The organism is Cyanobium sp. Maggiore-St4-Cus (assembly GCF_024345615.1).
Lineage (GTDB): Bacteria > Cyanobacteriota > Cyanobacteriia > PCC-6307 > Cyanobiaceae > Cyanobium_A > Cyanobium_A usitatum.
Map to the genome: position 1 here is coordinate 107,441 of NZ_JAGQBL010000003.1, position 51,854 is coordinate 159,294.

69 protein-coding genes and 1 pseudogene (2 of these 70 running past the window's edge) are annotated in these 51,854 nt (G+C 62.8%); 34 read left to right on the forward strand and 36 right to left on the reverse strand.

What is annotated here, in order from left to right; all coding sequences use genetic code 11:
- The 4 genes in view from KBY99_RS03720 to KBY99_RS03735 are tightly spaced (at most 41 nt apart) and all read right to left on the reverse strand, a layout consistent with a single transcriptional unit that may run on beyond the window.
- Window positions 1-953, reverse strand: the 5' portion of a protein-coding gene (locus KBY99_RS03720; RefSeq protein ID WP_254997420.1) for a DMT family transporter. It extends 136 nt beyond the left edge of the window; the window shows 953 of its 1,089 coding nt (coding positions 1-953); its start codon is at window positions 951-953; its stop codon lies beyond the left edge, outside the window.
- 29 nt (window positions 954-982) lie between these two features.
- Window positions 983-1,612, reverse strand: coding sequence for a class I SAM-dependent methyltransferase (locus KBY99_RS03725; protein WP_254997422.1), 630 nt, complete (start codon window positions 1,610-1,612; stop codon window positions 983-985).
- Window positions 1,613-1,641: 29 nt separating this feature from the next.
- On the reverse strand, window positions 1,642-3,012 hold the full coding sequence (locus tag KBY99_RS03730) for an Nramp family divalent metal transporter (RefSeq protein WP_254997424.1): 1,371 nt from the start codon (window positions 3,010-3,012) through the stop codon (window positions 1,642-1,644).
- 41 nt (window positions 3,013-3,053) lie between these two features.
- A complete protein-coding gene (locus KBY99_RS03735; protein ID WP_254997426.1) occupies window positions 3,054-3,977 on the reverse strand; it encodes a vitamin K epoxide reductase family protein in 924 nt (307 codons plus the stop codon).
- Window positions 3,978-4,098: 121 nt separating this feature from the next.
- On the opposite strand from KBY99_RS03735, the gene cadR reads away from it, so the two are divergent.
- Complete coding sequence (gene cadR, locus KBY99_RS03740; RefSeq protein WP_254997428.1) at window positions 4,099-4,515, forward strand: Cd(II)/Pb(II)-responsive transcriptional regulator; 417 nt, start codon at window positions 4,099-4,101, stop codon at window positions 4,513-4,515.
- A gap of 16 nt (window positions 4,516-4,531) precedes the next feature.
- On the opposite strand, the gene KBY99_RS03745 is transcribed toward cadR, so the two are convergent.
- Window positions 4,532-6,691: a heavy metal translocating P-type ATPase gene (locus tag KBY99_RS03745; RefSeq protein WP_254997429.1), complete on the reverse strand. Its 2,160-nt coding sequence runs from the start codon at window positions 6,689-6,691 to the stop codon at window positions 4,532-4,534.
- A 140-nt stretch (window positions 6,692-6,831) separates the two neighbouring features.
- Entirely contained in the window at window positions 6,832-7,242 is a 411-nt protein-coding gene (locus KBY99_RS03750) for a hypothetical protein (protein ID WP_254997431.1), read from the reverse strand.
- Window positions 7,243-7,446: 204 nt separating this feature from the next.
- On the opposite strand from KBY99_RS03750, the gene KBY99_RS03755 reads away from it, so the two are divergent.
- Entirely contained in the window at window positions 7,447-7,626 is a 180-nt protein-coding gene (locus tag KBY99_RS03755; protein WP_254943085.1) for a hypothetical protein, read from the forward strand.
- Window positions 7,627-7,681: 55 nt separating this feature from the next.
- Here the strand turns inward: KBY99_RS03755 and KBY99_RS03760 are convergent, their stop codons facing one another.
- Entirely contained in the window at window positions 7,682-8,338 is a 657-nt protein-coding gene (locus tag KBY99_RS03760) for an SOS response-associated peptidase (RefSeq protein ID WP_254997432.1), read from the reverse strand.
- A 273-nt stretch (window positions 8,339-8,611) separates the two neighbouring features.
- Window positions 8,612-8,932, reverse strand: a complete 321-nt coding sequence (locus KBY99_RS03765) for an MTH1187 family thiamine-binding protein (RefSeq protein ID WP_254943087.1) — start codon at window positions 8,930-8,932, stop codon at window positions 8,612-8,614.
- A 148-nt stretch (window positions 8,933-9,080) separates the two neighbouring features.
- On the opposite strand from KBY99_RS03765, the gene KBY99_RS03770 reads away from it, so the two are divergent.
- Together KBY99_RS03770 and KBY99_RS03775 are read left to right on the forward strand one after the other, a co-directional pair.
- Window positions 9,081-9,470, forward strand: a complete 390-nt coding sequence (locus tag KBY99_RS03770; RefSeq protein WP_254943088.1) for a hypothetical protein — start codon at window positions 9,081-9,083, stop codon at window positions 9,468-9,470.
- A 42-nt stretch (window positions 9,471-9,512) separates the two neighbouring features.
- Window positions 9,513-10,046, forward strand: a complete 534-nt coding sequence (locus KBY99_RS03775; RefSeq protein WP_254943089.1) for a thermonuclease family protein — start codon at window positions 9,513-9,515, stop codon at window positions 10,044-10,046.
- A 21-nt stretch (window positions 10,047-10,067) separates the two neighbouring features.
- On the opposite strand, the gene arsJ is transcribed toward KBY99_RS03775, so the two are convergent.
- Together arsJ and KBY99_RS03785 are read right to left on the reverse strand one after the other, a co-directional pair.
- Complete coding sequence (arsJ, locus tag KBY99_RS03780) at window positions 10,068-11,321, reverse strand: organoarsenical effux MFS transporter ArsJ (protein ID WP_254997434.1); 1,254 nt, start codon at window positions 11,319-11,321, stop codon at window positions 10,068-10,070.
- Window positions 11,318-12,364 (reverse strand): ArsJ-associated glyceraldehyde-3-phosphate dehydrogenase, encoded by a 1,047-nt coding sequence (locus KBY99_RS03785; protein WP_254997436.1) that lies wholly within the window; start codon window positions 12,362-12,364, stop codon window positions 11,318-11,320. Before KBY99_RS03785 ends, arsJ begins: the two co-directional genes overlap by 4 nt.
- Before the next feature lie 66 nt (window positions 12,365-12,430).
- Between KBY99_RS03785 and KBY99_RS03790 the strand changes: the two genes are divergently transcribed.
- The 5 genes from KBY99_RS03790 to KBY99_RS03810 all read left to right on the forward strand — a co-directional run bounded on the left by KBY99_RS03790 (window position 12,431) and on the right by KBY99_RS03810 (window position 16,338).
- Window positions 12,431-12,763: an ArsR/SmtB family transcription factor gene (locus KBY99_RS03790; protein WP_254943148.1), complete on the forward strand. Its 333-nt coding sequence runs from the start codon at window positions 12,431-12,433 to the stop codon at window positions 12,761-12,763.
- Window positions 12,733-13,821, forward strand: coding sequence for a permease (locus tag KBY99_RS03795; RefSeq protein ID WP_254997437.1), 1,089 nt, complete (start codon window positions 12,733-12,735; stop codon window positions 13,819-13,821). Before KBY99_RS03790 ends, KBY99_RS03795 begins: the two co-directional genes overlap by 31 nt.
- An 11-nt stretch (window positions 13,822-13,832) precedes the next feature.
- On the forward strand, window positions 13,833-14,078 hold the full coding sequence (locus KBY99_RS03800) for a thioredoxin family protein (protein WP_254943150.1): 246 nt from the start codon (window positions 13,833-13,835) through the stop codon (window positions 14,076-14,078).
- A 58-nt stretch (window positions 14,079-14,136) separates the two neighbouring features.
- Window positions 14,137-15,246, forward strand: a complete 1,110-nt coding sequence (gene arsB, locus KBY99_RS03805; protein WP_315857954.1) for an ACR3 family arsenite efflux transporter — start codon at window positions 14,137-14,139, stop codon at window positions 15,244-15,246.
- Between the two features lie 120 nt (window positions 15,247-15,366).
- The gene (locus KBY99_RS03810; RefSeq protein WP_261360438.1) at window positions 15,367-16,338 is read left to right on the forward strand and encodes a PstS family phosphate ABC transporter substrate-binding protein; all 972 of its coding nucleotides are present in this window, start codon (window positions 15,367-15,369) and stop codon (window positions 16,336-16,338) included.
- 700 nt (window positions 16,339-17,038) lie between these two features.
- On the opposite strand, the pseudogene KBY99_RS03815 reads toward KBY99_RS03810, so the two are convergent.
- Window positions 17,039-18,679, reverse strand: a pseudogene (locus tag KBY99_RS03815) (IS3 family transposase).
- 124 nt (window positions 18,680-18,803) lie between these two features.
- On the opposite strand from KBY99_RS03815, the gene KBY99_RS03820 reads away from it, so the two are divergent.
- The 3 genes from KBY99_RS03820 to KBY99_RS03830 are packed head-to-tail and all read left to right on the forward strand — an operon-like array spanning window position 18,804 to window position 19,607.
- Window positions 18,804-19,022 carry a hypothetical protein gene (locus tag KBY99_RS03820; RefSeq protein ID WP_254997439.1) on the forward strand — a complete coding sequence of 73 codons (219 nt, stop codon included), beginning with the start codon at window positions 18,804-18,806 and terminating at the stop codon, window positions 19,020-19,022.
- On the forward strand, window positions 19,009-19,323 hold the full coding sequence (locus KBY99_RS03825; RefSeq protein WP_254997442.1) for a DUF1651 domain-containing protein: 315 nt from the start codon (window positions 19,009-19,011) through the stop codon (window positions 19,321-19,323). The genes KBY99_RS03820 and KBY99_RS03825 overlap by 14 nt, the downstream gene beginning before the upstream one ends.
- 56 nt (window positions 19,324-19,379) lie before the next feature.
- Window positions 19,380-19,607 carry a hypothetical protein gene (locus KBY99_RS03830; protein ID WP_254997443.1) on the forward strand — a complete coding sequence of 76 codons (228 nt, stop codon included), beginning with the start codon at window positions 19,380-19,382 and terminating at the stop codon, window positions 19,605-19,607.
- Here the strand turns inward: KBY99_RS03830 and KBY99_RS03835 are convergent.
- Window positions 19,585-20,661 carry a linear amide C-N hydrolase gene (locus tag KBY99_RS03835; RefSeq protein WP_254997444.1) on the reverse strand — a complete coding sequence of 359 codons (1,077 nt, stop codon included), beginning with the start codon at window positions 20,659-20,661 and terminating at the stop codon, window positions 19,585-19,587. The two genes, KBY99_RS03830 and KBY99_RS03835, sit on opposite strands and share 23 nt — an antisense overlap.
- 83 nt (window positions 20,662-20,744) lie before the next feature.
- Here KBY99_RS03835 and KBY99_RS03840 point away from each other — a divergent pair, with 83 nt between their 5' ends.
- Window positions 20,745-20,987 (forward strand): hypothetical protein, encoded by a 243-nt coding sequence (locus tag KBY99_RS03840; RefSeq protein ID WP_254997445.1) that lies wholly within the window; start codon window positions 20,745-20,747, stop codon window positions 20,985-20,987.
- Window positions 20,988-21,091: 104 nt separating this feature from the next.
- On the opposite strand, the gene KBY99_RS03845 is transcribed toward KBY99_RS03840, so the two are convergent.
- From KBY99_RS03845 to KBY99_RS03855, 3 genes are all read right to left on the reverse strand, one after another.
- Window positions 21,092-21,328: a chlorophyll a/b-binding protein gene (locus KBY99_RS03845; RefSeq protein WP_254997447.1), complete on the reverse strand. Its 237-nt coding sequence runs from the start codon at window positions 21,326-21,328 to the stop codon at window positions 21,092-21,094.
- 143 nt (window positions 21,329-21,471) lie between these two features.
- Window positions 21,472-21,615, reverse strand: a complete 144-nt coding sequence (locus tag KBY99_RS03850) for a chlorophyll a/b-binding protein (RefSeq protein ID WP_254997450.1) — start codon at window positions 21,613-21,615, stop codon at window positions 21,472-21,474.
- A gap of 104 nt (window positions 21,616-21,719) precedes the next feature.
- The gene (locus tag KBY99_RS03855; protein WP_254997451.1) at window positions 21,720-21,953 is read right to left on the reverse strand and encodes a hypothetical protein; all 234 of its coding nucleotides are present in this window, start codon (window positions 21,951-21,953) and stop codon (window positions 21,720-21,722) included.
- 313 nt (window positions 21,954-22,266) lie between these two features.
- On the opposite strand from KBY99_RS03855, the gene psbA reads away from it, so the two are divergent.
- The 3 genes from psbA to KBY99_RS03870 all read left to right on the forward strand — a co-directional run bounded on the left by psbA (window position 22,267) and on the right by KBY99_RS03870 (window position 24,504).
- On the forward strand, window positions 22,267-23,346 hold the full coding sequence (gene psbA / locus KBY99_RS03860) for a photosystem II q(b) protein (protein ID WP_254997452.1): 1,080 nt from the start codon (window positions 22,267-22,269) through the stop codon (window positions 23,344-23,346).
- Between the two features lie 110 nt (window positions 23,347-23,456).
- Window positions 23,457-23,723, forward strand: coding sequence for a hypothetical protein (locus KBY99_RS03865; RefSeq protein ID WP_254997453.1), 267 nt, complete (start codon window positions 23,457-23,459; stop codon window positions 23,721-23,723).
- A 148-nt stretch (window positions 23,724-23,871) separates the two neighbouring features.
- On the forward strand, window positions 23,872-24,504 hold the full coding sequence (locus tag KBY99_RS03870) for a methyltransferase family protein (RefSeq protein ID WP_254997455.1): 633 nt from the start codon (window positions 23,872-23,874) through the stop codon (window positions 24,502-24,504).
- An 83-nt stretch (window positions 24,505-24,587) separates the two neighbouring features.
- Here the strand turns inward: KBY99_RS03870 and KBY99_RS03875 are convergent, their stop codons facing one another.
- From KBY99_RS03875 to KBY99_RS03900, 6 genes are all read right to left on the reverse strand, one after another.
- On the reverse strand, window positions 24,588-24,806 hold the full coding sequence (locus KBY99_RS03875; RefSeq protein ID WP_254997456.1) for a hypothetical protein: 219 nt from the start codon (window positions 24,804-24,806) through the stop codon (window positions 24,588-24,590).
- Between the two features lie 58 nt (window positions 24,807-24,864).
- Window positions 24,865-25,458 (reverse strand): MarC family protein, encoded by a 594-nt coding sequence (locus tag KBY99_RS03880; RefSeq protein ID WP_254997457.1) that lies wholly within the window; start codon window positions 25,456-25,458, stop codon window positions 24,865-24,867.
- A complete protein-coding gene (locus KBY99_RS03885; protein WP_254997458.1) occupies window positions 25,455-25,637 on the reverse strand; it encodes a hypothetical protein in 183 nt (60 codons plus the stop codon). Before KBY99_RS03885 ends, KBY99_RS03880 begins: the two co-directional genes overlap by 4 nt.
- Window positions 25,638-25,748: 111 nt before the next feature.
- Complete coding sequence (locus KBY99_RS03890; protein ID WP_254997459.1) at window positions 25,749-26,588, reverse strand: alpha/beta fold hydrolase; 840 nt, start codon at window positions 26,586-26,588, stop codon at window positions 25,749-25,751.
- Window positions 26,589-26,610: 22 nt separating this feature from the next.
- Entirely contained in the window at window positions 26,611-27,324 is a 714-nt protein-coding gene (locus tag KBY99_RS03895; protein ID WP_254997460.1) for a lysophospholipid acyltransferase family protein, read from the reverse strand.
- 228 nt (window positions 27,325-27,552) lie between these two features.
- Entirely contained in the window at window positions 27,553-27,816 is a 264-nt protein-coding gene (locus KBY99_RS03900) for a hypothetical protein (RefSeq protein ID WP_254942691.1), read from the reverse strand.
- Window positions 27,817-27,988: 172 nt separating this feature from the next.
- Between KBY99_RS03900 and KBY99_RS03905 the strand changes: the two genes are divergently transcribed.
- From KBY99_RS03905 to KBY99_RS03925, 5 genes are all read left to right on the forward strand, one after another.
- Window positions 27,989-28,663: a DoxX family protein gene (locus KBY99_RS03905; protein ID WP_254942692.1), complete on the forward strand. Its 675-nt coding sequence runs from the start codon at window positions 27,989-27,991 to the stop codon at window positions 28,661-28,663.
- Between the two features lie 165 nt (window positions 28,664-28,828).
- The gene (locus KBY99_RS03910) at window positions 28,829-29,521 is read left to right on the forward strand and encodes a hypothetical protein (protein WP_254997461.1); all 693 of its coding nucleotides are present in this window, start codon (window positions 28,829-28,831) and stop codon (window positions 29,519-29,521) included.
- A gap of 609 nt (window positions 29,522-30,130) precedes the next feature.
- Entirely contained in the window at window positions 30,131-31,420 is a 1,290-nt protein-coding gene (locus KBY99_RS03915; protein WP_396123177.1) for a cytochrome P450, read from the forward strand.
- Between the two features lie 226 nt (window positions 31,421-31,646).
- Window positions 31,647-31,871: a hypothetical protein gene (locus tag KBY99_RS03920; protein ID WP_254931581.1), complete on the forward strand. Its 225-nt coding sequence runs from the start codon at window positions 31,647-31,649 to the stop codon at window positions 31,869-31,871.
- A 99-nt stretch (window positions 31,872-31,970) separates the two neighbouring features.
- Window positions 31,971-32,186 (forward strand): hypothetical protein, encoded by a 216-nt coding sequence (locus tag KBY99_RS03925; protein WP_254997463.1) that lies wholly within the window; start codon window positions 31,971-31,973, stop codon window positions 32,184-32,186.
- A 128-nt stretch (window positions 32,187-32,314) separates the two neighbouring features.
- Here KBY99_RS03925 and KBY99_RS03930 read toward each other — a convergent pair whose 3' ends face one another.
- From KBY99_RS03930 to KBY99_RS03940, 3 genes are read right to left on the reverse strand one after another with little or no spacing between them, the layout of a single operon-like run.
- On the reverse strand, window positions 32,315-33,388 hold the full coding sequence (locus tag KBY99_RS03930; protein WP_254942695.1) for a DMT family transporter: 1,074 nt from the start codon (window positions 33,386-33,388) through the stop codon (window positions 32,315-32,317).
- Window positions 33,385-36,495, reverse strand: coding sequence for an efflux RND transporter permease subunit (locus tag KBY99_RS03935; RefSeq protein ID WP_254942696.1), 3,111 nt, complete (start codon window positions 36,493-36,495; stop codon window positions 33,385-33,387). Before KBY99_RS03935 ends, KBY99_RS03930 begins: the two co-directional genes overlap by 4 nt.
- Window positions 36,496-36,536: 41 nt before the next feature.
- Window positions 36,537-37,115: a hypothetical protein gene (locus KBY99_RS03940; protein ID WP_254942697.1), complete on the reverse strand. Its 579-nt coding sequence runs from the start codon at window positions 37,113-37,115 to the stop codon at window positions 36,537-36,539.
- A gap of 120 nt (window positions 37,116-37,235) precedes the next feature.
- Here KBY99_RS03940 and rppA point away from each other — a divergent pair, with 120 nt between their 5' ends.
- The 3 genes from rppA to KBY99_RS03955 all read left to right on the forward strand — a co-directional run bounded on the left by rppA (window position 37,236) and on the right by KBY99_RS03955 (window position 40,274).
- Complete coding sequence (gene rppA / locus KBY99_RS03945) at window positions 37,236-37,940, forward strand: two-component system response regulator RppA (RefSeq protein ID WP_254942703.1); 705 nt, start codon at window positions 37,236-37,238, stop codon at window positions 37,938-37,940.
- Window positions 37,937-39,352 (forward strand): sensor histidine kinase, encoded by a 1,416-nt coding sequence (locus KBY99_RS03950; RefSeq protein ID WP_254997465.1) that lies wholly within the window; start codon window positions 37,937-37,939, stop codon window positions 39,350-39,352. The genes rppA and KBY99_RS03950 overlap by 4 nt, the downstream gene beginning before the upstream one ends.
- Before the next feature lie 346 nt (window positions 39,353-39,698).
- Window positions 39,699-40,274: a DUF305 domain-containing protein gene (locus tag KBY99_RS03955; protein WP_254942700.1), complete on the forward strand. Its 576-nt coding sequence runs from the start codon at window positions 39,699-39,701 to the stop codon at window positions 40,272-40,274.
- Here the strand turns inward: KBY99_RS03955 and KBY99_RS03960 are convergent.
- Entirely contained in the window at window positions 40,263-40,646 is a 384-nt protein-coding gene (locus KBY99_RS03960; protein WP_254997466.1) for a MerR family transcriptional regulator, read from the reverse strand. The two genes, KBY99_RS03955 and KBY99_RS03960, sit on opposite strands and share 12 nt — an antisense overlap.
- Before the next feature lie 64 nt (window positions 40,647-40,710).
- Here KBY99_RS03960 and KBY99_RS03965 point away from each other — a divergent pair, with 64 nt between their 5' ends.
- From KBY99_RS03965 to KBY99_RS03980, 4 genes are read left to right on the forward strand one after another with little or no spacing between them, the layout of a single operon-like run.
- Window positions 40,711-41,424 carry a DUF305 domain-containing protein gene (locus KBY99_RS03965; RefSeq protein ID WP_254997468.1) on the forward strand — a complete coding sequence of 238 codons (714 nt, stop codon included), beginning with the start codon at window positions 40,711-40,713 and terminating at the stop codon, window positions 41,422-41,424.
- A gap of 46 nt (window positions 41,425-41,470) precedes the next feature.
- Complete coding sequence (locus KBY99_RS03970) at window positions 41,471-41,695, forward strand: DUF3721 domain-containing protein (RefSeq protein WP_254997470.1); 225 nt, start codon at window positions 41,471-41,473, stop codon at window positions 41,693-41,695.
- Window positions 41,695-41,967 (forward strand): DUF3721 domain-containing protein, encoded by a 273-nt coding sequence (locus KBY99_RS03975; RefSeq protein ID WP_254997472.1) that lies wholly within the window; start codon window positions 41,695-41,697, stop codon window positions 41,965-41,967. The genes KBY99_RS03970 and KBY99_RS03975 overlap by 1 nt, the downstream gene beginning before the upstream one ends.
- Window positions 41,927-42,265, forward strand: a complete 339-nt coding sequence (locus KBY99_RS03980; protein ID WP_254997473.1) for a hypothetical protein — start codon at window positions 41,927-41,929, stop codon at window positions 42,263-42,265. The genes KBY99_RS03975 and KBY99_RS03980 overlap by 41 nt, the downstream gene beginning before the upstream one ends.
- A 272-nt stretch (window positions 42,266-42,537) precedes the next feature.
- Here KBY99_RS03980 and KBY99_RS03985 read toward each other — a convergent pair whose 3' ends face one another.
- The 5 genes from KBY99_RS03985 to KBY99_RS04005 form a co-directional block, all read right to left on the reverse strand.
- Window positions 42,538-42,750 (reverse strand): hypothetical protein, encoded by a 213-nt coding sequence (locus KBY99_RS03985; RefSeq protein WP_254997475.1) that lies wholly within the window; start codon window positions 42,748-42,750, stop codon window positions 42,538-42,540.
- Between the two features lie 143 nt (window positions 42,751-42,893).
- Window positions 42,894-43,448 (reverse strand): DUF4236 domain-containing protein, encoded by a 555-nt coding sequence (locus KBY99_RS03990; RefSeq protein ID WP_254997477.1) that lies wholly within the window; start codon window positions 43,446-43,448, stop codon window positions 42,894-42,896.
- Window positions 43,449-43,451: 3 nt separating this feature from the next.
- The gene (locus KBY99_RS03995; RefSeq protein WP_254997478.1) at window positions 43,452-43,799 is read right to left on the reverse strand and encodes a hypothetical protein; all 348 of its coding nucleotides are present in this window, start codon (window positions 43,797-43,799) and stop codon (window positions 43,452-43,454) included.
- Window positions 43,768-43,938, reverse strand: coding sequence for a hypothetical protein (locus KBY99_RS04000; protein ID WP_254997479.1), 171 nt, complete (start codon window positions 43,936-43,938; stop codon window positions 43,768-43,770). Before KBY99_RS04000 ends, KBY99_RS03995 begins: the two co-directional genes overlap by 32 nt.
- A 411-nt stretch (window positions 43,939-44,349) precedes the next feature.
- On the reverse strand, window positions 44,350-44,766 hold the full coding sequence (locus tag KBY99_RS04005; RefSeq protein WP_254997480.1) for a mitochondrial inner membrane protease ATP23: 417 nt from the start codon (window positions 44,764-44,766) through the stop codon (window positions 44,350-44,352).
- A gap of 475 nt (window positions 44,767-45,241) precedes the next feature.
- Here KBY99_RS04005 and KBY99_RS04010 point away from each other — a divergent pair, with 475 nt between their 5' ends.
- Both KBY99_RS04010 and KBY99_RS04015 read left to right on the forward strand, forming a co-directional pair.
- A complete protein-coding gene (locus KBY99_RS04010; protein WP_254997481.1) occupies window positions 45,242-45,436 on the forward strand; it encodes a hypothetical protein in 195 nt (64 codons plus the stop codon).
- Between the two features lie 152 nt (window positions 45,437-45,588).
- On the forward strand, window positions 45,589-45,957 hold the full coding sequence (locus KBY99_RS04015; protein WP_254997482.1) for an AbrB family transcriptional regulator: 369 nt from the start codon (window positions 45,589-45,591) through the stop codon (window positions 45,955-45,957).
- Between the two features lie 221 nt (window positions 45,958-46,178).
- Here KBY99_RS04015 and KBY99_RS04020 read toward each other — a convergent pair whose 3' ends face one another.
- The 6 genes from KBY99_RS04020 to KBY99_RS04045 all read right to left on the reverse strand — a co-directional run bounded on the left by KBY99_RS04020 (window position 46,179) and on the right by KBY99_RS04045 (window position 50,287).
- Entirely contained in the window at window positions 46,179-46,430 is a 252-nt protein-coding gene (locus tag KBY99_RS04020) for a hypothetical protein (RefSeq protein WP_254997483.1), read from the reverse strand.
- A 109-nt stretch (window positions 46,431-46,539) separates the two neighbouring features.
- Window positions 46,540-46,824 carry a hypothetical protein gene (locus KBY99_RS04025; protein WP_254997484.1) on the reverse strand — a complete coding sequence of 95 codons (285 nt, stop codon included), beginning with the start codon at window positions 46,822-46,824 and terminating at the stop codon, window positions 46,540-46,542.
- 10 nt (window positions 46,825-46,834) lie between these two features.
- Window positions 46,835-47,716, reverse strand: coding sequence for a hypothetical protein (locus KBY99_RS04030; protein ID WP_254997485.1), 882 nt, complete (start codon window positions 47,714-47,716; stop codon window positions 46,835-46,837).
- Between the two features lie 71 nt (window positions 47,717-47,787).
- Window positions 47,788-48,351 (reverse strand): hypothetical protein, encoded by a 564-nt coding sequence (locus KBY99_RS04035; RefSeq protein WP_254997486.1) that lies wholly within the window; start codon window positions 48,349-48,351, stop codon window positions 47,788-47,790.
- Complete coding sequence (locus KBY99_RS04040) at window positions 48,351-48,878, reverse strand: hypothetical protein (protein ID WP_254997488.1); 528 nt, start codon at window positions 48,876-48,878, stop codon at window positions 48,351-48,353. The genes KBY99_RS04035 and KBY99_RS04040 overlap by 1 nt, the downstream gene beginning before the upstream one ends.
- Complete coding sequence (locus KBY99_RS04045; protein ID WP_254997489.1) at window positions 48,875-50,287, reverse strand: DUF4055 domain-containing protein; 1,413 nt, start codon at window positions 50,285-50,287, stop codon at window positions 48,875-48,877. The genes KBY99_RS04040 and KBY99_RS04045 overlap by 4 nt, the downstream gene beginning before the upstream one ends.
- A gap of 100 nt (window positions 50,288-50,387) precedes the next feature.
- Here KBY99_RS04045 and KBY99_RS04050 point away from each other — a divergent pair, with 100 nt between their 5' ends.
- From KBY99_RS04050 to KBY99_RS04065, 4 genes are all read left to right on the forward strand, one after another.
- Complete coding sequence (locus KBY99_RS04050) at window positions 50,388-50,669, forward strand: toxin (RefSeq protein ID WP_254997490.1); 282 nt, start codon at window positions 50,388-50,390, stop codon at window positions 50,667-50,669.
- Complete coding sequence (locus KBY99_RS04055) at window positions 50,666-50,971, forward strand: hypothetical protein (RefSeq protein WP_254997491.1); 306 nt, start codon at window positions 50,666-50,668, stop codon at window positions 50,969-50,971. Before KBY99_RS04050 ends, KBY99_RS04055 begins: the two co-directional genes overlap by 4 nt.
- 309 nt (window positions 50,972-51,280) lie before the next feature.
- On the forward strand, window positions 51,281-51,631 hold the full coding sequence (locus KBY99_RS04060; RefSeq protein WP_254997493.1) for a UPF0175 family protein: 351 nt from the start codon (window positions 51,281-51,283) through the stop codon (window positions 51,629-51,631).
- Window positions 51,632-51,643: 12 nt separating this feature from the next.
- Window positions 51,644-51,854: the 5' portion of a DUF3368 domain-containing protein gene (locus tag KBY99_RS04065; RefSeq protein WP_254997494.1), read on the forward strand. The gene runs 320 nt beyond the window's last position; 211 of the gene's 531 nt are visible here — the first part of the coding sequence; it begins with the start codon at window positions 51,644-51,646; its stop codon lies off the right edge, out of view.

A 51,854-nucleotide genomic window follows, 5' to 3' on the forward strand; every position in this document is an offset into this window, starting at 1 on the left:
AGGTGGTGCGCGTCGCCGTCTACAGGGGCGTGGAAGTGACGGTGCTGGTGATCGAGTTCGGCATGGCGATGCCAGTGGCCATGGCTGGATCGCAGCAGCAAGCCTGTGCTGAGCGCCATGGCGGCCGCCGCCAGCAGCAGCGATGGACTGAGCGGTGAACCCAGCAGAGCCACCGCCACTAGAGCGCCAAGGAAGGGAGCGGTGGAGAAGACCACGGCTTCCCTGGCGGCGCCAAGGGAGGCCAGGGCCACCATGTCGAGCCAGATCGACACGCCATAGCCGAGGCTGCCGATGCCGAGCAGGGCGGCACTCATCCAGACGAACGGAACCGGGTGCCCCTGCAGCTGGGCCACGGCCAGCATCGGCAGGGCCGCCCCGAGGGCCTTGGCGGCGGAGATCTGCAGGGGGTTGCGCAGGCTGAGCCGCTGGGAGAGGTTGTTGTCGATGCCCCAGCACAGGCATGCCAGGGCGATCCACAGCACGCCCTGCCATTGGCTGCCGTCCAGCGGACCCGCCGAGAGCACCAGGGCTCCGGTGAGCGTCAGGGCGGCCGCCGCCCAGCCGTCACGGCCGAGATGCTCCTTTCCGACCCCAACGGCGATCAGCACCGTGAACACCGCCTCCAGGTTGAGGAGCAGCGCCGAGGCCCCCGGGGTGAGCAGCGCCAGGCCCTTGACCAGGGCGATCGGTCCGGCGATGCCGCCCAGCAGGGTGATCAGCCCCAACAGGGGGAGATCCTGCCGCTGGATCGGAGCGTGACGGCTGGTCGGGGCCTCGGCCACTGCCAGGGGCAACAGCACCAATGCCGCACCGGCGTACAGCAGACCCGCCACGAGCACGGGGGAGGGCCCGTGGCTCAAGCTGCCGATCAGCGGAGCGCTGGAGCCGAACAGGGCGGCAGCAAGCAGGCCCGCCAACCAGCCGCGGCGCTGTTCTCGCGTCTGGGAGGTCATCAGGATCACCACAGCAACCGGACAGGCTCCTATGCAAACGATGGGGAAGTCCGTTGGAACCGACAGGACAGAAAGTGTTGCTCCGCGCCGCCTGGTGTGCGATGGCGCAACCACCCATGATCGAGCAAACGGAATGCTGTCCCCAAAGTTTCCTGGAGCCTCTCAGGGCTGTACCGCACCACAGGCAAGCCACTGCAAGTGGCGGGGCCATCTTCTGCAAAGGTTGCCAGGAGCACAGTGCCACCAGGCTTGAGCGCCCGCAGCACGGCCCGGACATAGGCCTGCTGATCGACGGGGCTGGTGAGGAAATGAAACACCGCCCGGTCATGCCAGACGTCATAGGCATGGTCGGGCAGGGTGGCCGTGAGGATGTCGGCCTCCAGCCACTGCACCGCAGCGGCGCGTGCGCCAAGCCGCTCTCTGGTCACGGCCAGTGCTGCGCTGGAAAGGTCCAGAACCGTGATCCGTTGATAGCCAAGGTTCAGGAGGTCATCCACAAGCGTGGAGGCACCCCCGCCCACATCGATGATCGCCGCATCCAGTGGTAGGCCGGCAGCCTGAAGCAGCCGGAGTGAGTCATCGGCATGGGCTTGATACCAGCTCAACGACTCAGGGGCCTTGGATGCGTAGATCGACTCCCAGTGGTTTTTGCTCGTCATGGGTCCACGCAGAGGCGGCTGTCAACAGTTCAGCCGCCCCGCAGCACCGCGCTGAGCAAGGAGAGGTTGATCATCACAATCACGCTGGCGCACAGCCAGCCTGCTGCCTGAAGCCAGAGCGGCGCTCTGAGCTCGCCCATCAGACCGCGCCGCCCGCAGAACCACACCAGCGGGATCACCGCGAAGGGCAACTGCAGCGACAGCACCACCTGGCTCAGCACCAGCAGATTCGTGGTGGCCCGCTCGCCGAACAGGATCACCGTGGCCATCGCCGGGATCAGGGCCAGGCCTCGGGTGAGCAGCCGCCGTTTCCAGTCCGGCAGCCGGATCTGCAGGAACCCCTCCATCACGATCTGGCCGGCCATGGTGGCGGTGAGGGTGGAGCTCTGGCCCGCCGCCAGCAGGGCCACGCCGAACAGCACGCTGGCGAGCGACGTGCCCAGCATCGGCGTCAGCAACCGGTAGGCCTCGCTGAGGTCCGTGACCGGCTGCGGTAGCCGTCCGTAGAAGCTGCCGGCGGCCAGCACCAAGATTGAGACATTGATCAGAAAGGCCAGGCTGAGGGCGATCAGGGTGTCCCAGGTGCTGAAAGCCAGGGCCCTGCGCTGAGCCCTCACCCCGCCGATCCACCGCCGGGTTTGCACCAGCGAGGAGTGCAGATAGAGGTTGTGGGGCATCACCGTGGCCCCGAGAATGCCGGCGGCCAGAAACAGCTGCTGCCCGTCCCTGAGGCTGGCGGCCTGGGGAAGAAAGCCCTGGCCCACCTGGCCCCAGTTGGGCTGCAGCAGGAACATCTCCACCGCGAAGCAACCCCCGACCAGGGCGACCAGGGCGATCACAAGGGCCTCCAGTCGGCGGATCCCGAAGCGCTGCAGCGCCAGCAGCAACAGGGTGTCGGCGGCGGTCAGGCCCACCCCCCAGGGCAAGGGAAGACCGAAAAGCAGCTGCAGGGCAATGGCGCTACCCACCAGCTCGGCCAGGTCACAGGCAATGATCGCCACCTCGGCCAGCAGCCACAGGGGAATCCGGCAGAACCGCGGTAGGAGCTGGCTGCAGGCCTGGGCCAGATCCATTCGCGTGGCGATGCCCAGCCGGCAGCAGAGTGACTGGAGCACCATCGCCATCAGGCTGGATAGCCCGATCACCCACAGCAGGCGGTACCCGAACTGGGAACCGGCCGCCAGATCCGTGGCCCAGTTGCCGGGATCCATGTAACCCACGGCCACCAGATAGCCGGGGCCGAGCACCCGCAGAAAGGTGCGCAGGGTGCCCAGGCCGGCGGGTACCTCCACGGCCTGCGTGTCGATGCGAGAGGCGGTGCCGATCGGTGCATCAGGCATGAAGCGACGCCAGCGGAGCTGGAGGCTAAGGCGAGGGTGGCTGCGATCCTGCTGGGGCATGGCTGGCTTGACCCCGCCCTGGGGAAGGGATCACGGCCTGCTCAGAAGTCACGCGGACCGGTGTAGCCACTGAGATCAGCGAGGGTGTTCAGTGGCTTGACGCCCGAATCCACGACGCCCTTGATCTGCCAGCTGGGATAGCCCTGAACCCCCTGCTGCTTGCACAGCTGCGCCTGGCTGTTGGCGCCGTCTTCGGCGCATTCGATCACCTGGAGCTTGGCGGCAGCCTCCTTGCCGAAGGCCTCCTTCTGGTCATGGCAGTGGGGGCACCAGTACGCCGTGAACACCCGGGCGCCGACGCTGCTCAGATGCTCCGCCAGGGCAATCTTGGCCGGCGAACTGGCGCTGATGACAGCTGGAGCCGCCCGTCCGCTTTGAGCGACAGGCTGGTCCGCCGATGCTGCCCAGCCCAGCCCCAGCAGACCAACAAGGAGGACTGTCATCACTCCGCGAAAGATCAGTTGGCTGCGGTCGATCCAGCCACCTCCAACAAGACTCAACAGGAACAGCGCCAGGCTGAGGGCGGCCGACACCACACAGAAGGTGCAGAAGGCCTTGATCTCGAAGACCAGGAGCCCCATCAGCACCAGGCTGAAGACGGCCATGCCGCTGCTGGTGAAGAACAGAGCCCAGCGATTGCCCTCCGAGGCAGGGGCCCGCAGACCTCCTCGCAGCAACGGCATCAGGGCCAGCAGGAGCACCGTGCCGTAGGCCAGGAACCCAAAGAGTGAAAGTGGCTGGCCCAGCAGCGTGCCCCAGGCGCTGCCGAGCACCTTGTCGCAGCCATCGCTACCGCCCGGACAGGACAGGCTGCCGATCCAACCCCAGCGCTTGGCGGTGATCGAGCCGGTATCGATCATGCCGATCGTGGCGAGCACGGCCATGGTGAGGCGCACCCAGGGCCGGCCTGGCTCCTGGCCGACCCGACGGCTGGAGAGAGGCTTGGTTCGCGTAGCGCTGCTCACAGGGGGAGAGAACGGCTGAGATACGGCCATTGAAAAGCCTGAAGTGGCTTCAGGGTCAAGGGCCTAGCGTTGCGCCAGGGAGGCTTGTCCGCCCGACTTGCCAACCCAAGGGGATGAATCCATGCAGATCGGCGAGTTGGCACGGTCCACCGGGGTGAAGATCGAAACCATCCGCTATTACGAACGCGAGCAGTTGTTGCCGGTGCCGCAGCGCACGGATGGCAACTATCGCCTCTATTCGCCGCGGCATGCGGAGCAGTTGCGCTTCATCCGCTACTGCCGCAGCCTTGACATGAGCCTGGAGGAGGTCCGCGTCCTGATCGGGGCGCTCGACACACCGTCCGGAAGCTGTCTGACGGTGAATGCCCTGCTGGACGAGAAGATCGCCGAGGTCGATGCCCGCGTGGATGAATTGCACAAACTCCAGGATCAGCTGCGGCAGCTCAGAGGGCTTTGTCAGCAACCGGATGAGGTGAAGACCTGTGGCATCCTTATGGAGTTGATCCGTTCGGCTGGAATCGACAAGGCTCAGATCTGATCGTTTCCTGCCAGGCTCAGCCCTTGATCTTGCCAAGCGTAGGACTGCGAAGCAGCCGCAGACCATTGGCGATCACGATCAAGCTGGTGCCCATGTCCGCGAAGACCGCCATCCACATCGTGGCATTCCCGGCCACGGTCAGCACCAGAAAAATGGCCTTGATTCCCAGCGCCAGCGCGATGTTCTGGCGCAGGATGGTGAAGGTGCGGCGAGATAGGGCGATCGTTTCCGGTACGCGCATCAGATCGTCGTTCATGATCACCACATCGGCCGCTTCGATGGCGATGTGGGTGCCGCTAGCCCCCATCGCAAAACCGATGTCCGCCTGGGCCAGGGCCGGGGCATCATTGATGCCATCTCCTGCCATGGCCGCGAATCCATAGCGTGCCTGCAGATCGGCCACCGCCTCGAGCTTCTCCTGGGGCAGCAGGTTGCTCTTCACCTGCTCGATGCCGGCCAGGGCCGCGATCGCACCGGCGGTGGCTGCGTTGTCACCCGTGAGCATCACCGGGGTGACGCCGAGGGCCCGCAGGGCCTCCATGGCGGCCGAGGAGCTGGGCCGAACGGTGTCGGCGACGGCGATCAGGGCGAGCACGCCGCTGTCATCCGCGAGCAGGCTGAGCGAGCGGCCCTGGCGCTCGTGGACCTGCATCGATTCTTCCAGTGCGCTGGAGCAGAGCCCCAGCTCTTCGATCCAGCGGTGGTTGGCCAGCATCAAATGGCGGCCAGCAATCACGCCGCGCACCCCCCTTCCGGGGAGGGCCTCGAAGGCCTCCACAGCCAACCGCTCGCCATCGAGGCCAACGGCCATCGCCCGCGACACCGGGTGGTCGGAGCGCTCCGCCAGGCTGCTGGTCAGCTGTTTGAGGATGCCAACGTCTGACGCTTCTTGCTGAGGGGAAAAGGCCACCAGCTGGGGCTGGCCCAGGGTGATCGTGCCGGTCTTGTCGAGCGCCAGCACCTTGATCTTGCGGGCCTCCTCGATGTAGAGGCCGCCTTTGATGATGATGCCGCGACGGGCGGCGGTGGCCAGGCCGCTCACCACCGTGACTGGGGTGGCGATCACCAGCGCGCAGGGGCAGGCGATCACCAGCAGCACCAGTGCCTTGTAGATGGCCTGCAGGGGGGTGAACCCCAGCAAGGGTGGCGCCAGCAGGGCAACGGCCAGGGCCACCACGAACACCGCCGGGGTGTATCGGGCCGCGAAGCGATCGACGAAACGCTGGATCGGGGCGCGGGAGGCCTGGGCTTCCTCCACGGCCTGGATGATGCGCGCCAGGGTGCTGAGCGAAGCAGGCGCCGTTACCTGGATCTCGAGGGCGCCGCCCTGGTTGATCGTGCCCGCAAACACCTCATCCCCTGGGCCTTTGTCCACCGGCAAGCTTTCGCCAGTGATCGGGGCCTGGTTGATCGCACTCTCGCCACTGATCACCGTGCCATCGAGCGGCAGCCGTTCTCCCGGGCGGACCCGCACCACATCGCCGATGGCCACAGCACTGGCGGAGACGCGCTGCCAGCGGCCATCGCTCTGGCGGATCTCCGCCTCATCGGGGGCCAGGACCATCAGGCTGGTGATCGCCTGGCGGGCCCGCTCCACCGCCCGCGCTTCGATCGCCTCGGCCACGGCATAGAGCGCCATCACCATGGCGGCTTCCGGGAAGCGGCCGATCAGGAAGGCGCCCGTGACCGCCACGCTCATCAGCGCATTGATGTTGAGCCGGCCCTGGCGCAGGGCGGCCAGGCCTTTGCGAAACACGGAGAAGCCCGCCAGGGCGATCGCGGCGAGGGCGATCCCGATCTCCACCAGCTCATGGCCCGGGTAGGCCGGAACGACCAGATGCAGGAGCTCCGCCGTGAGCGCCAGTGCCAGGGAACCGCCCAGGCGGAGACGTTCGAGGCGCCGTTCGGCGCGGGTCTGGGCGGCAGAAGGCCGGTGATCGGCGCTGATCGGCTCCGGGCTGAATCCCAAACGGCGGATCGCAGCAAGGGCGGAGTTGAGCGCTGCTGCTTCGGCATCGATCGCCAGAACGCGATCGGCCAGCAGGAACCTCAGGCTGCGGATGCCGTCGACACCTGCGAGGGCATGGCGGATCTCGCCTTCCTCGGTGGCGCAATCCATCGCGCTGATCCGAAACAACACCTCCCTGGCGCTTGCCAGCTCCGGCTGCGGCTCCATGGTGGCTCCAGCGTTCTGCCCGCTGGTTCCGCTGTTGCAGCAATGTTCCGCCATGGTCCTGTCATCCAGGCCCCATCTAACAGCCTGTAGTCACTTCAGGGTCAAGGATCTGGCGGCACCGGGTAGCCACAGGTTGCTCGTCAACGCAGCTGGGGACACTCCTGATCTCGCAACTCCTGATCCAGCCCATCGGCTTGCCGTGCCAGCTTGGCTCCAGCCGCCGTGTAGAACCTGAACTGCTGGCGGTTGACGTAGAGAACCCGCTGGCTGCGCAGCAGCTGTTCTTCCGCCTTGTGGCGGCAGTCGAGCAGGGCCTGGTAGTCGATGGTCAGCTCGCTGCGGTCGTTGGCATTGGCCTGATCAGCCTGCTGGCTGAGGACCGGGCAGATCCGTTCGCGGATGGTGCGAACCAGGGCGATTTCGGCCTTGATGGCCTGCTCGGCCAGGGCATGGCGTTGATCCAGCAGGTTCCGACACGCCTCCAATTCAGCCGACAACGCCGGAGCCGACAGCCAGCAGCAGGTCAGCGAGAGGGTCAGGACGTGGCGCATGAACGGATCGGTTCGATGCCTGCGCCTGTGGCTGCGATCGCCGTGGCCCTTCTGAAACTTTTGCATCAGAAGATTGTCCTGGGTGTGAGCCCCCTCGCGAGCCTCAGCCGCTCCTCATGGGGTTCAGAAGACGCGATTCCGCCAAGGATGGCGCCGTGATTTCCACTGCAGATATCATAAAAAGGAGTCATCGTTTCATCTCACTTGAAGAAGCTTGTTGGACCAATGCGTAGAGCATTGATCTATGGCCTGATTAGTTATGGCGGACTTGTTCTGATCAACAACTCAGAGCTTGATCTCCCCAGCATGTGGATCGCGTATCTGCCGATGTTTATCGGTGTCTATGTGGTGACGCAGTGGCTAGACAAGAAGCTTGGGGATTGAGTACCTCAGGGTTGGGCACCTCTTCATCCATCGATAACCAGAGCAAGTTTGCAGATCACAACCAGTCGACTGGAATCGCCTCCCAGCCGGCGGGATCCCACGGGGACATCAGCGCCTCCAGCCCCCGCAGCTCGGTTGATGCTTCCGGAAGCAACCAGGCCTCTTCCCATCCATCGTTGATCACCACCGGCATGCGGTCATGGATCGGACGCAGCAGGGCGTTGGGGGTGGTGGTGAGGATGCAGCAGGTCTGGAGTTCGCTGCCATCGGGACCGATCCAGTGGTCCCACAGGCCGCCCAGCCAGAAGGGAGCGCCGTCCTGGCGGCGGATCCAGTAGGGCTGCTTCTTCCCTTTTGGGCCATGGCCTTCCCCTTCCGGCGGCGGCCGCCATTCGTAGAAGCCATCGGCCGGCAGCAGGCAGCGGTGATGGCGCCAGGGACTACGAAAGAACGGCTTCTGGCTCACCGTCTCGCTGCGGGCATTGATCGGCCGGCTCTTGCCGCGGGTGTCCTTCAGCCAGCTCGGCACGAGGCCCCACTGGGCGTAGCCCACCTCCAGTCGGCCCTGCTGCTGCCGCTGGATCAGAAGCGGTTCGCCAGGCCGCACCTGCTGCCGGGGCTGGTACTGCTCGAGGAAACCCTCCGGCAGCGGACCCTTGAGCCTTGGCAGCAACTGATCGATCGTGGTGGTGAGCGAGTAGCGGCCACACATCAGCGACGCCTGTGGATCCGGTTGGGCTGCTCCCAATCTGCGTGGCCTGACTCCTGACTGAGGGGTTTCGCAGGGAGTGAGTCTGAGGGGACCAAACCCACACTGGAGACGGCCGCGCTGCGGTGGATCGGTTTGCCGTACTGACGCCACGGTCAATCGGATCTATCAATGAATCAGAGGCCTCGACCAGGGCAGCGCGAGCCCAAGCCCTGCAACCGGCCCTAGCCCTTGGCTTCTGCGCAGCAGTAGGGCGCCCGACACGGGGCGCCCTTCTCATTGGCCCCTGTGCGGCAGCTCTTGGAGCAGAGCCTCAACGCTGGCCACCTTGTCCTCCAGCGTTTGGTCCCGATCGGTGCGGGTGTTGACCTTCACGGTGGTGTAAATCCGGGGGCAGCCCATGTCGTGCACGGCCGTATGGCATGCCTCGATCGCTTTGAAGACGGGCGCCCACTCGCCCTCGACCGCGGTGCCGTTGGGGTGCAGCTGGATCTTGAGGCCGGCGTCCAGCAGCACCCGTTCGCAGGCAGCGATATAGGGCGCCAGGTTGACGCCGACCCCGATCGGAACGACGCAGAGATCGACGATCACCTTCATCGATGTGCCTCCGGAGGACTCATTGAAAGGCTCCCATCTTCCTGGCCCCTCGTCCGTTCAGTGCCGAGACGGTGTCCCGCTTCCCCGGCAGTGCCATGCCCGCTCCGTTGGCCATGCCTAGCGTTTTGGCAATTCCGCCGGGTGGGCCATGGCCGTGGTGAACCGCTGCGCGGTGGGGATCTACCCCAGTGGGCAACTGCTCGACTGGGCCCGGGGACTTGACCTGGATGTGGAGGTTGCTGGAGCCAGTGAGCCCTGCCTGTACCTGATCCCTGACTACGACACGCAAGAGGAGGCGGAGGAGATCCTCGAGGAGGTCTACGAGGCGATCTTTGAAGCCGAGCTCGACTACTGGCATCGCGACACCGGCACCTGGCCGGCGGAGCGCACCTATCCGGTGTTCCGGAAGTGGTTCGAGGTGCGTTTCTACCCCCTGATCCAGGACCTGGTGGGCGAGGAGATCACCGCCACCGAGGTGGATGAGGAGTTCATCGGTGAGCTGCGCACAGCGCTGGAGGGGCTGGAGCCGCTCCCCTGAGGAAGGCCAGACGGCAACGAAGTCGGCCCCCACACTGGGGTGATGCCCCTGAACCCACCCCCACTTGCTGCTCTGTTGCTGGCGGTGGTGATGACCATGGCGGCAACATCCACGGCGGCGATGGCCGGACCCGAGGTTCGCGCCACGGTGCTCTCGATCGGCGACGGCGACACGATCCGCGTGCAGCAAGGTGGCAAGCGGATCACGATCCGGCTGGCCTGCATTGATGCCCCCGAGATGGCCCAGGCTCCCTATGGCGCCCAATCCCGCGCCTACCTGCAAACGCGGCTGCGGATCGGTTCCCCGGTGACGCTGCTGCCGCAGACCGTGGACCGCTATGGCCGCACTGTGGCGGAGGTGATCGGGGAGGTGAACCTCAACCTGGCGATGGTGGAGGACGGCCAGGCATTCGCTTACCGCCAGTACCTGAGCCAGTGCAACGCCAAGGAGTATCTGGATGCTGAATACCGGGCCTCCCGCCACCGCTTTGGCGTCTGGCAGGTGCCTGGCGGCATCACCCGGCCCTGGGACTTTCGACGCCGCAGATCACCCGCTCGATCGGGCGGCATTTCCTGATCGCTCTGCTGATGCCTGAGATCAGGCCGGCTTGAGCTGCTGCCGCAGGGGCGGTGGCAGGCGAATCCCCGAGAGAAAGGCCAGGGCCACCAGCAGGCACGAGGCCCACAGGCAGGCCTGCAGGCCTCCCACCAGGAACAAGGCACCAGAGAGCAACGTGCCCACCAGCCGGCCGGCCGCGTTGGCCATGTAATAGAAGCCCACGTTGAGGCTCACCGATTCGGCATCGGTGTAAGCCAGCACCATGTAGCTGTGGATCGAGGAATTCATCGCGAACACGGCCCCGAAGGCCGCCAGGCCCACCACCACCGCGACACCCGGATTGCCCACATCGCGCCACAGGCTGATGGCGATCAGGGCGGGGATGGCCGTGAGCACGGCGCTCCAGAACTGCACGGCAGACACCCCCGGGGGTGCACTTTTCCCCCAGCTGCGCCGCAGGGCCGGGGCCGAGGCCTGGATGATCCCGTAGCCGATCACCCACAGGCCCATGAAACCGCCCACCTCCCAGTACTTCCAGCCCAGCACTGATTGCAGGAACACCGGCAGGGCCACCACGAACCAGACATCACGGGCGCCGAACAGGAAGAAGCGGGCTGTCGAGAGCACGTTGATGCCCTTCGATTTCGAGAACAGGGCCGTGATGGCGGGCTTCTCCTTCATGCGCCCGATCTCGCCGGGCAGCACCAGGGTGATCAGGAAGGAGAGGAACAGGCCAGCGGCCATGGCTCCAACGGCGGCACTGAAGCCGATCGTGGTGAGCAGCAGGCCGCCGAGGAAGAACCCCACCCCTTTGAGGGCGTTCTTGGATCCGGTGAGGATCGCCACCCATTTGAAGAGCTGGTTTTCGCCCTTGCTGGGGTCTTCGGGGGTTTCCGGCACCACCGTCTTGATGGCGCTCTTGGCGCTCATCTTGTTGAGGTCCTTGGCGATGCCGCTGATCGCCTGGGCCACCATCACGTAGGCCACACTCCACCAGCGCGGCCAGTCGTCGGCCACTGGAATCAGCATCAGCAGGGCCGCCACCTGCATCAGCGTTCCCGCCCAGAGGGTGAGGCGCAGCCCGAAACGGGCCCCCAGCCAGCCGCCGTAGAGGTTGGTGATGATGCCGAAGAATTCGTAGAAGAGAAACAGAAAGGCGATCTCCAGGGTGGAGTAGCCGAGCTGGTGGAAGTGGAACACCACGAGCATGCGCAGGGCCCCATCGGTGAGGGTGAAGGCCCAGTAGTTGGCCGTGACGACCACGTACTGCTGCAATCCCGTGAGGTGTTTCATCGGGCGGCACCTTCCAGTGCGGCACGTTCCAACGCAGCCACGTGACAGGCCAGATCCGCCATGCGGCAGCTGTAGCCCCACTCGTTGTCGTACCAGGCGTAGACCTTGAGCTGGGTGCCGTTGATCACCATCGTGGAGAGGGCGTCAACGATGGAGCTGCGCGAATCGTTGACGTAGTCGATCGATACCAGGGGCCTGGTTTCGTAGCCCAGGATTCCCTGCAACGGCCCGTTGGCAGCGGCCTCGAAGGCGGCGTTGACCTCGTCCACGCTCACCTCACGCTCCAACTCGAACACCGCGTCGGTGAGCGCAGCATTGAGCAGCGGCACCCGAACGGCATGGCCGTTGAGCTTGCCCTGCAGTTCAGGGAAGATCAGCCCGATCGCCCGGGCCGAGCCGGTGGTGGTGGGGATCAGGCTCTGGATGCAGGAACGGGCCCGGCGCAGGTCGCTCTTGAAGGCATCGACCACCACCTGGGTGTTGGTCACATCGTGCAGGGTGGTGATCGAACCGTGGCGGATGCCGAAGCTTTCGTGCACCACCTTCACCACCGGCGCCAGGCAGTTGGTGGTGCAGGAGGCGGCGGTGAGCAGGCGGTGGCGGGCGGGGTCGTAGAGGTGGTGGTTGACTCCGTAGACGATGTTGAGGGCTTCCTCTCCAGCGATCACCCCTTTCACCGGGCAGGCCACGATCACCCGCTTCAGGCCGAGCTGGGTGAAGTAAGGCTCGAGAGTTTCTGGGGTTTTGATCTTGCCGCTGCATTCGAGCACCAGATCCACATCGGCGCCGGCCCAGGGCACGGCGGTGGGATCCTTCTGCTGGCTGTAGCCCACGGGCTGGCCCTCCACCAGGAAGCCCGTCCCGTTCGCTTCCACGGCCTGGGGCCAGCGGCCATGCACCGAGTCGAATTCCAGTAGGTGGGCGGCGGCGGCGGCATCGCCTCCCGGATCGTTGACGTGCACCAGGGAAATGCCGGGCCGGCCCCAGAGGGCGCGGAACACCAGGCGGCCGATGCGGCCGAAGCCATTGATGCCGATCTTCATTCGCAAAGCCCGCGGTGCTACGAATATAGATCAACTAGAGTTGATTCAAGACGTGTTGTCGATCACATGGCCGATCCAGGGGCTGTTGCCAGTCCACCCATCCAGTCCGAGCAGGCCCGGGCGCTCCTCAAGGCCCTCGCCGAGCCGCTGCGCCTGCAGGTGATCGAAGCCCTCGGCGACGGCGAGCGGTGTGTCTGTGATCTCACCGCCGATCTCGGCCTGGCCCAGTCGAAGCTCTCCTTCCACCTCAAAGTGCTCAAGGAAGCCGGCCTGCTGGCCGATCGCCAGGAGGGCCGCTGGATCTACTACAGCCTGCGCCCGGAAGCGATCGAACAGCTGCGCAGTTGGCTGGCGGACCTGGGAGCCCAGTGCGGCAAGCCGGCGAGCCGCTGCACGTGAGCAACGTCACCCCGGCGATGCGGTGGCTGCGCACCAGCCGGCCCGGCCATGTCGCCCTGCTGGCCGGCCTCGTGGCCGCTTGGCTGCTGCTCTACCGGATCAACGAATCTCTCTGGGAGGTCGTGCTGTTCGGTTGGCTGGGTCTTGATCCTGGGCAGCGGCTGAGCGAAACCCTGCGCTTCTTCTTCTACGACTCGATCAAGATTGCCCTGCTGCTGAGCGGCATCATCTTCTTGGTGACCGTGCTGCGCTCCTATCTGAGCGTGGAGCGCACCCGGGCCCTGCTGGCCGGACGCCGTGAAGGGCTCGGCAACGTCTTGGCCGGTCTGCTCGGGGTGGTCACACCCTTCTGCTCCTGCAGTGCGGTGCCGGCCTTCATCGGTTTCCTGGCTGCGGGCATCCCGCTGGGGGTCACGCTGAGCTTTCTCATCGCCAGCCCGATGGTGAACGAGGTGGCGATCGGCCTGCTGTTCAGTCTGTTCGGCTGGCGGATCACACTGATCTACATCGGCTCCGGCCTGCTGATCGCGATCCTGGCGGGATGGGTGCTGGGTCGCCTACGACTGGAGCGCTGGGTCGAACCCTTCGTCTACGAAACCAAGCTGCACGGCCAGGCCGTGGAGAGTTCGCTGGGCCTTTCCTTCGAGCAGCGGCTTCAGATGGGGGCCGAAGAAGTGGTCTCCATCCTGCAGCAGATCTGGCCCTATCTGCTGATCGGCATCGGCGTGGGCGCCTTGATCCACGGCTGGGTGCCCACCAATTTCTTCGCCACCCATGCCGGCCGCAGCAATCCCTTCGGTGTGCTGCTGGCGGTGGGAATCGGCATCCCGCTGTATTCCAATGCGGCGGGTGTGATGCCGATGGTGCAGGCGCTTTATGAGAAGGGACTGCCGATGGGCACGGTTCTCGCCTTCATGATGAGCGTGGTGGCCCTGTCGTTGCCGGAGCTGATCCTGCTGCGCCGGGTGCTCAAGCCACCGTTGCTGGCCGCCTTCTTCTCGGTTACCGGCCTGGGCATCGTGCTGATCGGCTACATCTTCAATTCCATCCTGCCCTGATCCTTACCCCCATGGACATCAAGATTCTCGGCAGCGGCTGCAAGAAATGCATCACCCTGGAAGATCACGCCCGCAAAGGAGCCGCTGAGCTGGGCCTCGAGCCGAGCATCGAAGCGGTTCACGATCCGGTGGCCATTGCCGCCTATGGGGTGATGCGGACGCCGGCGTTGGTGATCGATGAACGGGTCGTCGTGGCGGGGCGGGTGCCCACTGCCGATGAGGTTCGCTCCCTGCTGAGCAAGGCATCGACGGATTGAGCAGGCAGCGTCGGTTCAGCCCCCAGCTTCCCTCCACTCCCGCTCTGCTCCCAACGGCATGAACCCGAAGTCCACCGACCATCACCCGCTGGCCCCCGACGAAAAGGCAATTCTGGCCAGGCTGTCGCTGCTGGATCGGTTCCTGCCGCTCTGGATCCTGTTGGCGATGGCGGGCGGACTGCTGCTGGGTCGCTTCTTCCCCGCCATTCAGGGGGTTCTCGATGCCGTGAGGATCGGCAACACCTCCCTGCCGATCGCCGTGGGGCTGCTGTTGATGATGTATCCCGTGCTGGCGAAGGTGCACTACGAGGAGCTTGGCCGGGCGGCGCGCGATCGCCGTTTGCTGCGGCTTTCACTGCTGCTGGTCTGGGGGCTGGGGCCGGCGCTGATGTTCGCCCTGGCCTGGATCTTTCTTCCGGGTCAGCCGGCGTTCCGCACCGGGCTGATCCTGATCGGCCTGGCCCCCTGCATCGCCATGGTGCTGATCTGGATCGATCTGGCCCAGGGGGATCGGGAGGCGGCCGCCCTGCTGGTGGCGATCAACTCGATCATCCAGGTGCTGGCCTATGCCCTGCTGGGTGGTTTCTACCTCAAGATCCTGCCCGGCTGGCTGGGGCTGGCCACCCAGGACGTGGCCTTTTCGATGGCGGAGATCGCCAAGGCGGTGCTGGTGTTTCTGGGGCTGCCCTTGCTGGGGGGCTACCTCAGCCGCCGGATCGGCCTGAGCCTCAAGGGACCGCGCTGGTACGAGCAGCGCTTCATCCCCTTCATCAGCCCGTTCGCGCTCTACGGTCTGCTGTTCACGATCGTGGTGATGTTCGCCCTGCAGGGGCAGGCGATCACCTCCGATCCGCTCACGGTGGCGAGGGTGGCGGTGCCGTTGCTGCTCTATTTCTCGATCATGTGGTTCACGGCCTTCGCGGTGGGCCGGCGCAGCGGGCTCAGCTACGCGAAAACAGCGACGCTTGCCTTCACCGCCGCCGGCAACAACTTCGAGCTGGCCATCGCTGTGAGCATCAGCGTCTGGGGGGTCAGTTCCCGCCAGGCGCTCGCCGGGGTGATCGGCCCCCTCATCGAGGTGCCGGTGCTGGTGGCGCTGGTGTACGTGTCGTTGTGGCTCAGGGGCCGCCTGGCCATCACGAATCGCCCCGCCATAACCAATCCTTAACTCATCAACACGGGTTGATGGGTCAGAGTCATGCCGTTGGACACGGCATGACTCTGACCCTTCAGGCTCAGCCTGACCCTGGCGGTCACGCTCGTTTTCCCCGTTGCCTCTGGAGCTGCTCTGGCACAGCAGCAGGCATCCACCCGGCCGATCCGCATCAGCGGCTCCAGCACCGTGTACCCGATTGTGCAGGCGGGCATCAGCGCCTTCCGCCAGACGGCGGCCGGCAAGGGTGTCCGCATCAGTCTCAAGGAAACGGGCAGCACCGCCGGTTTCCGGGATCTCTGCAGCGGCCGGGTGGAGATCAGCAATGCATCGAGGCCCATCAACACCAATGAACTCAAGGCCTGTGCCGCCAAGGGCATCCGCTTCATTGAAGTGCCCCTGGCCTTCGATGCCCTCTCGGTGGTCGTCCATCCGGGCAACAGCTGGGCGAAAGCCGTGAGCACCCAGCAGCTCTCCCTGCTCTGGAACCGCAACGCCCAGGGGCGCATCAACCGCTGGAACCAGGTGAACCCGGCCTGGCCAAAGCGGCCGATCAAGCTGTGCGGAGCGGGCGGCGATTCAGGCACCTTCCACTACTTCAACAAGGCCATCAACGGCGATGAGGACAACTCCCGCCGCGATTATACCGCCAGCGAGGATGACAATGTGGTGGTGAACTGCGTGGCCGCTGATCCCCAGGCCCTTGGCTACCTTGGCTATGGCTGGTTCCGCAGCAACAGTGGCCGGCTCAAGGCCCTTGCGGTGGTTAATCCCAAGGGAAAACCTGTGCTGCCCTCCGTTCAGTCGGTGTTGCAGGGGCAATACCAGCCACTGTCCAGACCCCTGTTCATTTATGTCAACGATCAGGCCTTGCTCGACAGTGCCGAGGTCCGTAGTTTCACTACCTTCCTGATCCGGAACGCCCCCGAGCTGGTGGCCAAAACCAACTACATTCCGTTTCCTGATTCCACCATTCGTTTGGTGGAGACCAAGCTCTACCGCCATGTGCTGGGCACCTCCTTCGGCGGTGGCCTCCCGGTGGGTCTGACGATCGGTGACGCCCTCCAACGCAGCTTTGATCAACACAAGCGGCCAGAATTTCGCTAGGTGGCCATGGCAGCCAGCTCGCCATGGCTGCTGTGCAGCAGGGCAGGCTGGGATCGAGTACATTCCGCCTCCAGAGGCCCTACGAGGCCAGTTTCCAGCTCAGGCCACCGACAGCAATCGTTTCCGCTCACTGGTAGTGGTTTCCGCTTTAGGGGACCTGCAGCTGTGCGACAGTCCAGGAGATGCTGGGACGTCAACTGCCATGCCATCCGGCTTTCTTTGGTAAAATTAGGCCACGCATCTAGGGGGGCGTAATTAGTTCTCACGACAACAATTCCGATGAACAGTCGAACGTCTCAACCTCCAACCAGAGAATGCATTGCCTGCAGGATCAATAAACCACTTACTAAAGATTACTTCCAGGCCGTTGCTGGATTCGCACAAGGCTATTCATTTTACTGTAATTCCTGCAGCGCTGAGTCAAAAAAGGTGAAAGGCGCTGCGTCTGAAGACTCTGGCATGGATGCAACCACAGCTGATGTCGACCTTGATCGCTCAATAGACCTCCCTTCCTGAAGCAACCATTGTCATCTCCAATTCTCATTATCCAATTCACAGGGGCCTCTTTGCATTAATAGATCAGCTGACCGGCAGTGCAGTTAGCTGGATGTGTTGGGAACCTCCTTCTGCGGCGACCTCCCGGTGGGGCTGACCATCGGTGCGGTGTCTTTCAGGAAAGATGTCACTCCTGGGCTGCCACTCAGGCTGCCTGGATTAATGGTAGCTCCAGGACTGGATCGGGCTCTTCTGGTGGCTTGTTGATCCACACTTCTGCTGGTTGACGCCAGCAACGGGTGGTGCGGCTCCAGCGTGTTGGATGGGCCCTGCGGGCGCCCTCGTAGACATCAGCGCGCTGCCTGCAAATGGCCTTGGCAGATCCGTTGTGGCGCTGGTCGGGCGTCACGAATTTGATCGCGCTGTGGCGGTGCCGGTGGTTGTACCAGTCGACAAAGGCACACACCCACTGGCAGGCGTCGTGCTTGCTGGCAAATGGCCGGCTGGGGTAGTCGGGACGGTATTTGACCGTACGGAACAGGGATTCCGAGTAGGGGTTGTCGTTGGAAACCCTTGGCCTGGAGAAGGATCTGAGCACCCCCATCTCCTCGAGCCGTGATTCCAGCGTGGCAGCGCGCATGGCATTGCCGTTGTCGGCGTGGAGGATTAGGGGCTGCTGCTGGCACTGGCGGCTGCCAAAACCGCTGGGGCGGTGGTAGCGCTCCTTGAGGCAGGCCCGCTGCACCAGATCCGCTGCGATCTGAGCCGACTCAACCTCGGCCACATCCCAGGCCACCACCTTGCGGCTCCAGACATCGACCACCAGGTAGAGGTAGAGCCACACACCGCGCACCGTGGTGGGCAGGTAGGTGATGTCCCAGCTCCACACCTGGTTTGGGCCATCCGCCCTGAGGCGCGGCACCGAACGCGGCTCCTGAGGCAGCCTGGCCCTCCCCCGGCGGTTGCACTGACCCGCCTGGTGCAGCACCCGATAAAAGCTGCTCTCTGAGCCAATAAAAAGCTTTTGATCGGACAGTGCCGGCACGATCTGCCCTGGCGGCAGCGCGGCGTACTCCGGCTGGTTGCACGTCAGCAGGATTCGTTGGCGCTCTTCCTCGCTCAGGCGGTGACCCACCAGGCGAGCACTGCCTTTACGGCGATCCACGCCGTCCCCATCACCCAGGAAGGCCTTCCGCCAGCGTTTGAGGGTGCGCAGGCAGATGCCGATCACACCGCAGGCCCTCACCAGGCCGGCGCCCGCAGCATTGGCCTCCCCGATCAGCTCGATCACCTTCCGCCGGTGCAAGGCGCTGGTCAGCCTTCCGCGTCCTCCGAACAGAAGGCATCCCACTTTTTTTGCAGCACCAGCAAAGCCGCCATCTCCGCCATGGCCTTCTCCTTGCGCTGCAGCTCCTTTCTGAGGGCTTTGATCTCCCGCTGGTCCTGGGCGCGGAGCTTCTCGAGCTCCTTCTGTTCGGCCATCGTCAGCACAGGCTTGGCGTTGGCATCCTGGGCCGCCTGCCGCCAGCGGCTCACCTGCTCCGGGAAGAGCCCCCGCTCCCGGCAGTAGGCGCTGAGCTCAGTGGCGTACTGCTTCGCAGAAGCCTTGCGGCTACAACCCAGCCGTCTCCAGCACCACCGTGAACTTGTCGGCAGCACTCCAGCCTTCTGGTTCCTTCTCGGATGCCGGCACCACCTCTCCCTGCAACCGCCAGGTCTTCCTCCATTTGTAGAGGGTGATCACGTGGATGCCCAGCTCTTCTGAAATCCGGGCAACGCTCTGCCGCTGCGGTGGGCTCATTCGCCTTCTCACATCAGCCTTGACGGCCTCGCTGTATCGGCGCATTGGTCATGTCCTCAAGCCCCCGGATGTACGAATGAAGGGGGTGACATCTTTCCTGAAACCGGGGGCATCGCCAATTGACGGTTTACAGGGACAAATAAACTACTTTTAGTATCCCAGAGTTTTTATGGCCAAACACATCCGCAAGCGAGAGCGTCCTATGACCATGGAGGAGTGGCGAAACTCCCCCGAGAGTGCTCGCAACAACCCCAAGCTCACCCCCGAACAGGCTCAGTGCATCCTCGACGAGGCTATAGAAGGCGGTCAAATTTGGGATGTTCAGGAGAAAATCAACGCCCGCCGCAAAGCCGAGCAGGCAGCAGAGTGTGGTGATGTCCAGGACTGAGGTAGCCGACCGCAGCCCAATGCAGGTTCGTGACCGCGAGCGGTCGCCTCTCTCGCCCAAGGAGGGCTGGATCAGCGATGGCCGCCAAGTGCTGCACTTCCAGCCGCGGCGCTACGACCGTTGGAGCCAGAGCCTGGAGGTGACTTTTGGAGAGGTGATGCCCGGCGGGGAGCCACCGCTGCTGAAACATCGCAGGGAGCTGATGCGAGATGAGGCGGTCAAGCTCTGGGCCCAGAAGCGGCAGCAGGGCTGGCGGGCTTGTGGGCCGCAGTGGAGTCCGCCGAAACCGCCACGAGCCTGAACAACCCTCTGCGTCGTGTTCACCCCGCCAGCATGGGGTGACCTCATACTTTTGCCGTGCTTCTGAACCCGTTTTGTACATTCAGCACGGCCAAGGTGCTTGCCCTCAAGCCCACCGTGCTGCTGCTGTTTCAGACCTTGGGTTCCTGGCCGTCAGCGGTGGGTGTGTGCTCGCAGCTGGGGGGGGGCAGCACTGGTGAATCACCAACAGCGCCGGGAGGCATCGGACTGAGGCTGCCGCTGGCGATTCCTATCGCCTCCCTTACTTGGGAGCAAGGAACGTGATGGTCGCTGCTGGTTTCAGTTGGCGGGTCACATTGCCCTGCAGAGCGTCATTGCCTTCAATCTGAACGGCGCGCACGCCACTGCCAGGCGCCAGATCGATCTGGTTGAGATTCACCCACACCATTTGCGGCGAGAGGGCTGAGTCGAAGTAGTACACCCGGTTTTTCTGATCGATCAGGGTGCGCCACCAGGTGGGCGAGATGTTCGGGTGCTCCGGATCCGGAGTGCCCCAGGGCACGGAGATGTTGCGCATCACGCTCATCACCCCGGCCAGGGCCTGGCGGGGATCGCTGGTGGGCGGCAGCTGTTCGTTGTAGTAGGAGCCGCGAACGAAGCGATCCGGCGACTGGATTGAGCCCGGCAGCTCATGGGTGCGGTCCTTGGTGCTCCAGAAAGCGTTGAGTTTGAGCTGCTCGCTGTACACCGGGCTGTTGGTCATCACCTGGTACTGGCTGCCGTGGTGAATCACAGGTTTGCCCTTGAGGTATTCGATCACGGCGGAATCGCCACTTGCATCGGAGACGGCCATGTGCACGGTCGCCTTGGCCTTGCCACCGGGGCCGAAGGGCACTGGCACGATCTGGATCTGATCGGCCTTCACGGCCTGCACCAGCTCCTTCACCGTGGCGTACTGGCTGAGCAGATATTGCGTCCAGGCGGCAAAAGAGAGGCGGGGGCGGCCAGCGGGTGCCGTCGCCAGGCCGAAATCGTTCTCAGCCAGATAGAGCAGGTTGGCGGCGAGCCCGCGCTCGTTGACGCCGTCGAACACCGCGTCGATGGCGCCACCGGGTTCGGTGCTGCCACTCACCACCACCGAGCCGTGACGGCTGGTCCAGCTCAGGGAGTTCACACCGCCGGCTCCGTTAAGCCGTTCGCCGCGGGGGATCACATAAAAGTGGGAGTTGAAGCCATAGGGCCAGTCCATCGAACGTCCTGTGATCACCTGTTGGTTTGGGCCGAGCCAGGTGACGCGGGAGCAGGCCAGAGCTGCTGGGCCGGCGGCGGTGAGGCAGAGGGCGGAAACGGCGGCAGCTGCCGTGAGGCGATTCGGCATGGGGCCAAAGAATTTCTGCCCCAAAGTTTGGCTGTGATTTCTAGTCCTTGCCACAGACGGTGGCAGCAAGGGTTTTCAGCCGGATGGACCAATCGTGGAAACAGCTGCCCAGTCGCTGCCGTGTCTGTGTTTCCGCTGCTGGTGGCCGTGAAGCTCCTACTACTCGCCGGCACCGCCGCCCTGGCACTTCACCCCAGGTGCGGCTCATTCCCATCCTCAGAGACGCCAACCTGAGCGGCCTGGCCTGGCACATCCGCAGCATCACCGCCCTGGCGATTGCCTTTGTGGTGGTGGGCGGACTCATTCGCCTGGGTGGGCTGGACTGACTCGCTCAATCCCCACAACAGAGCCCGGAGCGTTGGCCCCGGGCATTTGCCTGCTCATCCGTGGTGCCTTCTCGAGGGGGTCGGGCGAAGCTTTTGAAGAAGGCTCAGAAACAGAACGGCAGGAACTGGGTGCGGCAGGCGGCGTAGCCATCCACCAAGGCGCCGAGGCCGATCTGGTGGGCGATGCCAAAGCCGGTGAGACCTTCCACCACGATGCCGATCACGATGCCGAGCATGGCGGCACGTCCGTTAAACAGTTCAGCTCGCTTGAGCTGGGCCACGAGGGTCAGCTGTTCTGGGCTGTTGTTGAGCAGCTGTTCGTTGGCGGGGGTGTTGGTCATGGGGATCTCCTGGGGGGTGTGAAACGAAGCGGAAGCCCTCTGGCGTCAGTCGGCGATATTGGGCTGCAGCACTAGGGCACTGATCAGCCAGACACCAAACAGCAGGAGGGTGATGGCGGTGTAGGAGTCGGTACCCATGGAGATCAACCGAGCCCGATTTGGGAAAGGATGCCCTGGCCGGTGAGCAGCTCGGTGCCTAGGCCGATCACAAAGCCGAGCATGGCCAGGCGGCCATTCCAGGTTTCGGCGAAGGCGACGAAACCGAAGCGGGGAGTGGGGTCAGCCATGAGTGTTGCGGTTTGTTGCCAGAATTGTAACGCAATGTGACTGCTTTGGGCGCTGTCGCGGCTGAGGGCTGCGAATCCGTGGGCAGCAGCCCTTCTCTTTCCACTCAATCGGCCTGGCGGAAGGCCTTCACTGCGATGACCGCCGGAGTAGAGGCCCCGAAGCCACCGTCTTGATCCAGTCCGGAGATCAGCTGGCTCCCCATGCCTGCATCAAAGGAAAAGTGACCCGGCCCGTTGAAGCGCAGGACAAGGCTTTCTCCTAGGTGGAGCACTACCAGTTCCAGCAGGTAGATGTTCAGGCCAGCCGTGAGGATCTGCTGGTGGGCCGCCTTGGCCATCGCGCCGGCCAGGGCCAGGGCGCCCAGAGGCGTGAAGGCCCCAGGATCACCAGCCAGCAGCAGAACCAGCTTGGGGATGTCGATGGTCGATTGGGCGATGGACCTTTGCAGCGACCGCCGGATAGGGCGTGATTAGCCGGGCTTATCGGTGCCATCAGCTTTGCTGTCGTCCAATTGAGCCTCTGGATTGGGTGGCAATTGTGAACTGGTGTTACGTTTAGATGAGCGAGCGGATTCCCGCCCCGCATCTACTTACTGCTTTCCTGCAAAGCCTTTCGGCTGAGTCAGGCAAGCCCTTCCCCAAACCGTTCTCATGACAACCACTATTCAGCAGCGCCAAGGCGCTTCTGCGTGGAACCAGTTCTGCGACTGGGTCACCTCCACCAACAACCGCCTCTACGTGGGCTGGTTCGGTGTGCTGATGATCCCCTGCCTCCTGGCTGCCACCATCTGCTTCATCGTTGCCTTCATCGCTGCTCCCCCCGTCGACATCGACGGCATCCGTGAGCCCGTAGCTGGCTCCCTGATGTACGGCAACAACATCATCTCCGGTGCTGTTGTTCCTTCCAGCAACGCCATCGGCCTGCACTTCTATCCCATCTGGGAAGCCGCCAGCCTCGATGAGTGGCTCTACAACGGTGGTCCTTTCCAGCTGGTGGTCTTCCACTTCCTGATCGGCATCTACGCCTACATGGGACGCGAGTGGGAGCTTTCCTACCGCTTGGGCATGCGCCCCTGGATCTGCGTCGCCTACAGCGCTCCTGTGGCTGCAGCATCTGCTGTGTTCCTGGTGTATCCCTTCGGTCAAGGCTCCTTCTCGGACGCCATGCCCCTTGGCATCTCCGGCACCTTCAACTACATGTTGGTGTTCCAGGCTGAGCACAACATCCTGATGCACCCCTTCCACATGCTGGGAGTGGCTGGTGTCTTCGGGGGCAGCCTGTTCTCCGCCATGCACGGTTCACTGGTTACCTCTTCGCTGGTTCGTGAAACCACCGAGAGCGAGAGCCAGAACTACGGCTACAAGTTTGGCCAAGAGGAAGAGACCTACAACATCGTGGCTGCTCACGGCTACTTCGGTCGCCTGATCTTCCAATACGCCTCCTTCAACAACAGCCGCAGCCTCCACTTCTTCCTGGCTGCCTGGCCCGTGGTTGGCATCTGGTTCACCGCTCTTGGCGTGAGCACGATGGCCTTCAACCTGAACGGTTTCAACTTCAACCAGTCGATCCTCGACGGCCAAGGCCGTGTGGTGAACACCTGGGCCGATGTGCTGAACCGCGCTGGTCTGGGCATGGAAGTGATGCACGAGCGCAACGCTCACAACTTCCCGCTTGACCTGGCTGCTGCTACTGCCACCCCCGTGGCACTGACCGCCCCTGTAATCGGTTGATAGTCAACAGCCCAGCTACGGCTGGGCAATAACGGAATCTCAAAAGCTCCCTATCAGTAGGGGGCTTTTTTATTGGCTGGGGGCCCTACCTCGATCTATCACCCGCCACGATGGGACAAGCTCTTACTCTCGCCGTGCTTTTCAATCCCTTCTGCCTGTTCACTACAGCCCAGGTATTGGCTCTTAAAGGCACCGTGCTGTTGCTGCTCACCCTGCTGATCAAGGCCAGAATTCAAATCGTGGCTGGTTCGGCGCTCGGAATCTTCCTGCTGCTGCTCCAGACCCTGGTACTTCTGGCCATCAGCGGTGGGCTACTTCTGGCGGGCGGTGGCGCTGCGTTTGTCGCCGTACAGCAGCGGCGGTCCGCACAAGCCTGATCGCCAGCCATGGCGATTGAAGTCGCCTCGGGGCCGGAGCCGGTGATGCAGCAGGTGCTCGCCGCTGAGGATGGCGTGGCAAGCACAGCCACGGCGGCCCTGGCCCAACTGGCAGCGCCGGTAGGGTGACGCCAACAAGGATGTGTTGATGGGCTGGAGCCAACTCACGGCGATCAACACCGCCAAGGCACTCACGATTGTGCTGCTGCTGGTGCTGGCGGCAGTGATCGGGGTGCAGGACATGCGCCAGGTGCTCTACCTCAGCCTGCACATCAGCTACTGCCTCTGGTGGCTGCTGGAGCAGTGGCTGTTTCCCGAGCGGGCCCGCCAACTGTTCAACGAGCGCGTAGGGGTGGTGAGCTTTGGCTTCGCCCTGCTTTTCATCGGCGTGCTCTACAGCCTGCCGGGGCTGCTGGCCTTTCTCAATCCCGTGCCTATATCCCAGGCCGCCGTGGCCCTGGCACTGGTGCTATTCAGCTTCGGCAGCCTGATCAACGCCAGCGCCGATGCGCAGAAAACCACCGCTAAAGCGATGGGTGCTGGCCTGGTGAGCGATGGCATCTGGCGGCGCGTGCGCCATGTGAACTACCTGGGCGATCTGCTGCGCTACCTCAGCTTCGCGGTGGTGGCCGGCAATATCTGGGCCTACCTCGTGCCGGCTCTGGTGCTGCTGATCTACCTGCAGCGCATCGGCCAGAAGGAAAAGCAGATGGCAGCGAAATACCCTGAATTCAGCGCCTGGCAGCAGCGCAGCGCCAGGCTGCTGCCAGGCCTTTGGTGAGCCCAGGGACCAGCAAACCCCGGCTCTCAGCCGATCTGCCCTGCGTGCCCGTAATGCCCTTGTGCTGTGGGCGCAGCAGAGTTTCAGGACTCGTTCAACAGGCTCAGCGCTTCCATCACCTGAAGGCGGATGCCGCCCAGCCGGCTCCAGGCCCGTACCGCATCCTTTCTGCTCTGGTAGGGGCGCCAGTCGTCCTCAGCGATGCGGCGCTGGAAATGGGCTGCCACACGCAGGGCAACGGCGACATCGCTTCGCCTTGCCAATCGCAGCGTTGTCCCCTCGATCACCACATCAGCAGGCATGGCGTTGGGTAGCGATCAGGAACTGGCCAGGCTCATTCTCTGCCCCACCCAGCCCCCCTCAAGCCAGGATCGGGAAACAGCCCTTCAGCCCATTCACCAGAATCTGAACCGCTACCGCAGTGATCAACAGACCCATCAAGCGCTGCAGCACCCGTTCGCGGGTCTGACCCAGCCAGCCCCGCAGCCTCGGCGTGAGCTGCAGGAACAGGTAGAGCCCCACAGCCATGGCGCCGATCACCAGGCTCACCAGCAGTCGCCCGCTCCAGGCGTCGGGAGCTTCCGCAACCACCAGTGAGATCGTGCCGGGGCCTGCCATTAACGGCACCCCGATCGGCACAATCGCCGCTGCCGGGTCATCCGCCAAGGGGCTTGCCAGCAGCGCCGGACGCCCCTCCAGCAGCCTCAACCCCAACGGCAGCAGGATCAGGCCACCAGCAATCCGGAAGGCCGGCAGGCTGATCCCGAATAACCCAAGCAGGCCCGAACCCCACCAGCAGGCCACCAGCAACACAGCCAGGTAGGTGAGCACCGCCAGACGACTGATGCGCCGCAGGCGGGAATCGCTGCCGGCACCGGCTTGACCCACAACGCTGAGCAACCCCAACGGGTCGCTCAGCGCCAGCAGACCCACCGCCAGCGTGGACAGGCTCATGGCGATGGCGGGGTAATGCCCAGCGCCTGGGCGCCAAAGTGCCGCGTCATGTCGGTCTGCAGATGCCAGGCCGACAGCAGGGTTTTGGCGATTCGCTTGAGCTCGGCAAGGTCGTTGCAGGCATCGATGGCTCGTGCCTGAGTCTCAACGGCGAACTGGCGGCTGAGAGCGCGATCCACGGTCTTAATGCAATGTTGCAAAATGTTAAGCACTTGCAACGCGAGGCGCGGCCGGTTTCCCGCAAGGTTCCACCTGCCTGTGTCGCAGGCTTCACCCATGCAATCGGGCTACTAGAGGGCTGCAGCCGCCACGGCTGGCGCGCCTAGTGGCAACGTGGACGCCGGCAGATCAGAAAACAGATCCTGCGACTTGAGGATGGCAGACAAATTGAGTTGATTCTCCAAAAGGCAGACATGCCCACTATCCGGAAGCTGAACGATTGTGGTTTCTGGAAGAAAGCGTGCCAATCGCTTCGCTTCGCGTTGAGAGGGCAGGAGTCGATCCGCTTCTGAGGCCAGGATTAAAACAGGCTGACGTACGCGATCCAGGGGCAGATCCTCCAGGCGGAACTGTTTAAGCAATGCCAATCTCCAGGCAGCGCTTTGAGGCCTCACAGCCTGCATGGCGGCCAGCAGCTGATGCCGCCTGGGCCTGCTGACCCGATGGGATGCAATCAGCAGATTGCACAGACTGAAGGTGGAAAGCTGGTAAATCGGCGTGGGCAGCAGCTGAGTCAAAGAGCTGCAGGCACCGATCCAGGGTTGACGCTGCGCTGAGGTGGCGGGATTGACCAGAATCAGTTGGTCACACAGCTTCGGAAAGCGTGTGATCAATCTCAACGCCAAACAACCACCAAACGATTCACCACAAACTGTGGTCTTTCGCCCAGGATGCCGTTGCTGCTCCATCTGGATCAGTGCGGCGACATGCTCGGTCAATTCTTCCCATCCTCTGAGGTCGTCTGGAGGAATAGACAAGCAACGAATGTCAAAGCCAGTGCTGAGTCCAGCAACCTGTGGTTGCAGCAACGCACCACTGCCGTCCATGCCCGGCAAAAAGACAAACAGCGGTCGTGATGCCGTTACAGGTGTACAAGCAAGGAGCCGCAAAAACGTCGGGGTGGCGATCATGATCAAGGAGTACTAATAAGCATCAGCGGGCCAACAATTCAGCGATCTGGCTCCAACAGGCTTGGGTGAGCTCTCGCGCTGTAGTAGCTCCGCCGCTACCTCGATACCGAGATTTCCAACTCTCGTCGATCAGTAGAGGATGGCCAAAGAGAACATCAACATGCCGATAGAGGATTGCAGAATGCCAGCCATCGCGTTGAAACAGTGCTTCTGATGGATCAAAGCGCCGAAACAAGGCAAGCGGAGCAAGCTTTCCCCGTTTTTCCTCCCTTGAAGCAATGGCAATCGGCAGGATCGCAAGGCCATCCACCGGCACCCTCAGGGCTAAATGGGCAAAACCCCTGTAGAACGGGCTGAGCTGCTGAGGGGCGTTGACCTTCACCATCGGATCCGCACCCTCAGGAAACACGCCCACCACCTGATTGGCTTGCAGAAACGTGGCCGACTGCCGGAAGAACGATGCCTGCCTTCTCTGATCTGCCTCGAGCGAAAAGGCGCCCATCAAGGCAATTGCCTGCTGCAGTAGCGGCACTTGACTCATGTAATAGTGACAGGCGAATCGCACAGGGCGGCCGATCGCCGTCATCAGCAGTGGAGCATCCAGCAGGCTGCGATGGTTGCTGACAATTAGAAGTTTGTTTTTGGTAGGTATTCTCTCAAGATTATGCAACGAAACTGATATTCCAGCGGCATCCAGCATGCTGCGAGACAGTTGCAAAGGGATGGGCTGTTTCATGCCTGCTGTCTTGCCACTCACAGAGATGTGATCCGAGTGTTTATGCTGCATCTTCCTATTTCAAGAACAATTTATATATCCACGCTGCAAATAGTCTTAAGCTAAAAAGGGCCTGTGCAAGCTTCAATTCTGGCGGCTAGCCGCACAATTGAGCCGTTTGGCTTTCAGCGCTGATGGGCGGGCGATCCAGCCGGAACAACTGGAAATGCCCCTCCTGTCGACTTGTCGTCAGGCAGAAAGGGCCAGGGAGGATCGGCGCCTTGGCCCGAGCGGCTCGGTCCACTCGTTCAGCACCTGGAGCTGCAGATGTGGCTGCGGTGCGACCCGGCAGCCCAGCTGGATCTCCCCTTGATCGAGCAGGCGGCCCAGCCGCTGCATCGCGGCCTGCTCAGTCCTGGCGAAGTGATCTTGCTGGCTCAGCAGCCAGTCGATCTCCGATTGGGTGATAACCCCGGAGCTCAGGCTCTCAAGGAACAGCTCGCCAGTGGTCATCGGTTTGTAACGAACTAGTTACATCCTGGCGGCCTGGCGGAGCCTCCGTGAGGCCTGGGGCACCGAGTCGCCGCCCGGAAGCTCTGCCATTACAGGGCTGGGATGGATGTCCGCGGCGCTTCACGTTCCTTAATGAAGCTTGCCATGATTTTTGAAAACGACCTCCCGCCCCATGTCCACGTACACCCTGCTCGAACTGTTCGGCGGCTTCATGGCCGCCTGTGTCGCCCTTTGGTTCATCTCGATGAACAGGTTCGTCGCGATTGACATTCCTGCCTCCAGGTCTGCACCTCTGGCTGGGCTAGTAGCAGCAGTGGCGCCTGCCGTCCGCGCCTACCTGCAGCGCCCAGGTTTGCTGGCTTCCGTCGGTCTGCTGCTGCTGCGCCTGAGCATCGGCGGACTGATGATTCACCACGGCCAAGAGAAGCTCGCCGATCCCCAGCAGTTCGCCAACACCTATGTGGCCTCGCTGCACCTGCCCTTCCCGCTGTTCTTCGCCTACGCCGCCGGCTTCTCGGAGCTGATCGGCAGCTGGCTGGTGATTCTCGGCCTGCTTACGCCCGTGGGTGCCTTGGCCCTCAGCGGCACGATGACGGTGGCGGCCTATCAGCACATCTCCACTGCCGGATTCAACATCTATGTGCTTGAGCTGGTGGTCCTCTATCTTGGCGGCAGCCTCGCCCTGCTGTTCAACGGCCCCGGTCGCTTCTCCTTCGATGCCGGCATCGTGCCGGTCGTGCTCGACGACCTCAGCGCGACCAATGACTTTGAGCCTGCTTTCTCCTCACTGGACGCTGGCGAGCTGCGCGCCATCCCGGTGACCGTCAACTCCAACGCCCGCGGATGAGCGGGCGTGTTGCTTTTGCCTTCTTCCTCTTGACTCACCTCCCTCGATCAACAGGGACCGAGTCGGTAGGGGCAAATTGCTGGAAGCATCCTTGGCTTTTGCTTGCTCCCTGCAACGTTTGATTATTTGGCTAACCAGCTATTGCCCTCACTCCCGGCTATCGCCATGAACCCACCGCTGATCTTTGTGGTGGCCCCTGCACCACAGCTGCCTGATTCCACCTCGACTCTTGAGGTTCTGCAGCAAGCGCAGGCCGCAGGGCCCTCCACTGGTTTCGCTCTGCGGATCTTCAACCGGGGCGCTGAGCATCCCGATCTGGGGCTGCTTCCCCTCGATGGTCGTCTTACCGGGGAGCAACGCCGCAGCAGTGATGGCACTCAGTTGCTCTGCGCCGCCCTAGTGGTTCGGATCGAACCCCGGCACCACTGGCTCGGTGTCTACCAGGGCGATCCGGAGGACCCAACCTGCCTGCGGTGCCTCGATCGCGTGGCGCTCAGCGAGCTGAGCAACGCCACCTGCTGGTTTTACCCCACCCACGACGGCACCTTCCTGAGCTGGGAGCGTGGCCTGCACCTCACCTTGAAGCCGGGCTCGATCGTCGATTGTCCTGAGGAGCTGAGTTCTGCGCCCTACGACCGCAGCCTGATCTCCGTGCTCTGGAGCCTGCTGGGCGACGACGCCAGTCTCACCTGTGTAGGGCTCACCTACGGCGGCCAACGCCTTGTATTGCCGACGGAAGCGCTTAGCTCCGACCCCATGGCGACCTGGGGACGGTTCAGGGTCGACAACCAGGCCGAGCACAGCCTTGTGGTGGAGGACTGCCTAACGGTCTTCCCAGCTCCGCCGTTAGCGGCCTGATGCCTCCGGGCCGCCCAGTGACCAACAGATCGATCAGCGCAGGCTGCTGTATGCCTATCACTTGCCTGAAATGGAGCACCGACGGCGAACTTTCAGCTTTTAATCTCCACTTAGTCCTAGGCCGATTGGCGCTGGTCGATCGGCATGTCGCCGCGATTTGGGGGATCAATCTGGATCTCGAACCCCTGTCCTTCGATCAGCTGAACGCCATTGTCAGGTGCGGATCAGCCCAAGCCCCATCACCCGCAAATCCTGGCTGGCCCGCGCTGCAGGGATCGCTGCCTCTCGCCGGGCCTCCGCTGCCGTGAAGGATTGCAGCGTTAGCAGGCCGGAATGACTGCGGGCCTTAAGGATTGCTTTAGGTTTTGGCCGTGCTGGAGCTGCCGGTGGTCCAATCCTTTTCGCTTCTCGCTGCCACCGGTCTGGCAGGACTGGCCTTGGTGAGCCTCTCCATCGTCTTACTCTTCTGAGCAACCTGTTGTTCTGAGCCGCTGCATGCGGCTGTGGCGGCGCGGTGCGGGCTGTGATCCGACATCCTTGGCGCTATTACAGCAGCCTTTGGTGCCCCTCGATCCCGCCACCCTCCAGCCCCTGCCGAGCACGCCAGCGCTGAGCGGAGTGCTCGAGACCCTTGCCTTCTTTCGCGATCCTGATTTCGCCCGCTCCCGCTTCGAGCGCTACGGGGATGTGTACGAAACCAGCCTGCTGGGGCAACGGACCGTATTCATTCGCGGCGGTCAGGCGATCGGCGACCTGTTTGCCCAGGGCGATGCGGTTCAGGGCTGGTGGCCCGACAGTGTGCGTGAGCTGCTGGGGCCCCTGTCGTTGGCGAACCGCAACGGCGCCGACCACAAAGCCCGCCGCCGGGTGGTGGGCCAGCTGTTCGCCTCTGCTGCCCTCAAGCGCTACAGCCCGACGATCGTGGCGCTGGTCAAAGAGCTCAGCCAGGAGCTGCTCGCTTCAGACGCGCCGGTGGCCCTGGTGCCAAAGCTGCGGCGTTTTGCCTTCAGCGTGATTGCGAGCACGGTGCTGGGGCTTGACCCCATCGATCGCGAAGCCCTGTTCGTGGATTTTGAAACCTGGTGCCAGGGTCTCTTCTCACTTCCCCTGGCGTTGCCCGGCAGCCCCTACGCCCGTGCCCGCCAAGCCCGCCAACGTCTGCTCAAGCGCCTAGGCGCTGTGCTCAAGAAGGCGCAGGCCGCCATGGCTTCTGGAGCACCCATCGCCGCTGGCGGCCTTGATCTGCTGGCCGGTGGCCTGGATGAAGCCGGTCTCCCCTTGGGCGACGACGACGTGGCGGAGCAGCTTCTGCTGCTGCTGTTTGCCGGCTACGAAACCACCGCCTCCGCCCTGAGCTGTCTGCTTCTGACCCTGCTGCAACACCCAGCCGAGCTGGACTGGCTAAGGGAGGAACTCGACGTCTTGCCGTGGCCGCCTGAGGAGGGGGCGGCTGGGAGCGTCACCGACGCCACGCGGGCGCCGCGGCTCGATGCGGTCGTGAAGGAGGTGATGCGGCTGACCCCGCCGGTGGGTGGTTTCTTCCGCCGCACCCGGGAGCCGATTGCCCTGGCGGGTGTACTGGTACCAGCCGATCGGGTGGTGCAGGTGAGCATCGCTGCCAGCCAGCGCCATGGGGCCGATACGGAGGATCTGGCAATCTTCCGGCCGCAGCGACATTTGGACGGTGACACCACGGTTACCTTGCTGCCGTATGGAGGTGGTGAGCGGGTGTGCCTGGGCAAGGCGCTTGCGGAGCTGGAGATCCGGCTGCTGGCGGTGGGGCTGCTCAAACAGGTGACCTTGGCGCTGGAGGCGGATCAGGACCTGACGCTCAGGGTCATTCCTAGCCCCTCGCCGACGGATGGCCTGCTAGTTCGCGCTCGTTCCACAGCCAGCTAAGCCTCCAGCCTCATCAGCACAGGGGACTCGGATGGGAACCGTGCTGCTTCTCAAGCCCCTCTGCCGATTTTCCGCAGCCACATCGGCGGGGACTGCAGGCCAGGCGCTGCTGCGAGTCTCCGCTGTTCAGTTCAAAACTTGAGGGATTGGATTCATGGGATTGCGGCAAAGTGGCCAGCAGTTAACAATTCTTTGCACTAGGTTTACGGCAAGAGCTTTCCACCCCTTGAACGACCTCCTGGCTGCTGTCTACCTGATCTTCTTTGCGCTCATCGCCGGTGGAGCTTTTGCCTTGATGAGTCAGAACCTACGCGGCTCCGCTTCTCTTGCATCCCAAAGAAGTGGCGGCAAGCCAAGGCGCCATCCCGAGGCTCCCGAGCCCGGTGACGAGGTCCTCTACGTCGACTTCAGCCGGGAGCGGCTGGAGGAGCTTTATCAACAGGCGTCGTAAGCCATCAGCTCACTACAAAACTCCTGCAGCCGATCCGGCGCTAGGGCGGCAGCGCTAGAGGCAATCAACTAGCAGCACCTCGCTGTGGAGCTGGTGAGGTTGAATCACATCCACCGGCGCACGGCCCATGTGTTCCGGACCGAGCTGTCGGTGCCGCTAAAGCAGCTGCAGCTGCTGGAGGGCCAAGACATGGCCCTCGTCAGCGCTGAGGAATTGTTGGTTGGAGCAATCTGGATCGACCGCCTGGGCTGCCATCGACCACTGACCGATGGATTGTTGGAGGTGATGCAGCACGTGCTCACCAGACAGGGGTAAATACAGCAAAGCCCAGTGCGTTGGCCCCGGGCATTTGCCTGCTCAGCCGTGATGCCAGATCCTGGCTTCGACAAAAAAAGGACACAACCAAATCTTGCCGCGATTGAAGGTCACGTCCGACTCTGAGTTCAGTGCCGATGCCGATGGTGGGCGTCGCTCACGTGCGGATGGCCATGCTCCAGCTCCCGATGGCGGTGCTCATGGGCATGCCAGAAGGGGTGCTCGCTGGGCAGACCCTTCAACTCTTCCGGGGTGTGATCGTGCTCGTGGTGAGGATCGCCACTGCTGGGATCGTGGCGATGGCGATGGGCATGAAGCAGCGGTTCGTGGCGATGCCTGTGGCTGTGCTGCTCGAGCAGCAGCAGCACCACTCCGGAGCCCATCAGCCCCGTCGCCAGCAGCAAGGGTGCGGAGAGGGATTCCCGCAGAACGACAACCGAAAACAGTGCCCCTACGAACGGAGCGGTGGAGAACAGCACGGCTTCACGGGCGGCTCCTAGGTCGCGTAGGGCCAGAAGATCCAGCCAGATCGAGATGCCGTAGCCCAGGGCGCCGATGCCAAGCAGCGCCAGGGTGAGCGGCAGTGGCGGGAAGGCATGCCCCAGCAGCAAGGCCAACACCAGCATGGGCAGTGACGCCCCCGCCGCCTTGGCGGTGGCGATCTGGATGGGATCGCGCAGGCTCAGGCGCTGGCTGAGGTTGTTGTCGATGCCCCAGGCGAGGGTGGCCAGGGCGAGCAGGGCGCCGCCGAGGGCATTGGCTCCGCTGAGTGATCCCTGCGAAAGCACCACAGCACCAACGATCGTGAGAAGAGCCGAAGCCAGGCCCCGTCGGCCCAGGTGCTCACGCCCCAGCAGCACGGCGATGGCCAGGGTGAACACGGACTCGAGGTTGAGCAGCAGCGAACTGGTGGCAGCCGGCAAGCGGGCCAAACCCAGCACGAGCGCGACTGGACCCACCACGCCACCCAGCAAGGTGAGCGCGGCAAGGGCCGGCCAGTCTTCACGGCGGATCGGGGTTTCCGCCCGGTTACCGCGAACCAACCGCACCGCCAGCAAGCCCAGGGTGGCGCCGGCGTAGAGCAGCCCGGCGATGCTCAGGGCCGAGCCCGAGCCGGTGAGGGTGCTGATCAGCGGCGCGCTGCAGCCGAACAGCACGGCTGCACCGAGGCCGGCTAACTGCCCTGGACGCTCTGTTCTCATGCTTCAGAGATAGCCCTGGGCAGCAACCAGCGGCCGAAACGGGCGTAGAGCGCAGGGAGAACCAACAGGGTCAGCAGGGTGGAGGTAATCAGACCACCCAGCACCACGATCGCCAGGGGCTGCAGGATCTCGTTTCCGGCCCCAAAGGCCAAAGCCAGGGGCAGCGTGCCGAGGGCAGAGGTGAGGGCCGTCATCAAGATCGCATTGAGGCGCTGCAGGCTGCCAGCGCGGATCACCTCCTTGAGCTCCATGCCTTCCGCATGGCGGCGGTTGTAGTTGTCAACCAGCAGCAGGCCATTGCGGACCGCCACACCGAACAGGGTGATGAAGCCGATCAAGGAGGCCACCGAGAGAACCCCTCCGGTGAGCAGGATGGCCACCAGACCCCCGACTAGAGCCAGCGGCAGGTTGATCAGGATCGCGAGCGTGGCCGGTAGTGATTTCACTGCCACGAACATCAATACGGCGATCACAACCATGGCCAACAGGCTGTAGAGCAGCAGGTTGGTGGTGGCCCGCTCCTCCGACTCAAACTGGCCGCCGTAGCGGATCAGATAGCCGCTTGGCAGTTTGATCTTGCTGTCGATGGTGTTCTGAATGTCGGCGACAACCGTGCCCAGCGGCCGACCACTGACGTTGGTGGACACCACGATCAACCGCGATACGTCCTCCCGGTTGACCACATTGGCGCCCAGGCCGTAGTCGATGCGGGCCAGGCTTCCCAGCGGCAGCATGGTGCCTGCGGGGGTAGCGATCGGTAGAGCTCGCAGGGCATCGAGATTGTTGCGGGAGTCTTCGGGGAGCATCACCACCACATCGGTGCGGTCGGTGCCGTCGCTCACCACCTGGCCCACCGTCTTGCCGTTCAGGGCGATCTCCACCGCATCGGCGAGCTGCTGCATCGTCAGCCCGTTGGCCGTGGCGGCCTTGCGATCGAAGGCAATCTGCACCTGCTGGATCGGCAACTGGGGTTCGAGCTGCAGATCCACCACTCCCTGGATCGGCTCAATCGCATCGCGCACCTGCTCGCCGATCCTGCGCAGCTCCGCCAGATCGGGGCCGTAGATCTTGATGGCGATCGCACTGCGGACTCCTGAGAGCACCTCATCCATCCGGTGGGAGATGAAACCGCCGATGTTCGGAGCCACTCCGGGCAGCTTCAGGAAGGCGTTGCGTAGTTCGGCAATGGCAGTAGGGCGATCCTTCATCGCCTCGTCGCTCAATTCCACATCCACATGGGCCAGGTTCACGCCTGCTCCATCGGCATCACCAGGGGCCCGGCCGGTTCGCACCTGCACCCACTCGAACAAAGGGCTGGCCTTGAGGGTGTTGGACAACGCCAGCCCAGCGCGGTTGGTCATCTCCAAGGACACTCCGGGATAGAGCACCATCGAGTTCACCAAAGATTTCTCACGAAACTCCGGTAGAAACACCCGCCCGAGGCTCGGCAAGATGGCACAGGCCACCACAACGAATGCCAGAGCAGCGGCCAGTACCCGCTTGGGCGACAGCAGCGAGAACTCCAGCAAGGGCCTGTAGGCCCGCTCCGCCCAGGTGGCCACCCAGGTGTTCTCGGCTGGAAGGCGTGTGTTCGCCAGCAGGATGGCGCAGAGCGCTGGCGTGAGCGTGAGCGCCACCAGGCTGGACGCCGCGATCGAGAACAGGTAGGCCAGACCCATCGGCGCAAAGATCCGCCCTTCCACTCCCGAGAGGCTGAAGATCGGGGCGAACACCACCACGATGATCACGGAGGACAGGAGCACCGGCTGGCGTACCTCCACGGAGGTTTCGAACACCACCTGCAGGGGATTTCTGGGCTGGGCGGCCACCTGGTTGCGGCGCAGCCCGGAGTAGCAGTTCTCCATGTCGACGATGGCGTCGTCGACCACCGAGCCGATCGCCACCACCAGACCACCGAGGGTCATGGTGTTGATCTCCAGCCCGAAGGCGCGCATCAACATCAGCCCGATCACGAGCGACAGGGGGATGGCGCTGAGGGTGATCACGGCGGTTCGCCAGTTCATCAGAAACAGCACCATCACCACGGACACGATCAGGATCCCTTCGATCAGGGACGCACTGACGTTCTTGATGGCCGTGTCAATGAAATTGGCCTGCCGGAAGGTGCGCGTCACCTCAATGTCACCCGGCAGAGTCTTGCTGAGGGCGGCGATCCGGGCCTCCACCTCACGGGTCACCCTTGGCGTGTCGATGTCGGGCTGTTTGTTGATCATCAGCACCACCGCCGGCTTGCCGTTGAAGCTGCCATCACCGCGCTTCAGGGCACTGGCCAGCCGCACCTCGGCAACATCACCGATCCGCAGCGCCTGGCCTTGGCTGTTGGTCACCACGGAATCAGCGAGATCCTCACGACTGCCCGCCTGGCCGCTGGCGCGGATCAGCTTCTCCTGCCCGCCGGCGATCAGAAAACCGCCCGGGGCATTGGCACTGGCGGCCGTTGCCGCCTCAGCCACGGCCTGCAACGACACCTGGCGGGCCTGAAGTCGCTGAGAATCGATCTGAATCTGCTGCTGGGCCTCCTCACCGCCATAAAGGGTCACCTGGGAGACACCGGGAACTTCCAGGATCTGGTTGTTGAAGGTGGTGGCGACGATCCGGCGCAACTGCATCGGCGTCGTGGGGCCGCCGCCCTCCAGGGTGAAGGCGTACTGCAGGATCGTGCCCAGGGGAGAGACGAGGGGTGAGATTGCCGGGGAGCTGGCTTGGGCAGGCAGCTCTGCCTCGATCTGTTGCAGGCGTTCCGCCACCGATTGCCGCGCCCGATTGATGTCGGCGCTCTGATCGAAGACCACCTGAACCATCGAGAGACCCACCTTCGAGGAGGAGCGCACCGTTTCCACACCCGGCAGGCCATTGACGGCCGATTCGATCGGCACGGTGATGCGCTGTTCCACCTCTTCTGGTGCCAGACCATCGGCTGTGGTCTGCACATCCACCTGGGGAGGGGCGAACTGGGGAAAGACATCCAGGGGCATCCGGCTGAGGATCGACAGGCCCCAAAGAGTGATCAGCACGGCGGCCACAACCACTAGCCAGCGCCTGGCGATGGACGTGCGCAGTGTCTGGTTGAGCAGGCGTTCCAGCATGGGAAAGGCTTGGGAGGCGGAGAGCGCGCAAGGATCGAGGGTTAGTTCTTCTTGCCAAGCCGGGAGACCACAACCCCAGCACCAAGGACGATCACCACAGCACCGGCCCCGATCACCAGGCGGTTGAGGCCTCCGGCGGCCGAGGGCGCGGCCGCGGCTGGGGTGGCTGGGGCATCAGAAGCAGCGGCAGGGGTTGCCCCGTTGGCGGCCACGGCGCTCTGGCTCTTTTTCGATTCGGCGTAGAGCGAGAGGGCTCCCTGGGTCACCACCTCGTCTCCAGGCGCGATACTGCCGTCGGTGATGGTGATCTGATCGCCTTGGCTGGCGCCGGTCTGGAGGAACACCGGGTCGTAGGTGGTGCCGCTTTTCACGAAGGCCAGGGGCTTGCCATCCGCATCCACCACCGCAGCGACCGGTATGGAGACCACGCCGCCGGCTTCCGTGGCAGGAGCGGTGGTGATCCCCAGCATGGAATCAATCTCGGCGCTGGCCTTCACCTGGCGCACGTTCCCCTGCTGCTGAAACTCATCGCCATGACCCACGTGGGCCACGGCCGGGCTTAACCCACCAAGGGCCAGGGTTCCGAGGCTGAGGCCGCCGGCCAGAAGAAGAGCGCGCATGCTGCTGCTGCCGCAGGGGCAGGACAAGAACCCGCGGAGGATGCCGGAGTTGCGATGAAAAACAGGTGAAATCGCCTGCGCTCCTTAGCATCTGCCGGCCAGGACCGAAACCTGATGCCGCTGCGCATCCTGCTGGTGGAAGACGAGGAGGATTTGGCCACCGCAATCCAGGCGGTGTTGCAGCGCCAGGGCCATGTGGTGGACCACTGCGCCGATGGACTAGCGGGCTGGACGTTGCTCAGCGGTGAGCTAGCTCGTTACGACCTGGCGATCGTCGACTGGATGCTGCCGGGGCTGACCGGCCCTGAGCTCTGCCGGCGCGCCCGCGGCTCAGGCCTCACACTGCCGCTGCTGCTCCTCACTGCCCGCGCCCAGACCTCCGATCGGGTGGAGGGCCTCGACGCCGGCGCCGACGACTATCTGAGCAAGCCCTTTGCCATAGAGGAGTTGCTGGCTCGCCTCCGGGCATTGCAACGTCGCCATCCGGGCTATCGCGAGCCCCTGCTGGAAGCTGGCCGCTACCGGCTTGATCCCGCCAAGGGCCAGCTGCTCGTGAGCACCAGCATCGGTGTTGTGTCCGTGGACCTCTCAGTCAAGGAGCAGCAGTTGATGGCCTATTTCCTGGAACACCCGGATCAGATCATCCCGGGATCACGCCTGCGCAATCAGCTCTGGGACTTACACCAGGACCCCGTGAGCAATGTGGTTGCCGCCCAGGTGCGACTGCTGCGGCGCAAGCTGGCGGGCCAGGGGCTGCCCTCGCCGATCGAAACGGTGCCATCCAAGGGCTACCGCTTCCATCCCCAGCTGCCGCCAGAGGCATGACCACGCCCCGTCCTATGGCGCCGACCCTGCTCTGGCGTGCACGGCTGCGGTTGGCAGGTCTGTCCTTGCTGGTGATGGGTGCCATCCTCTATGCATCCGGATTTGTGATGGCGCGGCTGCTGCTGCACGAGCAGGAAACGGCGATCAAGCGGGAGCTGCAAACCCTCGCCGGCACGCTGCACGACAGCCTCAAACCCACCTTGCCGCCGGTGCCCCAGCCCACGGCCGCCCTCAGCCTTGTGTTGCCAGGGTTGTGCGTGGTGGGCGAGCGGTGTGCGGAACCCGATCCGCTGGTGCAACGCCACGCGGTCAGCGCCACTGATCCTTCTCGCTTTCAGCTGCGGATCCTCAACCCCCGGGGCGCCTTGATCGCCACTTCGCCAGGGGCTCCTCAGTTGGGTTCTGGTGTGCCGCATACGGGTTTGCTGCAACACCAGGGGAGCGATGGGTCCAGGCAACTCACCTACACGATCCACCTGCACCGCTCCCATGGCAGCACCCAGCAGGACTGGGGCTACCTGCAGATCAGTCGCAGCCTGGTGGACCTCGATGCCGAGGCCCAACGGTTGTGGTGGTGGGGCCATGGGGTCTTCGTTCTGGCGATGGCTGGAATGGCACTGGCCAGCTGGTGGCTGGCGGGCCTGGCGATGGCTCCCCTGCTGGAGGCTTACCGCCGGCAGGAACAGTTCAGTGCCGATGTCGCCCATGAGCTGCGCACACCATTGGCCAATCTGCTGGCTCTCCTGGAGGCCGAACGGGATGCCCTGCACCGCTTGCCCGGGCAAGCTCCGGCAGGGCGGTTCAGCACTGGGCGGCCTGCGGCAGAAGCCCCTTCGGCGACGGGCCTGGATCGAATGCTTAACCAGGGCCGCCGGTTGCAACAACTGGTCGCCGATCTGCTGCTGCTCGCCAGCCTGGAGCAGCCCACCAACGGCAGCCACCGGCGACTCTGCAACCTCGCGGAGATCTGCGCGGATGTGTTGGAGGACTTCAGCGAAGCAGCCGCAGCAGCGGCGGTGACCCTGCAAGCGGCGATCGAGGTGGGCGACGCCACCGTTTTGGGGGTGGAATCGGAGCTGAGCCGCCTCCTGATCAACCTGCTAAGCAATGCCCTGCAGCACAGCCCGCCTGGCGGCACGGTCCTGGTGGGTCTGCAGCGACACGGCAGGGAGATCCAGTTGTTCGTGCAGGACAGCGGTTCTGGTATCCCAGCGGAGGCGCAGGGCCTGATCTTTGAGCGCTTCCATCGCCTCGATCCCGCCCGCAGCCGTCAGCAAGGGGGCACGGGATTGGGATTGGCGATCGCTCAGGCGATCACCCGACGCCATGGCGGGGTGATCCGCGTGGAGTCGACACCGGGACACGGCGCGACGTTTTCGCTGCGGCTTTCTGCTGTCAGGCGTTTGCCCTGATCCGGTACGGCCTCTCGGCTGACCAAGTGGCTCGATGCAGACACTTCAGCCTCATCAGCCCAAATGGAGCTCTGCGCCCCGTCCATCACCACTGCCAGCCTGCGTGGAGGCTCGGTTTCGCCAGCGGTCCTGAGTCTCTTGTGCTGCATCGGAGCGTCCTGCCGCCCAATCCGGCCAAAATGAAATCAGCAGCTCAAAGGAGGTGCCCATGGCTCGGTTTCTGAATCGTTGCGGCGCAGGCAGCCGAAGTTCGTTGAAAGCCATCGCCCAAGCGGCAGCAGCCTGGCTGGTTCTGGCGAGCTGCGTTCAGGCGGAATCCAGCGCCCCTAGTGCTGGATCCGGAACCTTGGCTCCATCCACCGCGATGCCCTCTGGTAGTGGCAGGGGCGGCATGCCGATGGGTCAACGTTCAGTCGATGCCCGTTTCATCGTGATGATGATCCCCCACCACGACGGGGCGATCGCGATGGCGGAGCTGGCCCTGCAGCGCTCCAAGCGACCGGAGATCCGCGCGCTGGCGGAGAAGATCCGCACCAGTCAGAGCCAGGAGAATTCCCAGATGCGTCAGTGGTATCGCCAGTGGTACGGAACTGACGTGCCTGCCTGGGGCATCGGGGCCGTGCACGGGATGGGGATGAGCCCTGGCATGGGCATGGGCGGTGGGATGGGTATGGGCTTGGGCATGCCCGGCATGGGCACCAGCTTGGAAGCCCTCAAGAGTGCGCCCGACTTCGATCGCACCTTCATCGAGCAGATGATTCCGCACCACCGCATGGGCGTGATGATGGCTTCTCACGCCGAAGGGAACACCCAACACCCGCAGCTGCGCGAGTTGAAGGCGGCGATGGTGCGGGTACAGAGCCAGGAGATCGAGCAAATGGCCCAGTGGTACCGGCAGTGGTTCGGTGGCTCAGGCAGCTGAGCCCTTGCGGCCGCCGCAGTCCTGCCAGCGGCTGAGCAGATCTTCGAGTTCGCTTTGCAGGTCGCGCAAGGCGGCGATCTTATGAACGATCTCACCTGCCTTGGTGCGGATCGTGTCCTGAAGTGTCGTGCAGGTGCACACTCCCGAGCGTCGCGACTCCAGGATCTGGAGTACGTCCTGCAGCGGGATGTCCATCGCTTTGAGGGTGCGGATCAGGGCCAGCTCCGCAAACACCTCATCGCCAAACAACCGGTAGCCGCCCTCACTACGGCTGATGGGATGGATCAGCTCTTCATCGCAGTAGAAGCGAATCGTCTTCACGGTGAGGCCGGAATGCCGAGCCACCTCACCGATCTTCATGGGGGCAGCCATCACCACTTGACTCTCCACCTACAGGAGGCTGCATCGTATAGATACGTCATCGCCAAGGCCCGCAATGCGATCGCCTCTTCTTGCCGCTGCGGCACTGGTTGCCCTTATGGCTCCAGTGGCCCAGGCGCAGATGGATCCCCATCAGCACCACCGGATGATGGCCCCGGCGCCATCGACTGGGGCGGCTCCGGTCGCAGCACCGATGGATCACAGCGCCCACAATCACGATGTAGGCCCGGCCGGCAGCACCTACGACCTGCGCTGGCTCGATGGCATGGTCCAGCACCACACCGGTGCCCTGCGGATGAGTGAGTTCGTCTTTGACATCGGTGTGCCGGGTGTGGGAGCACTCGGCAAGGACATTTGGCGCGATCAGGCCGAGGAGATCAAGGCCATGGGGCAATGGCGCAAGGCCTGGTACCCAGAGGCCCCGGTGTATCCGGTTGTGCTCAAGACAGGCGGGGATCCCAATGCCATGGCGGATCTCACTCGCATGAGCCCAGCTCAGATTCAGGCCATGCAGATGATGGCTTCAACGCCCACGCGCGAAAACAGGGTGACCTGGTTTCTGGAGGGGATGCTCCAGCACCACGGCGGCGCGCTGATAATGGCCCACGATGCGCTCAAGAAATCAACCAATCCCACCATTCTCCGCCTATCCCGCAACATCATCGTGGCCCAGCGTCGCGAGATCATTCAGCTGCGCAAGATGCTCCAGCACGATGGACTCAACAAGCCGGAGTATCACGCCTACGACAAGCTGTTTTCACTGAACTAAGGCATTTATCCGTAACCACCTGCTCTGTAATCTTCATTTCAAATCCATGAAACCAACGTTCTCTGCACTCGGCCTAATCGCACCTCTGGCCATCTTTGCGCTGGGCTTCGGTGCGGCCCATGCCCAGGCCAATGACATGTTCCCCACCAAGGCTGCCGCCGAGAAGCGGGCCAAGGAACTCAAGTGTTCAGGCGCCTTTGCTATGGGCAGTGAATGGATGCCCTGCAAGGATTTCGACGTCTATGAAAAAGCTGTAAAGAAGGAGTCGTAATGGGACGCCTGTTTCTTTCGTCGACCATGACAGCAATGCGGAGTCAGATCGCATCAGCCATGGGGAGCCTCGTGATGATCGGTGCTTTAGCAACCACGCCACTGCTTGTGGCCTCTGCCCAGGCCCACATGCGCGGCATGTATGCCACCAAGGCCGATGCTGAAAAGCGTGCGGCTGAGCTGAAGTGCAAGGGCACTTTCGCGATGGGCGCGATGTGGATGCCCTGTGCCAATGAGCGCGCACTTCATGATGCTCTCCAGAAGGCGCAGTGATCACGTTTTCATGATGAAGCATCTCAACCGTCGCTCCCGCAAGCTGCACCGCTTGGTGGTGCCCATTGCCGCTATTCCCTTGGCTCTGACATCGATGTCTGGAGCCATCTATGGAACCGTGCTCGCGATGAACATTGATGCACCTTGGCTGTTGCGACTGCACACCGGCAACTTCGGGGTCATCAATCTGCAGCCCATCTATTCACCATTGATCGGGGTGATGACACTGGTTCTGGTTGCCTCGGGGATCTCCTTGTTGGTTGGAAGTCGCAGAACCCCCAACTCGATTCAAAACTGAAAGAGCTGCTGCGCTTCCAGTCGCAAAGCGCTGATCGCACCACACTGCTACGCGCGACGTCTGCACCATGCACACCCACATGGCACTTGATGCCATGGCCAAGGATCTGATCTGCGGCATGGTCGAGCCCACGTCAACAGCGCTATCGGCTCAGCGAGCAGAGCGCAGCTACTACTTCTGCGGTGAGGCTTGCCGGAAGGCCACAGCACGATCAACATCGGCTTTCACTAGAGGCAATGGGTCTTCATGAAGGGGGCTTCATGGCAACCGCGTCACTCCAGATCTATGCGCTCAGCGACCTCGAGCGCCCGTGCCTGCGCCGTGGCGCCATCCAGGCTTTCACACACATAGCTGCACACGCCATCCCAGCTCAACCCGGTGGCAACGATCACCTTGGGGACCCGATCGTGATCCCAGATCAGCGAGCCCCAGCTGCCATCACCCAGCAGGTTTTCGCGCATCAAGCGCAAGATCTCCTGCACCATCGCCGCAAACCCCCCATCCAGCCCTATAAGGGAGTCGATCAGGGTATGGCCGTACAGGCGCAGCCCGTCCTGATACTCGGGGCTCTAGCGGACAGCCTCTGCAAAATCCCGCACCAGTTGCGGCATCGCGTCTGGATCGAGGCTCATCCCAGCATCTGCCGGACGGCGCTGAACCGCAGAGCCTCCTGCACCGATTCAATGCAGCGCTGGGCGCGGCGCTTGGCGTCGTCCTGGCTCTGGGCTCGCAGCAGGTAGCCCTCCATCGCTTCCGGGGTTTCGATCAACGCCAGCAGCCCCGCGGTGCGCGCCCCGAGGGAGCCATCGCCCAGTAGCTGGCTCACGCTGCCGTGATCCCACAGCAGGGCGCCAGCGGATCCAGGAGCAAACAGCTCCTGCCGAAGCACTTCCAACAACTGCTGCTTAAAGGCATCGAGCTGCCCTGGCCTTAGCCGGCGGCTATTAGGTAGGCCCGCCGCTCTCTCCGCAGGGATCACGGTTGGACGATCCGGCGTGTGCTCCACGCTCCAGCTCAGACCGGTACCCGGCAGCCCCACGGTTGACCGGGGGCCGCCGCTGCGGTTCACCGGGATGTTGAACGAGGCACCCCGCCCGCCAACGGAGATGGAGCTCAAACCACCCTTGGCGAAATTGAAGCGCAGCGGACCCAGGCGGGCGGAGCGGCGGAAGCGGAAACCCATGGCTCAGCGGCTCCTAGCGCAGTAGTTGCCTGAGGAATACCAGCCCAGCGGGCAGGGCTTGCCGGTTTGTTGAATCGCCTCGCGCTCGTTACTGGGGCTGCTGAGGCAGTAGTTGCCAGATGAGTAGAACCCCAGCGGGCAGCTGTTGCCACTCTTCTCGATGGCTCCGCGGGTGTTGCCACCAGAGCTCGGCACGCAGTAGCCGCCAGAGCTGTAGTAGCCAAGCGGGCAGCCTCCCACTTTGGGCAGCGGTTGAACCGGCTGCTGGGCCAGCGCCGCGCTGGTACTCAGCAGCATCCCAGCTGCAATCAACAGTTGCTTACGCATCGCTGGTGGGCTTTGCCAGTTCATCGAGCAGGCGGCTCACCAGGTCACCACGGCTGTGGATTCCCCACTCCTTGCGCAAGTCATCCAGCCACACCACGGTGGATTGGCGCAGCTCAACGCTCATCCGCACATAGGGATCGTCACTGGAATCGCCTGGGGACATTTGCAGGTGGCTGGGAGTTCCAACGATCGGTCTGCTGCTGCTCTTGTGCAAGAGCAATGGGGGCAGACTTAAGCAACCAGCAGCCAAAGCAGCAGAAGTTCCTGCTGAGCAGCACCTTGAACTGATCACAAGCATCAGCGGCCTTGACCAGTCCTGTTGAGCCTATGGATAGAGACTGGGGCTGTACAACGACAATCTGGCTTATGGCTCGCCCTATGGGGCTGCTCTGGTCCGCTGCGTGAAACTGCCGCCAAAAGAGATCAAAGCAAAACCTGACGCGAGCTTTAATCAACAACGATCATAAATTGATTTACTAGAATAGTGCAAGGCCACGTCTTGGTTCCTAATATATTCACGAGAGATCGAGCAAAAGGTCAACAGGAGGCTTTGCCGGCTTGACCTATTGAAAGCCTAAAGGCAATACTTTTTCAAAACGTATTTAACTTCATTTGGCTTGTCCTCCATCCAATAAGCTTCGTGTTCGATTTGCGAGTTGCCTCCCGCTGTCTTTGCCGATCTAGATACATCGTTAAGCTTGGCCAAGGGGAGTGGCATGACCGATTTGGAAATCCAGAACGCACTATTGCGACATTGTTGAGCTGCATGAACCGCTTCGTGAGTCAATGTTTCGTTAACATAAAAAGCCACATCATGACCGGAGCCCTTAATGTTCTTGGTGCAGATAGTTATCCGCTTGCCAGTATCAGCATATCCAAAAAGGTCCTTGTTGCGGCAGATGCTCGCATTTTCCGCAAGCCTGTATTGCGCCTGCTGCAGAATGCTAAGAATTGCTTTTGAATCCTGTGTCAGGTACAGTAAAAATTCCATTTAAAAATTTCTTCAAAAGGTCGGCATGTTGTTCCTGCCTTCGCTATTGCTACCAGCCAGTCTGAGCAGACATCAGATGAGGCATTTCTTTTAAGCTTAGAAATAGCAACACCTGGACCTCTGAGGTGATGGACAACAACCATCTCAGCGGGTCAAGCCAATAGCGAGAAACGATCGTTTAAGACTGGTATTTGACTTCTAGGTGTCAGCGACCATTGCGGGACACGTTCTTAGCGCGCTTCATTTGGATTTGAATACGTATTGCCAGCATTTGTGCCACATCTAGATGCATCCTCGTGATGAATTGCTTCTTACAGCATTGCGGCCTTTGCTCACCTCTGGAAGGGCTGTCATGCGAATGACAGAGCTAGTGTCTCGTCTCGGGCATGAGCCTCGCCGAATTAAGGGCCTGAGCGGCTGTGAGGCGAAGGCTTATCTAGAAGCAGAAGAACCCGCTAGTCGATGGCGCATATGGGTGTGGCAGGTTCCGTACGGCATCACCCGACTGTGGGGCTTTAGGGGAGCTAGCCGCTCAGCTGTCCTCCCAAATGGCACCACATCGGACGGCCGCCGTCACCGCTACTGCGAGATCAGCTCCTATGCCAAAGCCCAGGAGCCGCTGCGCCAGGGGCACAGCTATCTAGATGGCAATGGCGATGGAGAAGCCTGAGAAGCACTCCGCTGACAGTCATCTTTCCCGTATTTCGTGGCTGCACTAATGGTTGCTACGCAAGACAGCAGATGCAAAGGTTTGTCTACTGATGTAGTGGATTGACACAGCATGTGGGTTTGGTATGTTCAGAAGACAATCCAAATGTCCTCATGCTTACAGGCTCCGAACTGCTCTCCAAAGTCAAGGAGCTAGGCGACGTCTCCAAGTCTGAGTTGGTGCGCGAATGCGGCTACTTGAGCACCAAAAAAGATGGCAGCGAGCGCCTCAACTTCACTGCGTTCTACGAGGCGCTGCTAAATGCCAAGGGAGTCAACCTTGGTACCGATAGCGCCGGCCGGAGCACTGGCAAGGGTGGCCGCAAGCTGAGCTACACCACCAAGATCCAGTTCAACGGCAATCTCATGGTGGGCAAGGCCTACACCGCCATGCTCGACCTCAAGCCAGGCGATGAATTCGAGATCAAGCTGGGCAAAAAGCAGATCAAGCTGATTCCTTTGGGCAGCCCAGAAGAGGAGTGAGCCGAGGACTTCATCGGCTGGCAGTGAGCATTTGTTGCGCGCAAGCAGCCGCCAGCTGTGATCGCTTGCACAGTGAAAGCAGGCGCCAGTGAGTTAGGTGCCGGCATGAGCGCCTGCACTCCCTTGCCCGGCCGCTCCAGAGAATCCCCCGCTCACCCCGGGGGTTTTCTGTTGCAGGATTTTTGAGCAGCTCTGTGCAGACTCTTGGCCTGCCGGTTCCATCAGCGCGGCAACGGGCAAAGCAAAGGACCAGGCATACGGCAGGTGCGCCAGCCCCCCTGGGTGGTGGATACCTCCACGCCAATCAGTGCAGCGGGGTGGTTGCTTTCAGTGATCGGTTCAACCCAAGCAATCGCATCAGCAATTGCGTCATCAAGGCTGCTGTATTGCGCGTCGAGCTCGCGGTGCGGCTCACAGCCACCATCAATAAGGCGGTAGCAACGCTCTGCCCCTTGGCTAGTTGAAATCTGCATCCGTTCTCTTTCAGTTCTGCCGGCCGCACCTAGCGGAGCGGCCCAGCTCATCACCATGGCTAGCCAGCAAACCACTTGGCTGTATCGAGCAGAACACTTTGATCAGTCGTTACAGCCAACCCCGATAAGCTCTGCGCTGCTTGCGGGCACTGGCCTTGGAGCGAGCAGAGCCGAACTGTGGACTAGTCCCGTTACGGCGGCGTCTTACCCAGCTGCCCTGGCGAATCAGGCGGCTATCGGCAGCATTGGCTTGCTGCACTGACACCAAGCTTCCATAGCCCGCCTTATGGCGAGCATTAGCGCGGCTACGGGCCTGGCTTGCACTGCTGGCAGGCACCACCGTGGCGGTGCTCCTGCGGCTCCAGAAGGCCAGGTAGTAACGCCAGCTCGCCATGGCTTTCAGCTCACCGGCGAGTGTTGCGGCCGCCACTGGTCGTAAAGCCAGCGCGGTAAAGCTCACTGGCACTCATCGCTTGCGGGTTGAGCACCTCGCCAAAGCCGCCGCTAGCTGCTGGCGTTATTGCTAGTCCAGGTGTCCCCGTGCCCATGGCACCGCGCTGTTGAAACAGGAAGCCGTAGACGGGGTGGATACGCAGCTGATCAAGGAAGTCAGCGGTGCTTAGTGGCCGCCCGTCATCACCCAGCAACGGCTGGCCCTGGCTGTCGAGTGGTTCGAGCACATCACTTCCGTCCTTGCCGGCACTGAGACGAAAGCTCTCCCCTAGCTGACCCTTAAAGACATCAAAGAACGTGCCGCGCCCGTCGCCGCCGGTGCGGCCCTCTGCTTCTGAAAAAGCGCGCTCCAGCAGCCGTTCCTTGCGCAAGGCCAGCACAAGGGCTTGGGCACCATCGCGCTCAGCAGCCACGGTTGCCACTTTCTTGGCAGAGGCTTCTTCCATCTGCCGCTCGCGCAGCTCTACCTGCTGCTCCAGCAGCTGCTTCTGCCGTTCTGCCTCCTGCAGCCGGGAGTATTCCTCTGGGTTGATCTCAGAGAAGCGAGTCAGCTGCTGCCGCACCCCCCGCAGCTCCTTTTCAAGGTTGTTGCTGCGGCGCCGCTCGGCCTTAAGGGCTTCACTGAGCCCATCCTTCCCTTGAGGGGCTGGCTCATGGGCGCTTGGGGCAGGATCGCTTGCATCTAGCGAATAGATATCGCTGCTGCCAGGCCGTGCTTCAGCCTCACCCCCGTCGTTGGGGTCGTCGGCGTGGGTGTGCGGCTCAAGTTGGTCGTTGCCCTCACCCGCGCTGCGGGCAGTGTTGGTGCTGGAGGCTGTGGTGCTGGTGGCCATGACCCGTCTCGGCTGTCAGTGGAATCGGCAGCCCATCGCGGCGCTGTCACTACCTGTTGCCGAGGCATGGGTCATACGACTCGGTTCGGCTTGAGCGTGCCAAATACCCGCTCACCAATCAGCGGCTGCACCAGAGCGCCAATGCCGCCTGAGCCATAGCTGGCACCAAACTCCAGCACGGTGAACAAGGTGTACTGGGCATAGGGATCGACACCTGCATCACCTGCTGCATTGAGCAGGGTTAGATCACCAAGCCAGATCAAACCTTCGCAGGGGGCCACAACGGTTCTGCCGGCAGCGGAGACACGCCGGCCGTTTTGACTCCACTGCAGCTCCCTACTCAGCCAGATCGCACCAGGGCTAGGCGGCAGCCGGGTGGCACGGCAGATCATCCCTTGAAAGGTGAAGTCACCGGTATCAACACCAGGGCCGTTATCTCTGGCGGTGATGTAACGGGAGCGCTCAAGAAAACACTCGAGCACGTGGCTAGCCACCACAGCAGAGGTGGTGTCACCAGGTATGGCGTTTTCGCCCAGCAGCAGCCGGGCATTGGCAAACGACTGCAAGGGGGTGGGGCCCCAAAGCACTGAGTTGCGCTGGTGCTTACCACTGGTGAACTGGCGGGGGGAGATCATCAACCCCGGAGCAAGGCCGTGCCTCCAGCCATCCCTGGGGCAGCGACGTTGAATTTCATCCAGCTGCTCAAGCCCGGCAGGAGCAACAACAGCTGCTCGCTGTAGCGGCGGCGTTGATTTAGCAGCGCTGCTGCTGGAGAAGCAGAGTTGGCATAAACGGTCTCCCGCTCCTCCCGCAGCAACGCCGTGTCGTAGGCGATCACATCCGCCTTTTGCAGTGGTGCGTCACCGGCTGCTGCCACTGAACCAGCGATTGGACCGGAACGGCTGGTCCTCTCGATCGCCTGCTCCTGCTCAATACCTCCGGCCAGCAGGTGCTTGTCAATTAACGCCACCGCATCCAGTAGGGCCCGGGCGCTGAGCACCCCCGCCGGGTGCTGACGCTCTAGATCGGCCATGGCACGGCCGATGGCATCGAGGCAAGGAACCGTCGCCGATAGGGCCAGGGCCTGCCGGATGGCTTCCTGGTCGCTCGGTTGCCAGGTCGCACCGATAGGTGCGCTGGGCAGATGGCTGCTGGTGGTCATGTAGATGCCGGGGCGATACCGGCCAGATCCCCCAGCCATTGCCGCAGGGCCTGCTCGCTAATGATTCCCCGCTCCTGCAGCTGCAGCATCTCGCTCACGGTTGGTTGGGGCTTTGGTGCTGGTGCAAGCGGGCTGATCTCAACTGTTAGGGCGGGGCCCTCCTGCACTGGCAGCGCTTCACCGGTGATGGCGCACCAGTGCTGCAGCAGAGAAGAAAACATCGAGGCCTTTTGTATCGCCTGGCTCTGCAGCAGGGCGTAGGCCTGGGAGGCGGCCATTGAGATCTCCATTGCCGTGCGCGGTGCCCCCTGGGCAGCAGCGGGGATCAGGGCATCACGGCGCATGCCTTGATCCAGCGATTCCAGCCAGGCGCGGTGTTCCGCCAAAGACCGGGCCTGGATTTCGACGAACTGGAAGCTGGCACCTTCCGGCAGGTCGATGACGCTGTTTGGTCCCAGCACCACCGGCTCGCCGGCAGAGCCGGCCCCACCCATGGGACCCTGCACTCCGGTGCGCACCCCAACGGGAAGCGCCGTTCGGTACAGCAGTTCCTGGTAGTCGCTTTGGCAGCGGAAGTGGTTGAGGTACTGGTGCGCCAGACCCAGATGGGGCAACTCCCCTTCGCCAAAAGCAGCGCCATGGCTGGCATACCAAATAGCGGGTAGTTGGTTGATGCCGCGGTAGTGGCGCTGATCAAGGCGTTGCGTGCGCCAGCCGCTGGGGGCCTGGGGATCGGCCACCAGGGTTTCGGTGCTCAGCTCCATTCCAGCCCCTCCGGGGCCATCACCAACAAGAGAAGCCGTCAGGTACTGCCAGGGGTGGGGCGGGTGATCCTGCGGTGGCGCTGTCTGATTGGAGGGCGAGAGCGCATCGGGGCGCCGCTCACGCCAGGTGATCGCATCTGGCAGTGCATGGTTGCCAGGCAGATGCCAGTGCAGAACATCTCCCCGCTCGATAAGCAGCAGCCGCGGCAAGGAGAGCCGGTCGCCATTGCGCAAGGCCTGCTGGCGATCACCCTCACTAGGCCAGAGGTGAACAGGCGGGATCACACCCACCAGGGCAGCACCATCTCTGAGCACCAGCAGATCAGCGGCTTCTAGGAACACGCCCAGGTCGGTGCCGCAGCCATCCACATCACTGATCACCGCCTGCAGCGAGGCCGGCAGCTCCCGCCAGTGGCTTGAGGCCAGCATCCCGGCAAAGGTACGCAGGGCATCACGAAAGAAGCCCGATGGCAGGGCTGTCTCTGCCCGGCGGCGGTAGGCGGATTCAGGTTCGCGCTCGCCGCGGGGCAGGTAGTGCTCCCTGCGGTCTAAGCCATTGGAGTTAGCCAGCAGGTGCCAGCAGTCCTGCACCAGCTGCAGCCGGGGCAGCAGGGCCGCCAAGGTCGGGTGGAGGGAGATCGGCAATTCAGGCTCCATCCACCAGGGCACTCGGCTACTAGCTCTTGCCGCAGCAGCTCAGTGCTGCTTGATGACAAACGGCAGACAGAGAACCTGGGCTGCGCTCATGAAGCCCTTTCTCTGGAGCAGTGATGAAAACCAGCAGCTCGGTGCCCAGCGCTCCATCCATTTCGAGGCTGTTGTGGTGGCCATCGAAACTGGAAGCTTGCTCGATGTGTTGGCCCACCCCAATCCAGAGCAATATCCCGGCCAGCGCATCCTTGTTGTTGAGGTGAATCAATACGTCTACCTCGTGCCATACGTCGAAGACGACGACTACCTCTTTCTCAAAACGATTATCCCTAGCCGCGAAGCCACACGCGACTACCTCCGTAGAGACACGCCATGACGATGCAAAGCCACCTTTCCCCTAGCAACGACTCGCTCGATCAAGACGAGCGTGAGCTCCTAGAAGCTGTGGAATCGGGCGCGCTGCGTTCAATTGCCACTCCTGATCTGCTCAATCAGCTCAGAGAGTCAGCCCAGGTCACCGGCCAGAAAGACCAACGAATAAACATCCGGCTTTCCGGTACTGACCTAGAGGCCCTGCGCGTCAGGGCGCTGCGGCTGGGTATGCCTTACCAAACCCTTATCAGCAGCGTCTTACATCGCTACGTCAGCGGCGAGCTCAGGGATGAGCAGCTGCTCTGATCCGTCTCTTGGGTTTCCATCGTCATTGGGACCACCTGCACAGCACAGGCCTCCTCCTGCAGCAGCCTCTGACCTCTGGCACGCAGCCCCCCAGCTGACCTGAGCGGAGATCAAAAACCCCTTGTCGAGCAGGTAAATGCGCTTGTCTTCGACTTAGAGGGGGCCACTTGTGCAGATATGGGAAAAGACCTATGGCCTGAACCGCTGCACTAAGCCCCCAGCATTTGCAGCCATCCCTGGGATTAACGAGCAAGAACTTCACCATTCCGCAGCCAACCCAGCAGAATGCCTACAGCACGTAGGAACATCATGCAGGCATTTTCGGTGCGCCAGCTCAAGAGCAACCCTTCCACGGTCCTCAAAGCCGCAGAGGCTGACGCCATGGCGTTGGTGACCAGCCACCAGCAACCCACCGCCTTAGTGGTGGCACTGGACCGCCTGGGTCTTCCCGATACGGCTGCGGTGCGCTCGGGTCTGGCGCTGTCACTGTTTCGCTCCGGTTCGATCTCGGTTGGATCAGCAGCACAAATCGCCGGGCTGCCCCTGCCTCGCTTCTTGGAGATCCTCTCCTCTTTAAAGATCCCTGTTGTGGAAGCTGAGCAGCGTGAACTGGATGCCGATCTGGCTGCGGCACGCCGCTGGTTTGGCGAGCACGCCTGAGGGCCAGCACAGATGAAGGTTGTAATCGCTGATGCAGGCCCGCTGATTGGGCTGGCCCGCATCGATCAGGTTGCGTTGCTAGCTGGTTTGTTTGGCAAGGTATGGATCACTGAGGTGATTGCGGCAGAAATCGGCCTGGGGTCTGCCGCTACGGGAACCCCGGCCTATCCAGGTGTGGAGTTACTTCAGGGAGCCTTTGAGCAGGGCTGGCTGCAGATCGCAC

Coding starts and splice junctions, on each gene's coding strand:
- KBY99_RS03725 (WP_254997422.1), bottom strand. CDS start 1,612: ATGACGAGCAAAAACCACTGGGAGTCGATCTACGCATCCAAGGCCCCT.
- KBY99_RS03730 (WP_254997424.1), bottom strand. CDS start 3,012: ATGCCCCAGCAGGATCGCAGCCACCCTCGCCTTAGCCTCCAGCTCCGC.
- cadR (WP_254997428.1), top strand. CDS start 4,099: ATGCAGATCGGCGAGTTGGCACGGTCCACCGGGGTGAAGATCGAAACC.
- KBY99_RS03745 (WP_254997429.1), bottom strand. CDS start 6,691: ATGGAGCCGCAGCCGGAGCTGGCAAGCGCCAGGGAGGTGTTGTTTCGG.
- KBY99_RS03750 (WP_254997431.1), bottom strand. CDS start 7,242: ATGCGCCACGTCCTGACCCTCTCGCTGACCTGCTGCTGGCTGTCGGCT.
- KBY99_RS03760 (WP_254997432.1), bottom strand. CDS start 8,338: ATGTGTGGCCGCTACTCGCTCACCACCACGATCGATCAGTTGCTGCCA.
- KBY99_RS03765 (WP_254943087.1), bottom strand. CDS start 8,932: ATGAAGGTGATCGTCGATCTCTGCGTCGTTCCGATCGGGGTCGGCGTC.
- KBY99_RS03770 (WP_254943088.1), top strand. CDS start 9,081: ATGGCCGTGGTGAACCGCTGCGCGGTGGGGATCTACCCCAGTGGGCAA.
- KBY99_RS03775 (WP_254943089.1), top strand. CDS start 9,513: ATGCCCCTGAACCCACCCCCACTTGCTGCTCTGTTGCTGGCGGTGGTG.
- arsJ (WP_254997434.1), bottom strand. CDS start 11,321: ATGAAACACCTCACGGGATTGCAGCAGTACGTGGTCGTCACGGCCAAC.
- KBY99_RS03785 (WP_254997436.1), bottom strand. CDS start 12,364: ATGAAGATCGGCATCAATGGCTTCGGCCGCATCGGCCGCCTGGTGTTC.
- KBY99_RS03790 (WP_254943148.1), top strand. CDS start 12,431: ATGGCCGATCCAGGGGCTGTTGCCAGTCCACCCATCCAGTCCGAGCAG.
- KBY99_RS03800 (WP_254943150.1), top strand. CDS start 13,833: ATGGACATCAAGATTCTCGGCAGCGGCTGCAAGAAATGCATCACCCTG.
- arsB (WP_315857954.1), top strand. CDS start 14,137: ATGAACCCGAAGTCCACCGACCATCACCCGCTGGCCCCCGACGAAAAG.
- KBY99_RS03820 (WP_254997439.1), top strand. CDS start 18,804: ATGGCCAAACACATCCGCAAGCGAGAGCGTCCTATGACCATGGAGGAG.
- KBY99_RS03825 (WP_254997442.1), top strand. CDS start 19,009: ATGTCCAGGACTGAGGTAGCCGACCGCAGCCCAATGCAGGTTCGTGAC.
- KBY99_RS03835 (WP_254997444.1), bottom strand. CDS start 20,661: ATGCCGAATCGCCTCACGGCAGCTGCCGCCGTTTCCGCCCTCTGCCTC.
- KBY99_RS03840 (WP_254997445.1), top strand. CDS start 20,745: ATGGACCAATCGTGGAAACAGCTGCCCAGTCGCTGCCGTGTCTGTGTT.
- KBY99_RS03845 (WP_254997447.1), bottom strand. CDS start 21,328: ATGACCAACACCCCCGCCAACGAACAGCTGCTCAACAACAGCCCAGAA.
- KBY99_RS03850 (WP_254997450.1), bottom strand. CDS start 21,615: ATGGCTGACCCCACTCCCCGCTTCGGTTTCGTCGCCTTCGCCGAAACC.
- KBY99_RS03855 (WP_254997451.1), bottom strand. CDS start 21,953: ATGGCCAAGGCGGCCCACCAGCAGATCCTCACGGCTGGCCTGAACATC.
- psbA (WP_254997452.1), top strand. CDS start 22,267: ATGACAACCACTATTCAGCAGCGCCAAGGCGCTTCTGCGTGGAACCAG.
- KBY99_RS03865 (WP_254997453.1), top strand. CDS start 23,457: ATGGGACAAGCTCTTACTCTCGCCGTGCTTTTCAATCCCTTCTGCCTG.
- KBY99_RS03870 (WP_254997455.1), top strand. CDS start 23,872: ATGGGCTGGAGCCAACTCACGGCGATCAACACCGCCAAGGCACTCACG.
- KBY99_RS03875 (WP_254997456.1), bottom strand. CDS start 24,806: ATGCCTGCTGATGTGGTGATCGAGGGGACAACGCTGCGATTGGCAAGG.
- KBY99_RS03880 (WP_254997457.1), bottom strand. CDS start 25,458: ATGAGCCTGTCCACGCTGGCGGTGGGTCTGCTGGCGCTGAGCGACCCG.
- KBY99_RS03890 (WP_254997459.1), bottom strand. CDS start 26,588: ATGATCGCCACCCCGACGTTTTTGCGGCTCCTTGCTTGTACACCTGTA.
- KBY99_RS03895 (WP_254997460.1), bottom strand. CDS start 27,324: ATGAAACAGCCCATCCCTTTGCAACTGTCTCGCAGCATGCTGGATGCC.
- KBY99_RS03900 (WP_254942691.1), bottom strand. CDS start 27,816: ATGACCACTGGCGAGCTGTTCCTTGAGAGCCTGAGCTCCGGGGTTATC.
- KBY99_RS03905 (WP_254942692.1), top strand. CDS start 27,989: ATGTCCACGTACACCCTGCTCGAACTGTTCGGCGGCTTCATGGCCGCC.
- KBY99_RS03910 (WP_254997461.1), top strand. CDS start 28,829: ATGAACCCACCGCTGATCTTTGTGGTGGCCCCTGCACCACAGCTGCCT.
- KBY99_RS03930 (WP_254942695.1), bottom strand. CDS start 33,388: ATGAGAACAGAGCGTCCAGGGCAGTTAGCCGGCCTCGGTGCAGCCGTG.
- KBY99_RS03935 (WP_254942696.1), bottom strand. CDS start 36,495: ATGCTGGAACGCCTGCTCAACCAGACACTGCGCACGTCCATCGCCAGG.
- KBY99_RS03940 (WP_254942697.1), bottom strand. CDS start 37,115: ATGCGCGCTCTTCTTCTGGCCGGCGGCCTCAGCCTCGGAACCCTGGCC.
- KBY99_RS03950 (WP_254997465.1), top strand. CDS start 37,937: ATGACCACGCCCCGTCCTATGGCGCCGACCCTGCTCTGGCGTGCACGG.
- KBY99_RS03960 (WP_254997466.1), bottom strand. CDS start 40,646: ATGGCTGCCCCCATGAAGATCGGTGAGGTGGCTCGGCATTCCGGCCTC.
- KBY99_RS03965 (WP_254997468.1), top strand. CDS start 40,711: ATGCGATCGCCTCTTCTTGCCGCTGCGGCACTGGTTGCCCTTATGGCT.
- KBY99_RS03970 (WP_254997470.1), top strand. CDS start 41,471: ATGAAACCAACGTTCTCTGCACTCGGCCTAATCGCACCTCTGGCCATC.
- KBY99_RS03975 (WP_254997472.1), top strand. CDS start 41,695: ATGGGACGCCTGTTTCTTTCGTCGACCATGACAGCAATGCGGAGTCAG.
- KBY99_RS03980 (WP_254997473.1), top strand. CDS start 41,927: ATGAGCGCGCACTTCATGATGCTCTCCAGAAGGCGCAGTGATCACGTT.
- KBY99_RS03985 (WP_254997475.1), bottom strand. CDS start 42,750: ATGGTGCAGGAGATCTTGCGCTTGATGCGCGAAAACCTGCTGGGTGAT.
- KBY99_RS03990 (WP_254997477.1), bottom strand. CDS start 43,448: ATGGGTTTCCGCTTCCGCCGCTCCGCCCGCCTGGGTCCGCTGCGCTTC.
- KBY99_RS03995 (WP_254997478.1), bottom strand. CDS start 43,799: ATGAACTGGCAAAGCCCACCAGCGATGCGTAAGCAACTGTTGATTGCA.
- KBY99_RS04000 (WP_254997479.1), bottom strand. CDS start 43,938: ATGTCCCCAGGCGATTCCAGTGACGATCCCTATGTGCGGATGAGCGTT.
- KBY99_RS04005 (WP_254997480.1), bottom strand. CDS start 44,766: ATGGAATTTTTACTGTACCTGACACAGGATTCAAAAGCAATTCTTAGC.
- KBY99_RS04015 (WP_254997482.1), top strand. CDS start 45,589: ATGCTTACAGGCTCCGAACTGCTCTCCAAAGTCAAGGAGCTAGGCGAC.
- KBY99_RS04020 (WP_254997483.1), bottom strand. CDS start 46,430: ATGCAGATTTCAACTAGCCAAGGGGCAGAGCGTTGCTACCGCCTTATT.
- KBY99_RS04025 (WP_254997484.1), bottom strand. CDS start 46,824: ATGGCGAGCTGGCGTTACTACCTGGCCTTCTGGAGCCGCAGGAGCACC.
- KBY99_RS04030 (WP_254997485.1), bottom strand. CDS start 47,716: ATGGCCACCAGCACCACAGCCTCCAGCACCAACACTGCCCGCAGCGCG.
- KBY99_RS04035 (WP_254997486.1), bottom strand. CDS start 48,351: ATGATCTCCCCCCGCCAGTTCACCAGTGGTAAGCACCAGCGCAACTCA.
- KBY99_RS04040 (WP_254997488.1), bottom strand. CDS start 48,878: ATGACCACCAGCAGCCATCTGCCCAGCGCACCTATCGGTGCGACCTGG.
- KBY99_RS04050 (WP_254997490.1), top strand. CDS start 50,388: ATGAAGCCCTTTCTCTGGAGCAGTGATGAAAACCAGCAGCTCGGTGCC.
- KBY99_RS04055 (WP_254997491.1), top strand. CDS start 50,666: ATGACGATGCAAAGCCACCTTTCCCCTAGCAACGACTCGCTCGATCAA.
- KBY99_RS04060 (WP_254997493.1), top strand. CDS start 51,281: ATGCAGGCATTTTCGGTGCGCCAGCTCAAGAGCAACCCTTCCACGGTC.